Source organism: Peribacillus sp. NPDC097895, assembly GCF_050277555.1.
Taxonomy (GTDB): domain Bacteria; phylum Bacillota; class Bacilli; order Bacillales; family DSM-1321; genus Peribacillus.
This window is the reverse complement of the sequence record NZ_JBNNSH010000002.1, coordinates 865,071-922,741: the sequence shown is the minus strand read 5'-3', so window position 1 is coordinate 922,741 and position 57,671 is coordinate 865,071. Positions and strand designations below refer to the sequence as shown.

Below are 57,671 nucleotides of genomic sequence, written 5' to 3'. Positions count from 1 at the left end.
AGAAAGAGATAACTTCGGCAAGGTAGATATTCCTAAAAATGCTTTATACGGCATCCAAACAATGAGAACAGTAAAGAACCTGTCTTTCTCGGGTCAATTATTAAAGAATTATCCTGAATATATTGTGTCACTAGCCATGGTAAAGAAAGCGGCAACATTAGCTAATCTGGAGGCTGGCATTTTAGCTCCATCTATTGGAAGCGCAATTGTAAATGCTTGTAATCAATTAATTCAAGGGAGTTATCATGACCACTTTATTGTAGATATTTTGCATGGAGGAGGTGGGATTGGTACGAATATGAATGTTAATGAAGTATTAGCTAATCTAGCAAATCAATCTTTAGAAGGATCTTTAGGTATATATTCGCCAGTTCACCCTATAGAACATGTAAACGCTTCCCAGTCTACATCTGATGTATGTCATACATCTATCCGGCTGGCAATCGTACGCGGATTTGAACGGTTGGATCAAGAATTAATAAAAATGCACGATACGATGGATAAAAAATCAAAAGAGTTTATGGGGGTTACCACCATTTCACGAACTTGTCTACAGGATGCGATGCGTGTTCAGCTGGGCGAGGTTTTCAGTGGTTTTGCATCTGTCCTCAAAAGACGTCACCATTCTTTGAAAGAATCCGTTCTATCATTACTCACTGTTAACCTTGGAGCGACGGTTATTGGAAATGGTGTAGGGGCGTCGGGGAAATATAAAGAAGTGGTAATCCGGAAATTGCATGAAGTCACAAATATGAATGTAAAACTGCGTGACAATCTATTTGATGCAGCGCAAAACATCGATGACTTGGCTCACATGTCGAAACAATTAAGTTTATTAGCAACATCTCTAATTAAAGTTGCGAAAGATTTAAGATTACTTTCATCCGGCCCGGAAGCGGGATTTTCAGAAATTACCTTGCCATCTGTTCAGGCTGGTTCTTCCTTTTTTCCAGGAAAAGTGAATCCAGTCATCCCTGAAACGATGATTCAAAGCTGTTTTCAAGTCCTAGGGTGCGACCGTGTCGTTCAAGCAGCATTGGAACATGGTGAGCTTGATTTAAATGTTTTTGAAGGAATGGCCGGTGCCAATATATTGAATGGGTTACAAATGCTGACGAACTCTGCTCATTCCTTTACGGAGCAATGCCTTAAGGACATAGCATCCAATGAAGAAAGGTGTACAGAGCTTTCAAATACATTTATACCAGTCATCACGGAATTGAAGGAGAGATTGGGTTATTCGGCAGTTTCTAAATTAATGGTAGAGCATGATCGGGAATCTATAAAAAACTTACTAAAAAAAATGGAGGTCTAGACACATGATACGAGAAAACAAACAGTTTGAAGGAATTGAACAGCCAAAACTAGAGTGGGCATATGAGTGGCTTAAAACAACGAAAAAACTTTATATCAATGGAAAATGGATGGATAGTTCAGGCAATAAAGTGATTGAATCGATCAACCCGGCTAATGGAGAAATTTTAGGTGATTTTCAACAAGCAGAAGTACAGGATGTAGATACAGCTATACAAGCAGCTAAAACAGCGTTAGAACAAGGTTCATGGAAAGAAATGAGCCGTAAGGAAAGAGGAAGGGCATTACTGAAAATCTCAAAGCTTATTCATGAGCACCATGCAGAGCTTGCAACACTGGAAGCACTTGATAACGGAAAATTATATACAGAAGCTTATAACGATGATGTGCAAGAAGCAGCAGATTTATTTGAATATTATGCAGGATGGACTGATAAGTATTATGGTGAAAATAATCCAGTAGAAGGTAATTTCCTAAGCGTAACTACGAGAGATCCAATCGGTGTATGCGGACAAATTGTACCATTTAACTTTCCAATTCAAATGGCTGTCTTAAAACTATCACCGGCCTTATCGATGGGTAATACGGTTATTTTAAAACCAGCCGATAAAACCTCTTATTCTGCTATTCGCTTGTTTGAGATTATTGATGAAGCAGGCGTATTGCCAAAAGGAGTTATTAATCTAGTCCTTGGTGATGGTGAGGTTGGTTCATATATTAGCCGTCATATGGATATTGATAAACTTTCATTCACCGGCAGCACAAATATCGGGAAAAAGTTAATCCACGACTCAGCGGATAGCAATTTAAAACCAGTGACATTAGAACTTGGCGGTAAGTCACCAAACATCATTTTTAGTGATTTTCAAGATTTGGATGCAGCGATCGAGCGTTCTTTTTATGGGCTATTTACACATAAAGGGGAGAAATGTTCAGCACCAACCCGGTTATTTGCCCAACGTGAAATCTATGATGAAGTTGTGGGGAAAATTGCCGAATACGCTAAAAATTATAAGTGTGGCGATCCTTTCGACCCAGCAAGTGATCAAGGTGCACAAGTTTCCGAACAGCATATGGAGTCCATATTAAATTACATTGAAAGCGGCAAGGAGCAAGGCGCACGAATTGTAGCTGGAGGAGAACGTGATACAACCGGGTCAAATGCGAAGGGTTATTTTATCAAACCAACCATTTTCGCTGATGTTGATAATAAAATGAAAATTGCACAGGAAGAGATTTTTGGACCAGTCCTTTGCATCATCCCATTTGAAACAGAAGAAGAAGTTGTCAAGAAAGCAAATGATACGATTTATGGTCTTGGTGCAGGACTCTGGACAGGTGATGCTTCCCGTGCGCATCGTGTAGCTAATCAGCTTGAAGCGGGTATGGTGTTTGTTAATAAATATGGATGCTATGACTTTGCAAGTCCATTTGGCGGATTGAAGCAAAGTGGATGGGGCAAAGAATATGCCATTCATTCATTACAAGCATTTACAAAAACAAAAGCTATTTGGTTCGCATATTAAAAAATACACATAAAAGAGGGATACGACAATGAAAATTAAAGCAGCTATCATGACTGAAGTGGGCAAACCATTATCGATTCAACAAGTAGATCTAAGTGAACCAAAAGCGAATGAAGTTCTGGTGAAAATAAAAGCAACAGGGGTTTGCCATAGTGATTTAAATGCTCTAAATGATCAAACGACCCCAACACCGACCATACTTGGGCATGAAGGTTCAGGTATTGTTGAAGCGGTTGGCTTTAATGTAACAAGTGTCAAAGCAGGTGATAAAGTAGCCTTGAGCTGGGTTCCATATTGCGGAAAATGTGAGTTTTGTGTAACCGGAGATGTGCATTTATGTGAGGCGGCATTTGGCCCAATGTTCGAAGGAACGCTGCTTGACGGTACTTCAAGGCTTAGTAAAGATGGTAAGAAAGTATATCACAATTCCTTATTGTCAACGTTTGCAGAATATGCCGTTGTTCCCGAAATGGCATGTGTAAAGTTGCCAGATGAAATGCCTTTGGCACAAGCCTCCTTAATCGGATGCGGAGTGGCGACAGGTTATGGAGCCGCTGTGAATGCAGCCCGTGTAACACCAGGTTCTACAGTCGCCATCTTCGGTATTGGCGGAGTAGGGGTAAATGCAATTCAAGGAGCTCATATAGCTGGTGCTTCTAAGATTATAGCCTGTGATGTAAAACCTGCCAATCTGGAAATTGCTAAACAGTTTGGTGCTACGCATACGATCAATTCAGCTGAAGTGGATGTAGAAGCAGCGCTAAAAGAACTGACAAAAGGTTTAGGTGTTCATTTTGCCATTGATTGTTCGGGGCATACTGCTGCGACCGAAAGTGCTTGGAAGAGTACGAGAAAAGGCGGTACTGTCGTTGTCGTTGGCGCATTTAATCCTGAAAAAACTTTGAATCTTCCAGCGGGAGGTTTTCATAGAGTCGGGAAGATATTAAAAGGAAGTTTTTATGGAGATACTCAGCCATTCCGTGATTTCCCGATGATTGCACAAATGTATTTGGATGGGAAATTTAAATTGGATGAGCTTGTGTTAGATCGTATTGAATTAGATAATATCAATCAAGCTTTTGACTCTTTCCATGACTGCAGCTGTGTCAATGTGGGAAGAGCGGTGATCGAGTTTAACGATTAATTTTAATACGTAATTCCTTAATTAATTCCATAAAAGTGAAGGGTGTTTAAATTGCTGTCATGAGTCAATTTAAACAACCTTCTTTTTTTTCTAAAAGAAAATGAAGGGATGTTGAAAAATGCGTGTAGAAAAAGATTTAATGGGAGAATTGGAGATTGATGAGGATGTTTATTATGGAATACAAACGGTTCGTGCCTGCCAAAACTTCTCCATTTCTGGTCGGACGATTGAATCATATCCCCACTTAATTAGAAGTATGGCTTATATAAAAAAAGCGGCAGCGATTTCTAATCACAGTGTTGGGGCACTTGATCAAGAAAAGAAAGACGTAATTTGCAAAACTGTAGATGAAATAGTAAATGGGGAAATGAAAAATCAATTTCCTGTCGATATTTATCATGCTGGTGGAGGAGTCTCCATTAATATGAACGTCAACGAAGTCATTGCTAACCGGGCAAATGAATTACTGACTGGTCATAAAGGGTATAATTTCATCCATCCGAATGAACATGTTAACATGTCTCAATCCACGAACGATGTGCTTCCAAGCGCAATGAAGATGGCTTGCTTTTCCTATTTAGATGATTTATTAATCAGTTTGAATAAAATTGAATGCTCATTGGCGAATAAAACGAATGAATTTTCGAGTGTTGTAAAAATGGCAAGAACTTGTCTTCAAGATGCTGTACCCATTACTCTAGGTCAACAATTTAGCGGGTATCATACTTTTATCAAAAGACAGTTAGAAGAAATGAAGAAACTACAAAAAGATTGCTTGTCTATCGTAATTGGTGCAACGGCAGTGGGCACTGGTATTGGAGCTGCTCCTGGTTACACAGAGAAGATGTATGAATATTTGCCAGAGGTATCACATTTAGCTGTTATCAAAGAGGATAATTTCTTTGATGCACTGCAAAATGCAGATTTTTATTTAAAAGTATCTTCTTGCTTAAAAGGATTATCGAGTGGATTATCGAAAATGGCCAGCGATTTAAGATTACTTTCATCAGGGCCAAGGGCAGGATTTGCTGAAATCAATTTGCCGGCGGTACAGCCGGGTTCGTCCATTATGCCAGGAAAAATCAATCCATGTATCCCCGAAATGATGATCCAGGTTTGTTTTGATGTATATGGAAATGATCAGGCGATTACTTTCGCTGTAGATCGAGGTGAACTGGATTTGAACATATGGGAACCGATTATTTTGAAAAATATCTTTGACTCTTTTTCAATTTTGACAAATTGTATTACGCTGTTTACTGAAAAGTGCCTAAACGGTATTGAAGCGAATAAGGCGGTTTGTTTGAAGAACGCTGAGAATTCGTTATCTTTGTCTGTCGTTATTTCTTCTAGATTCGGATATCAAGCAGCCAATAATATAGCCTTGGAAGCCTACGAAAAAAATCTAACAGTAAAAGAAGTAGCAGTAGAAAAGGGTTTATTAAATGAAGCGGAAGCGGCTGAGTTGCTTAATCCTGAAAACTTAACTGATCCTGTAAAAATGAATCAAGTATTAAACTCAAGACCTCATTAGTTGGACTATGACCACGGTTCATGAAAGACCAAATGAAGACGAATAAAAAATGGAGCTTTTGAGTGGGGGATTTCGAACGTTGGTTTTCCACTCCAGGCACTCACTTTCCGAGGACGGTCCGCCCTCCGCGCTTGCGGGGTCTCCCTTGGACGCGTATTCCCGCAGGAGTCTCGCACACCCGCTCCAATCAGCTTTGTTTTATTAATTTAAAAGGAACCCCTTTTGTCTACAAACTGAGAGCAGCCATTAGACTGCTTTTTTGATTTAATCCCCAGTTCCTTGGCATTTAAAGTGATTTCCCCCATGTGCCTTTTTAACTTTCAGTTGGTGATCCTTTTCATTATGAAAATTATGTTATGTGAGTTTCAGGACTTTCTGTATAAAATACCCTTAATGAAGAAACATAGAAAAATGGAGTTAGAGCGACCTGCAAAAAAATGGGGGTAACCGGCTTGATTCGTAATGTGGGCAAATTGTTAAGAAAAACGAAAGAAAAAAAATCCTTGATACAAAATGATTACCAAGATTCTAAGCCTGCAGATGCACTGGATGTGAGCTTCAGTCAAAATGTAGAAACACTTCGTTCTGTTTATGATAATTGCTCGGATGTCATGTTCCGCTCGTTCTTACTATTCGGAAAGACGCGGGCGATGCTTATTTACATTGCGGGACTTTCAGACATCGAGGCGATAGAGCAATATGTGCTATCTCCACTCATGCAAGAGTCATCAAAAGAACCACAACCATTAAATGAGTTTATTGAACATAAAATGCCCGTTCCTAAAGTGGTAAAAGTGAATAAGTTGGTGGATTGCATTGAATCGATTTCCTCTGGAAACCCGATCCTTCTATATGAAGGGGAAAGAGATGGATTTTCTTTAGGATTGTCCAAATGGGAAAAGCGGGCGATTGAAGAACCTGTGGCAGAGGGTGGAGTTAGGGGGTCACGAGAGGGATTTATTGAATCCCTAGAGGTAAATACATCCCAATTGCGACGAATTATTAAAAGTCCTGCCCTTAAAATACAATCGATGAAGATTGGAACTCTTACCAGGACGAATGTTTCAATTGCTTATATTGATGGACTTGTGGATAAAACACTGATTGAAGAGATTACAACTCGGTTGGAAAGAATTAAAATAGACGGTATTTTAGAAAGCGAGTACATCGAGGAAATGATTGAGGACAATCCGTTTTCACCATTCCCTCAGATCATGTCGACAGAACGGCCTGATGTAGCCTGTGCTAGTTTGCTGGAGGGACGGGCTGTCATTCTTGTAGAAGGAACCCCTTTTACTTTAATTGCACCAATATCCTTCTTTTCTTTGATTCAATCACAAGAGGATTATGCTCAACGTTTTATGGCAGGCACTTTTATCCGTTGGTTACGTTATTTTTTTATGGGATTATCTCTTCTGCTTCCTTCACTTTATGTTGCCATTTTGACGTTCCATCATGAGGCGGTCCCAACCGCACTTCTGTTAAGCATAGCAGCATCCCGGGAATCGGTCCCTTTTCCTGCAGTAGTAGAGGCATTGGCTATGGAAATTACGTTTGAAGCACTAAGAGAGGCAGGGGTTCGATTGCCGAAGCAGGTAGGTTCTGCTGTCAGCATTGTTGGAGCGCTAGTGATTGGTCAAGCTTCCGTACAAGCGGGGTTGGTCTCAGCGCCAATGGTCATTGTGGTTGCGATTACGGGAATCGCTTCTTTTATGATGCCTCGTTATATTGCCGGAATTACTTTTCGGATGCTTCGTTTTCCAATGATGCTGCTTGCCGGTACCTTAGGATTGCTTGGCATCATGATGGGGATCATCGCCATAGTCATTCACTTATGCAGCTTGCGTTCCTTTGGCGTTCCATATTTAGCGCCACTGGCACCGTTAAAAGGTAAAGAGCTGAAAGATGTGCTGTGGAGAGCTCCTTGGTGGATGATGGATACACGCCCGCGTCTCACAGGGGATTCTAATATATACCGTCAAGCCCCGGAACAGAGACCAAATCCAAAAAGGGGGAGTGAAACGGAGTGAATAATAGCTGGAGGCGAACAAGGAAATTGGTGAAAGTAAAGAGCCGTCATTTCATGAAATGTTTCCTTCTTTGGCTCGGTATTTGTGGAACAACCCCTTTTCTAAGCGGTTGTTGGGATCGAACAGAAATCACTGATTTGGCGATTGTCACAGCTGCCGCCATCGATAAGAAGGGTAATAATCAAATCGAACTATCCGTCCAAGTCTTTATTCCAAGTTCAATAAGTAGTGGTGGTGGTCAAGGAGGGACCAGTCAAGAAGGGGGTGGGGTTACGACATTGGTGAGACATGAAAATGGCTCCAATATTTCAGATGCATTGTCTAAGCTTCAAAGCAAGCTTCCGCGAAAAGTATTTTGGGGACATTGTAAAGTATTTGTATTCGGTGAAAAGTTAGCGAAGGAAGGAATTCAAGAGCAGCTGGATTTTTTGCTGCGCCATCCGCAGCCAAGAGAGAAAGCAAATGTGTATGTCAGCAAAGGGAAAGCGAAGCCCATCCTTGAATCTTTGCCACCTCTAGAAAACTATTCAGGGGAAGTGCTTAGAGAACTATCTGATTTACATATTGGGATGCTGGTCACACTACAGGATTTAGATGAAATGTTAACGGGTAAACCTCAAGCTGCCGCACTTCCGGTCGTTAAAATTCTACCACCAGCGAAAGGGCAAAAAAAGTTGCAGGGAATTCCTTACATTGTCGGGACAGCCGTATTAAAAAAAGATAAGATGACCGGGACGATGACGGAAAAAGAAACAAGAGGGCTATTGTGGTTAAGAGATGAAGTGGAATCATACACCGTGACCTTTCAACCCAAAGGTGTGAAAGGGGAGATTTCTTTAAATCCAGTAACGGCTCAAATTAAGAAGATTCCGATAATTCGAAATAACAAATGGAAGATGCTGGTGAAGATAAATACAGAAGGTGCTGTTATACAAAATGGAACGAATTTGGACCTTTCAAGTCCAAAATCTCTAAAAGCTGCAGAACGAGCATATCAAAAAGATATAAAAAAACGCCTCGAGATGGCTTTTCTGCATACTCAGCAGAAGAAAGCGGACATTTTAGGGTTAGGTAAAGATTTCTATAGGAAATATCCTAAACAGTTTAATCAAATCGAAAACCATTGGGATGAGATATTCGCGGAAATGGAAGTGGAAATTGATGTTGTGGCCCATATTCGAAGACAGGGCTATATAAACAAACCGGCGGGTTTGTCTGAGAATGAGGTGAAGGACAAGTGAGATGGGGGGCTTTTTTGTGCACAGCAGTGATTGTATTTCTAATCATTTTGTATGAATGGCCGAAAATGAAAAAAAATCCTAAAAAAGATAAAGTGGCATTTCTTACACTGCTCCTCATTGGCTTGGTCCTGTCCATGTTCAATCTCCCACAGATGTCAGGACCCACTGAATGGATGCAAACTCTTTTCAGGCCGTTTGGAGAGTATATGGAAAAGTGAATCTTTCAGTAGGTTGCGTGATTTCAATTTTCGATATTATCACAGAAAGGGGAACGATGATGGAGAAAGGAAAAATTTCATCTCTGCAGATGGCATTCATGTTGTATCCGACGATTGTGGCAACAGCTATTCTCGGGGTTCCAAGCATCACAGCAAAATATGCCAAAAGTGATTTATGGCTTTCCCCCATTTTTTCTGCGCTCATAGGGTTTCTGACAGTGTATATCGCTTATAAACTGCACAAACTTTATCCAAAACAAACGGTTATCCAATTCACTGAAAAGATCATTGGGCGGATTCCGGGGAAAATTCTCGGTTTCTTACTCTTGTTTTTTTATATCGAGAACACGGGGCTGATCGTAAGAGTCTACGCAGAATTTGTTGTCGGCTCTTTTCTGGTACGTACCCCGATTAGTGTGATCATGGCATCGATGGTGCTTTTGTGTGCTTTCATTGTACGCGGGGGAATAGAAGTGTTGGGGCGAGCTGCTGAATTGTTTGTACCTATTTTTATTATTCCAATCTGTATCTTAATCATCTTACTGATCCCTGATCTCGAATTTAAGAATATATTCCCGGTGTTAGGGGATGGTATAATGCCCCCAATCAAGGGAGCGATTGTACCGGGAGGATGGTTCAGCGAGTTTTTTCTGATCATTTTTCTTCTTCCTTTTTTGGCGGATATGAAAAAAGGGATGAAATCCGGGATGATGACGGTGTTTGCCGTGATGATAACGTTAATTGTGGTGAATCTTTTGGTTCTTTTTATACTCGGGTCAACAACAGCCTCAAAGAATTATCCCTTGATGAATGTATCTCGATACATCAGTTCGGCCGACTTTTTTGAACATGTGGAGTCCGCTGTCATGGCGGTATGGATAGTAGGGGCGTTTGTGAAAATTTCCGTATTTTATTATGCATCTGTTTTAGGTACAGCGCAGTGGCTGAATCTCTCCGACTATCGTCCTGTTGTATGGCCGATAGGGATTTTGATTGTCATATTCAGTTTTTGGTCGTTGCCCAGTACTGTCGAAATCAGTCGTAATGATACCAACGTCTTCCCTTTACAAGGAATTTTGATGCAAACGATTATTCCTCTGTTATTGTTGGTGATTGCTGTTATAAGGAAAAGAAATCATAAAGGAACCGAAACCAGCTGAATGGATTGAATATCTTTGTAAAGCCGTTTGAAGAGTTCATGAAAAGTAAATCTATCAGTGGGTTGCGTGATTTCAAATTTACATACTATCACAGAAAGGAGGATGATGATGGAGAAAGGTAAAATTTCGTCTCTACAGATGGCGTTCTTGATGTATCCGACGATTGTGGCAACGGCTGTTCTCGGTGTTCCAAGCATCACAGCCAAATATGCCAAAACTGATTTATGGCTTTCCCCCATTTTGGCGTCTCTCATCGGGTATGCGACGGTGTATATCACTTATAAACTGCACAAACTTTATCCGAAACAAACGGTTATCCAATTCAGTGAACAGATCATTGGTCGGATTCCGGGGAAAATTCTTGGTTTTTTATTCTTGTTTTTTTATATCCCGATCACAGGGCAAATCCTAAGAAGTTACGGAGAATTTATTGTCGACTCTTTTCTGGTCAAAACCCCGATTAGCGTGATCATGGCATCGATGGTAATCCTCTGTGCCTTTATCGTACGCGGAGGGATAGAGGTGATGGGGAGAGCTGGCCAATTGTTGGTTCCTGTTTTTATCTTTCCAATCCTCATTTTAATCGTTCTACTGGGCCCTGATCTTGAATTTAAGAATATATTCCCGATATTGGGGAATGGAATTATGCCTCCACTCAAGGGTTCGATTGTACCGGGTGGATGGTTCAGTGAGTTTTTTCTGATGATTTTTCTCCTCCCTTTTTTAACCGATATGAAAAAAGGGATGAAATCCGGGATGATGTCTGTGTTTGCCGTGATGATGACGTTAATTGTGGTGAATCTTATGGTTCTTTTTGTACTCGGATCAACAACATCCACAAAGATTTATCCAATGATGAATGTATCTCGGTACATCAGTTTGGCCGACTTTTTTGAACATTTGGAGTCCGCCATCATGGCGGTATGGATAGTAGGAGCGTTTGTCAAAATTTCTGTGTTTTATTATGCGGCTGCTTTGGGTACTGCACAGTGGTTGAATCTTTCCGACTATCGTCCTGTTGTATGGCCGATAGGGATATTGATTGTAGAATTCAGCTTTTGGTCGTATCCTAGCTCTATGGCTGTCAGTCGATATGATATCGTCGCCTTTCCTTTTCATGCAGTTTTGATGCAAACGTTGATTCCTCTGTTATTGTTGGTGATTGCTGTGATTGGTAAAAGAAAAAGACAGAGAATGGGAAGCAATTCAAGCTAACCCCTTCTTCCACTGCTTTGATTTAAGAGGCTTAAAAAAGTAGATTAGAACGGAAGGTACGAGACTCCTGCTTAGAAAAGCGCGTCCAAGGGAAACCCCGCAGGCCCTCGGAAAGCGAGTGCCTGGAGTGAATGAAACATTCAATTTTAATACACCTCAAAAAACTGTAGACAAACTCAATTATTAGCGAGTTTGTCTACAGTCTGCAACCATTCCGTTTTTTCGAATGGTTTTTTTTTGTTGAGAAAAAAGAGAAAAGCTTAAGATCATCAGATGTATTTTGCAGTATGTTAAAAAAATTAACAATTTTTTCAAACCGTTTTGGGGTTTGTCCCGTTATCTATAGTACAAAGGTTTTTTAGAAGGGAGAGAATAAAGACTTGAAAAAGGTCATTTTTGTTGGGTGGATATCATTGATGGCAATCTTGTTAGGATTTTCACCGGAAATGGATTCGAAACAGGGACAAGCTGTCAACGATGTCTTAAAAGTATATGGACCAGGTGGGCCTCTTGGACCTATCAAGGAAGTAGCCGAGGAATTTACCAAAGAAACGGGAATAAAAGTTGAGGTAACAGCGGGACCCGAAGAAAAATGGATTGATCAAGCCAAACAGGATGCCGATATCATATACGGAGGTTCCGAGTATATGCTAACTGATTTTATGCATGATCATCCAGGTATCATTAATGAAAAGAGCCGTACTGAATTGTATTCGCGGGCAGCTGGAATTCTGGTTAGAAAAGGAAACCCAAAGAATATACAGTCTTTGGAGGATTTAACGAAGAAGGGTGTAAAGATTGTGGATGTTAATGGAGCAGGGCAACTGGGGCTTTGGGAAGATTTGGCGGGAAGAAAAGGGTTGATTCCTGGAATTAGCAGGAATATTGACATTTCAGTGAAATCCAGTGCAGAAGCTATCGATCTATGGAAGGCAAATTCTAAATTAGACGCCTGGATTACCTATGAATCCTGGCATTACCGTCTGTCGGATGTGACCGACCTGGTTCAACTCCCTGAAGAAGACAAGCTCTATAGAGGAACCCCGGTAAGCATAACAAGTAAGAGTGAAAACAAGAAAAAGGCAAAACAATTCATTGATTATCTAAAAACGGAAGAATCCCATCAAGTGTTTCAAAAATGGGGTTGGAAGTAAATTGACAAGGAGTGAGAGTATATGAAAAAGTGGATGGTTTTTTCGGTTATTATGATGGTACTAGTTTTGGCGGCTTGTGGAAATGAAGTGAAGGATTCACCCGAAAAGGATCAAGCTGTTAGTGGTACTGCCGATGAAAAAGCAGTAACCCTAAAATTATTGGAAAGTGAAAAAATAGGCGAATACTTGGCTGATTCTAAAGGAAGGACGCTTTATTTTTTCAAAAATGATAAATCTGGAAAAAGCAATTGTGCGGATGAATGTTTGGAAAAATGGCCGCCGTTCATGGATAGGGATTTTGCTGTTCCTGAAGGATTTGAGGAAAAAGATTTTGGAACCATTAAAAGGGAAGATACAAGGGAAGAGCAGGTAACGTACAAAGGATTTCCGCTCTACTATTTTGCGAATGATAAGGCTACCGGAGACGTCAATGGTGAAGGTGTGAAAAATGTTTGGTATATTGTGAATAATAAGACGATTTTTCCAAAATAAGAAAAAGGGACGATCAGTGATGGTCGTTCCTGTTATTCGTTTTCCAAATTTACTGGTGAGGAGTTGCAGGTGCGATTGAAAGAAAAACTTGATAAGGAATTGATGGCATTAGTAATGAAAAAGCATCGTCCTGCTCTGGAAGAACTTTATGACCGTCATATTAAATTAATCTATGGCTTTATTTTTAAGTTCACAAATGGAAATGCCGAAAAAACTAAAGAGATTGTTCAGTTGGTCTTTTTAAAGCTCTGGACCACAAAGAGCAGTTATAATCCGGAAAAGGGGCACTTTATAAGCTGGCTATTGACCGTTACACGGAATGTGTGTGTGGATTATGTCCGTAAAGACAGCGTTCATATTCGGAATAACAAACACATGGACATGAACCATCCAATCGACATGGAAGATCCGAATAATGATATAGAAAATGGGCTATTATACAGTGAGATTGCCCATGCAAAAAGCAAGTTAAGCAAACCGCAAAAAAGGCTGATTGATTTACTGTATTGGAAAGGGTATTCGTTAACGGAAATTGCCAAAATTGAAAATGAACCGATTGGTACCATCAAGAGCAGACTTCATCAGTCGCTTAAATTGTTGAAAAAGTATTTGGAAGTAGGTGGTTTGTAAATGAATACAGAGTGCGCTGACCTGCTTTCATTTTTATCGGATGAACTGGGAGAAAAAGAAAAAAAGGCATTCGCAGAACACTTAATGCACTGCCCTGAATGCACTAGGGAGTATGAACAAATGACGGAAGCCTGGAATTCATTGAAATGGGATTTCGAAGAAATGGAACCTTCTTCTTCCCTGAAATCAGAGGTTATGAATTTTGTCTTTGAGCCTGATGATGAAGTTCCGGTGAGAAAGGAAAAGAATTGGAGCAGTTTTTTCTTTAAGCAGTTTACACCAGTAACTTCAGGTCTCTTGCTAGCCTTTTTAGTTTTGGCTGTTGCGCTGTTATATTCCAATATTCAACTAAAAAAAGAACTTGCAGCTATCAATCTCCCAATGGAGGTTAAAACGGCACTATCATTGCAGCCTGCTCACAAGACCGCTGTAAATATGAATACGGACGGTGCTGCATACATTTTGCAGCAAGGAGAAGAAAGAAGGTTAGTCGTTCAGATTCAGAATTTGCCAAGCCTTCAAGAGTCCGAGGTGTATCAGGTGTGGTTGCTGAAAGATGGAAAACGGACAAATGCAGGAACTTTCAAGCCTGATGAAGCCGGCACAGGATCATTGACATACAAACTGTCAATTAATGATCAATTCAATCAAATTGGCATCACAAGAGAACCGGATTCAAACAGTACAAAGCCGAGAGGTGAGAAAATAGTTGGATCTTCATAAAAATAAGAGACTTGCCCGCAATGGGGAAGTCTCTTATTTTCTGTTCTGTTCGTACCTGAATTTAATAGCTAAGTGATTTAAACAAGAAGAAGGCGCGATTTACAATGGCCATATGAATTGGAATATAAGTGTTTACCATTCACTATCGATTACTAGCAACGAATGACCAGCATGTTTCGGTTGGGGGCAAATGGACTTGTTTAAGGATAGACAGACATTGGCATGTTCATTGTGCCTATTTATTCATTAAGTCCCCACAGTACTCCCGGATCAATGCTGAGGCTTTCGTTTGGCTGATAGAGAGGTCCTTCGCGACTTTCCTTGATGATTTATATGTTTGGTAAGATTTCCTGATCAATATCCGTTTCGTTTCATCCAGTGCTTTATCGAGAGAAGTGGGGAGATCAATCTGTGTGACCTGTTCAACGTTCTCGGTTATCATTTCAGGCAAGTCGGACATTAAAATAACGGAGTCACTTATTAAGACCAACCTTTCAATCAAGTTTTCGAGCTGGCGTACATTGCCGGGCCATGAATAATGAATTAATAGGTTCAAGCATTCTTCAGAAATGACTTTATTTTCATGATATCTATCATTGAACTTATTTAAAAAATTGTACGTAAGGGGAATGATGTCTTCTTTACGTTCTCGCAATGGAGGCAATTGAATATCAATCACATTCAAACGGTAAAATAAATCTTCACGGAATTTTTTATCATTAACCATTTCGATCAAGTTCTGGTTTGTTGCAGCGATGATGCGGATGTCGACTTTTTTCATTTCATTGCCGCCGACGGGTATGAATTGTTTATCCTGGATTACTTGGAGAAGCTTCGCCTGCAGAGCGAGCGGTATTTCCCCAATTTCATCAAGAAAGACAGTGCCACCATCTGCGGATTCAATCAATCCAAGTTTTCCAGCTTTGTTCGCACCAGTGAATGCACCTTTTGAATAGCCGAATAATTCGGATTCGAGCAGCTCTTCCGGAATGGCAGCACAGTTGATTGTCAGGAAAGGGTTGCTTTTCCGTTTACTGATCCGGTGGATGAAATGGGCAAGCACTCCTTTTCCGGTTCCAGATTCCCCCTGAATCAAAATAGTCGAATCGGTCGGCGCCACTTTTTCACAAAAAGTGAGGATGCGGTTGATTTTACCGCTATTAGTAATGAATCTCCCCGTTTCATCTTCGTCATGAGTGATTTTTGACTCGCCACTTGCTTCATTTGCTTTTAACATTTTATACGTTTGTGTTTCTGTGGATGTAGTGACGACCAGTTCAATTTCCCCCGCATCATTTAAAATTGGAATCGCTGATGTCATCAATTCAGCCCCAATATACGTTTGTTGTTTAATGTAGCAAGGCTTTTTCCTTTTAAATACTTCAGGCACGATGGAGGGCGTCCAGTACCCTTTTTCAAATAAGTCCTCATTATATTTGCCAATGACATCAGTAGGTTTCAACCCATAATGACGCTCACATGCCTTGTTGACGTAAAGAATCCGCTTTTCGCCGTCAAGGACGAAAATCTCATCTGAGGAATGATCAAGAATTTTTAATAGAGTTTGGAGCGTCATCTCGACACTTTCAGTTGAATCCGTACTTTTCATAATGTAATCCTCTCTTTTTAAAAGGGAATGAGTGAATTCTGAATAAGGTTTCATAAATATCGAGTTAATTATAACTCGATATGATAGCGTTTTCATAGTTAATTCTAAATATTTTGTCTATTAAGGCTATTTCCCGAGGTTGGCATGCAGATTGCATTATATAAAATTATCAATTGGTGAAATTTACGATTGGCTATGCATGAATTGACATCTGAGCATAGCAGAATTCTAGTAAATGGAATTATCTTATCTCACGGAAGACATATAGGGGGGGAATGAGTTTGGAAGAAAAGTATAAAGTCTCTGACATCACTATTATCGGTGGAGGGCCGGTTGGATTGTTCACCGCTTTTTATGCGGGGATGCGCCAAGCTTCAGTGAAAATCATTGAAAGTCTCCCTCAATTGGGAGGGCAGCTGTCTGCTTTGTACCCTGAAAAATACATTTATGATATTGCAGGTTTCCCGAAAATCCAGGCCCAAGAGCTCATCGATCGATTAATGGAACAAATGGGTCAATTCAAAACGGATATTTGTCTTAATCAATCTGTAGAGACCATTGTTCGTACTGCGGATGGGATGTTTGCCATTACGACATCCGAAGAAACACATTACACGAAAGCGATAATCATAACTGCTGGAAACGGGGCATTCCAGCCTCGAAAACTAAAAATTGAAGGTGAAGAAAGATTTGAGAATGCCAACCTTCATTATTTCGTCCAGAATATGAATCAATTCGCTGATAAGAAAGTGGTTGTGTTCGGTGGCGGTGATTCAGCGGTCGACTGGTCACTAATGCTTGAACCGATAGCGGAAAAAGTGACACTCATTCACCGCAGGGATAAATTTCGTGCCCATGAACACAGTGTAGAGCGTTTGAAACAATCCAATGTGGAGGTCTTGACTCCTTATCTCCCAGCCGGTCTGATCGGAGATGAAAAGTTAGAAAAAGTGATTGTGACGGATGCGAAGAGTGGAAAAACGCTTGAATTGGAAGTCGATGAAGTTCTCGTCAATTATGGATTCGTATCATCAATAGGGCCAATAAAGGATTGGGGTCTTGAAATTGAAAACAATTCCATCGTTGTCAATTCTAAAATGGAAACGAATATCAAAGGCATATACGCAGCAGGAGATATTTGCACGTACGAAGGTAAGGTGAAGCTGATTGCTAGCGGGTTCGGTGAAGCGCCAACAGCAGTGAGTAATGCAAAAGTTCATATCGACCCAAGTGCGAAAGTTCAGCCGCTGCACAGCACGAGCACAATGGGAGGAAAAGAGAAAAGCACAACGTCCGTTTAATAATGTAAAAGGGGGAAACCACATGGCTACATACACAATAGTTGATCAGGAGACATGTATCGCTTGCGGGGCATGTGGAGCGACTGCACCGGAAATTTTCGATTATGACGATGAAGGAATCGCTTTTTCAATCCTGGATGCCAACACAGGAATAACTGAAGTATCCGAAGATCTGGAGGAGGACTTGGAGGATGCTTTTGATGGTTGTCCGACAGATTCGATTAAGTTGGCGACGGAACCTTTCGCCAATATACCAGTGTCAGCCGGTTGAAGCGGAAGGTCGGATCAATTAAAAAATATCAAATTTTAATAGCTAGTATGGCAGGGATGCTAGTAATCATTTTTTAGGGGGAAATGAATAATGACTTATAACAAGGTGGAAAATGTAACAAATCGTACATTTGAAAGAACATTGACATATGACAAATACACGGATCCGAAAGTTCTCGAAAAGGAAATCGATCTAGTATTCTCTAAATCTTGGCAGCTTGTGGGTCATGTCAGCCAATTGGAAAAAGTGGGATCATTCTTTACGACAGAAGTAGCCAACGAGCCGATCATAGTGAACCGCGGCCAGGATGAGGTGATTCGCGCTTTTTATAACGTTTGTCCGCATCGTGCCACTAAGCTTGAAAAAAGTGAATCAGGCAAGAAGAAAATTTTACAATGCAGTTATCATGGTTGGACATTCAAATTGGATGGGAAATTGAACAAAGCGCCGAATTTTAAAGGAGAAGATGAAGCCTGTGTACAAGATGCCTGTTTACGCTCCGTTCGCATGGAAATCTTGGAATCTTTAATTTTTGTCAACTTGGATGATAATGCAAAACCGCTTAGCGAATCCTACGGCGATTTCTTTGACCGTTTAAGTAAATATCCGTTTTTAAGTGAGTTAAAAAGAACAAGTCAAAAAACGAGGGTGATCAAGGCAAACTGGAAAGCGTTCATAGATAACTATTTAGAATGTGACCATTGCCATGTAGCACATCCAAGTTTTGTTGCAGCGCTCGATATGGATGATTACCAAATCATTACCTGCGATAACTATTCACTGCAAGGTTCGATCGTTAAACCGGATAAAAATTACGGAACGGTCGATTTAAATCAAGCGGAAATGCAGGGTGGGTCCTTTTTCTGGCTGTGGCCTAACTTGATGTTGACCATCTATCCAGGTCCCGGAAATATGGCAACCATTCAAATGGTTCCGATTGATCACGAAACGACTTTGGCTGTCTACACATATTATTTCCGTGATGAGAACTTGACTCAGGAAGAGAAAGATCTTGTTACGTTTGCCGAACAAGTCCGACAAGAGGATGTGGAACTTGTAGAGCTGGAACAAATCGGTTTCCGCTCCCGTGCCTTTAACAAAGGTAGATATTCTTCTTCGGAAAAAGCAATTGTTCAATTTCATGAAATGGTATTGGAGGCCCTAAATGAGTAAATTAGCGAATCAATTTAAATCGATGAAACAATTTCTGATGATCAATGGAGAAAAAGTCGAAACGGAAAGCTATGCCCCGCTATATTCCCCTTTTTCTGGGGAAGAAATCGCCCAAATTGCCATGGCGGATAAAGAGCTGACCGAAAAGGCGATTGCAGCCGCCTTCAATGCTCGCGAGGTCATGGCAAAAATGCCAGCTTATCAAAGGGCGGATATATTGGAGAAGGCTGCCGCGTTATTAATGGAGAATGCGGATGAAGCGGCAGAAATCATTTCCCGTGAATCAGCCAAACCGATCATGTTCGCAAAAGCGGAAGTTGGAAGGACCATCGAAACGTATAAGTTCTCGGCTGAAGAGGCTAAAAGGATTCACGGTGAAACAATTCCTTTTGATGCAGCCATAGGCGGTGTTGGCCGAATTGGTTACACGTTAAGAGAGCCGATCGGGGTCATTGGTGCCATCACCCCATTTAACTTCCCGATGAATTTAGTGGCTCATAAAGTCGGACCGGCAATAGCTGCAGGGAACACCATTGTTTTGAAGCCTGCTTCGCAAACTCCACTGTCCGCACTTTTCATCGCAGAAATTTTTGAAAAAGCGGGTCTGCCGGCTGGCGTATTAAATGTAGTGACAGGTCCGGGTGGCACAGTTGGAGAAGCGATTGTAGAAAACGATCGGGTAAGCATGATCACTTTCACGGGCAGCCCAAGCGTTGGAATCGGAATCCGCAACAAAGCTGGTCTGAAAAAGACCACACTTGAACTTGGCTCGAACTCGGCTTTAATCATTGATAAAGATATAGATATCGATAAAATTATCGATCGTTGCATCATGGGCGCCTTCTCCAATCAGGGGCAAGTCTGTATTTCTTTGCAACGTGTATATGCACATGAAGAAGTGTATGAAGAGTTTGTCGAAAAATTCACTGCTGCGGCCAAAAAACTTAGAATTGGCGATCCATTGGATCCGGATACTTATATTTCCGCCTTAATCTCCAAAGGGGAAGCAGCACGTGTATTGGGCTGGATTGAGGAAACTAAAGGCAGTAAGGCAACGATCGCAGCAGGGGGGGAATTGCAAGGTGACATTCTTGAGCCGACAATCATTACAGATGCGGATCATACGCTAAAAGTTTCATGCCAGGAAGCATTTGCTCCGGTTGTCATTGTAAATAAAGTGGGTTCAGTGAAGGAAGCGATTGATCAAGTGAATGATTCCCGCTTTGGCTTGCAGGCCGGGATATACACAAACAATGTGAAAAACGCGTTGTACGCATCACGGGAATTGCATGTAGGTGGTGTGATCATCAATGATGTGCCGACCTATCGTGTCGATCAAATGCCATACGGCGGAGTCAAAGAAAGCGGGACGGGTCGTGAAGGCATTAAATACGCTGTGGAAGAAATGACCGAAATGAAATTGGTCGTTTGGAACCAAGACTGAAAATCGAGGAGATCATTTATGAAACAATTCAAAATTGCGGTCATCGCAGGAGATGGCATTGGCCCTGAAGTGATTAATGAAGGCATAAAAGTATTAAAAAAAGTGGCTGAACTGGATTCAGGTTTTCAATTGGATTTCACATACTTCCCATGGGGCTGCGAATTTTATGCCGAAAATGGTAGAATGATGGATGATGATGGGATCGAAAAGCTGAAAGCGTTTGACGCGATTTATTTGGGAGCGGTCGGGTTTCCGGGCGTTCCAGACCATATTTCACTATGGGAGCTATTATTGAAAATCCGTAAAAGTTTTGATCAGTATGTCAATATCCGGCCCGTGACATTATTAAAAGGGGCTCACTTGCCTCTTGTTGATGTGAAACGTGAAGATATTGATATGCTGTTCATCCGCGAAAACAGTGAAGGTGAATATTCTGGCGCAGGAGATTGGCTGTTTAAAGGGCAGGAACATGAAGTTGTTCTGCAAAACGGTGTGTTTTCCCGTAAAGGGACGGAAAGGATCATCCGATATGCTTTTGAAACCGCGAAAAAAGAAGGCAGATCGCTCACGAGCATTTCTAAAGCCAACGCCCTGAATTATTCGATGGTTTTCTGGGATCAAGTATTCGAAGAGGTCAGCAGGGAATATCCCGAAGTCGAAACGGCTTCATATCTTGTCGACGCAGCGGCAATGCTGATGATCAAAGACCCGAAGCGCTTTGAGGTCGTTGTCACTTCGAACTTGTTCGGTGATATTTTAACAGACTTAGGAGCAGCGCTTGCTGGAGGAATCGGCCTTGCTGCCGGTGCCAACATTAATCCTGAAAGGGAATTTCCATCGATGTTCGAACCAATTCACGGCTCAGCTCCTGACATTGCAGGCAGGGGTATCGGAAATCCGCTTGCCTCCATTTGGTCAGCAAGCCAAATGCTCGACTTTTTTGGCTATGAATCACATGGTAAGGTTGTTCTTGAAGCGATTGAGCAACTGTTGCTGGAAGCCCTGGTGCTCACACCCGATATGAATGGCACGGCAACTACTTCCAAAGTGGGGGACCGGATAACGGATATCATCGAGTCAATCATTTTATCCAAGGTCTGACGTGTATTGATAAAGGACCTTTCAATATACTTGAATGGTCATCGGAATATAATGATGCATCCAAGTGTTAAGCCAATCGTTTATAAAAAAGGAAGAGGCCAAGGCTTGGAAAGAAAAGCACTTGGTCTCTTTGTTTTTACCAAAGGAACACGGAATGGGGATCATTAAAACAAAGTCAAAAGTAACTCAAAACAATGGTATAGCTAAGAGGAGCGGTCATGATGAAAAAAGTTGAAATAGTTGTCGAAAAAAATGTGCCATGCACGATGAGGGACGGCACGATACTTTATGCGGATGTATACAGACCTAATTTGACTGGGCATTTTCCGGTGTTATTGACCAGGCTTCCGTACAGTAAGGACTTACCGCTCTATTCCCATCGTTATTTGGACACCCATCGTCTTGTAGAAAATGGGTTCGTTGTCATCATACAGGATGTGAGAGGACGATTTCAGTCAGAAGGAGAATTCCTGCCATTCAGCCAGGAAGCAGATGATGGATACGACACAGTGGAATGGGCAGCTTCACTCTCGTATTCTACGGGAAAAGTGGGCATGTTTGGCCTATCCTATTATGGATACACGCAGCTGCTTGCAGCAGAAAAAAAACCTCCACACTTAATCGCCATTTTTCCAGCAATGACGCTGAATGACCAAAGAAATGGAACGGTTTATCGTAATGGGGCTTTTGCTCTCGGCCTTTTTGAAACGTGGACATTGGAATCGATTATGCCTGATTTGCTGAAGCGGAAGTATGAAAAAAATAAGGAAATGACTTCAGAATTTCGAATGCTTGCTGACTCCCTCAACAATATTGAGGAATTGTATGCATATGCACCTATTAATGATTGGCCGCCATTAAAGGTTCTGGACGAAGATAACTTTTTCTTTGAACATTTGAATCACCCAATCGAAGACGAAACTTATTGGCAGAATTCAAGTATTACTGGGAGATTCGATAGGATACAGCTGCCTGCTTTTCATTTGGGCGGTTGGTATGATTGTTTTATCGGCCCTACTCTGGAAAACTACGTGGAAATGAACAAAGTGAATGGCCAACTAAGCAATACTCAAAAACTAATTGTTGGTCCATGGAGCCATGGCCTTTTTTCCTCGGTCCAAGGTGAACGTTCTTTTGGAGTGCACGCGTCCGGGGATTGGATTAACCTTGAAGAAGATATTACCACCCTTCATATTCGCTGGTTTAATTACTGGCTGAAAGGCATCGAAAATGGTATTGAGAAGGAAGCGCCCGTGAAAATATTTGTGATGGGGATTAATGTATGGCGTGATGAAATGGAATGGCCACTTGAACGGACTGAATATACGAGTTATTATTTGCACAGTAATGGAAAAGCGAATACGAAAACAGGTGATGGGCGCTTAAGCAGAAATGAGCAGGAGGGTGAAAAGACAGATTCATATATATATGATCCCCAAAACCCTGTACCGACAAAGGGTGGAGCTACACTTTTTTCCGGCCCACTTACAATGGGGCCATATGATCAGAGCGAAATCGAAAAGCGGAACGACGTGCTTGTTTATTCTTCTGAGCCATTGAAAGAAGCACTTGAAGTGACAGGTCCGGTTAAAGTGAAGTTGTTTGCATCAACTGACGCAGCGGACACTGATTTTACTGCAAAGCTTGTGGATGAATCGCCGGATGGCACAGCGCTTATTTTAACCGAGGGAATCGTCAACGCAAAATACCGGAACGGCCATCGAGCTGAAAAAGAACTGGATGGGGAAATCGTTGAATACGAAATTAACTTGTGGGCTACAAGCAATGTATTTCTTTCAGGTCATCGAATCTTGCTTGAAATTTCATCGAGCAGTTTCCCGCAATATGCCCCCAACCCGAATACAGGGAAATCAATGATTGAAAGCAGTGAAACAAAAACGGCCAGACAAACGATTTATCATAGCAGGGAATTTCCTTCTCACATTCTATTGCCAATCATTCCCACAAGTGAAAAATGCTTATAAATGCAGGGAGGAGACTTCCTTATGTTTGGTTTTCAACATTGTCACCTGTTTAATGAGTTAAAAACAGTTCAGGTGAGGTGTTTAAAACTCAGGAATCAGATGATCAATATTAAAAAAACAAAATTGTAAGGCCATTGGGATTCTTAAATCACTAGTATTAAAAGAGTTATAGGGTGAATGGTTATGAATAAAAGCGATTGGCATAACTCTTGCAAATAATAAAAGGAAGGGGGGATAAGTTCATCCATTATAATAGATTCCAGGCATAAGGAAATGACATAACAGATGATGCATAATTTTGTCTCTTATGCTATATGTAAGCCAGGGAAAAGGTGATTACACTGGAATTCGACCTGCAACCTTAATTAGAGAGAAAACGATAATGGAAGTTTGAAAATTTGTAATATTGTTTCTTTTTTGAGGTTAGTAGTGAAGCTACTGCCATTGTGAAGGTGGTTAAGGAACAAGGTGCATAACCTATTTTTTTAAGCGCTTTCACAGTCGTTTCATTAACAGATTTATTAAGAGGGGGACTTCAATTTGAAGAAAATCATTGTGCTGCTCAGCGTCATACCCGCGATTGGCTCATTATCCGTGATTAACCGTGTGGAGCCATATATATTCGGTTTGCCTTTCATTATCTTTTGGTCCACAGCCTGGCTTATTTTTACATCCATCTGCCTTTATATTAGCAGTGTGATCTGTGATAGACAGGAGGAGAATAAATGAACAGTTCCATATTAATCATCATCATGACTCTTGTTGTGGCTTTTTACTTAGGTATCCGCGCAAAAAAGGGGCGCGAAATGAAGCTTGACCAGTGGGCAGTCGGGGGGAGGAACTTCGGTTCTTTAATCATGTTCGTTCTGATGGCAGGAGAGATGTTTTCGACTTTTGTGTTTCTTGGCGCCAGCGGAGCGGCATACCGCATGGGCGGTCCCACTATCTATATATTTTGTGCTCTTACTTACATCGTTCCTTTCTGGATTTTACCCCCTATTTGGCGCTATGCGAAAAAACATAATGTGCTGACGCAATCTGACTTTTTCACAAAAAAGTATAATAGTAAGCCATTGGGACTTCTGGTTGCTGTTATCGGGGTCCTATCAATGATTCCCTATATCGTATTACAATTAAAAGGCTTTCAAATCATCGTTTCCGAAGCATCATATGGATTGATTCCCCCAACGGTTGCTGTTTGGATCGGAATGCTCTGCGTAACTGTTTTTGTATATGTGTCAGGTATTCATGGTTCGGCGTGGACGGCAGTATTGAAAGATATCCTCATTCTTGTCGTAATTGTGTTTTTGGGCATTTATTTACCAATACATTACTTCGGTGGAATACAACCAATGTTCGAAACTCTTGAAGCAACAAAACCGGGATTTTTATTGCTTCCGGATGAAGGGTTTAGCATCTCTTGGTATATTTCCCTTTGCCTGACCATCGCATTGGGCCAATATATGTGGCCGCATTGCTTTGGAGCGAGTTTATCTTCCCAAAACGAATCGGCTCTCAGGAAAAACTCTGCCATTTTACCTCTGTATCAAATCATTCTGGTTTTCATTCTTTTTATCGGTTTTACGGCGGTTTTGCAGATACCGAATCTACAAGGTGGAGATACCGACCTTGCCTTATTTAAAATCGCGAAAGATGCTTTCCCGCCCTGGATTGTTGGCGTTGTCGGAGCAGCAGGCATGCTTGCAGCCCTTGTACCATGCTCGATGTTAATTTTGACGGCAGCCACGATTTTATCAAAGAATATTTATAAAGCCGTTAAGCCTGACACATCGAATGAACAGCTTGCCAAACTAACCCGTATATTTGTTCCAATCGTATCATTGGTCTCCTTAATCTTTACATTCTATGGAGGTAATACAATGATTGCGTTACTGACCATGGCTTACAGTTTTGTCCTGCAGCTTTTCCCTCCTTTAGTATTCAGCTTGCTTAAGAGAAATCCGGTAAGTAAAGCGGGGGCCTCTGCAGGAATGATTTTAGGGGTGGTGTTGGTCGCTTACTTTACTCTGGCAGAGGCAACAATGGCCACTTTATTACCGAAGGCACCACATTTCATACAGGATCTTGATATAGGGATCGTCGCCATTACCTTTAACCTTATCGTCATGCTGGCTGTTAGTGCTTTTACAAGAAAAGACCAACAAATGGTTCAGGAAGAAGAGCCGGTTAAACGAATAATCACTTCTTGATCAATGGAAGCGTGGTATTGGAAACCGTCTTATTCGCCTTATCTTCTATGACTATCGATAAAGAATTGGGGTACGTCTTCTATAAAGAACCATACAAAAAAGGATAGCCTTTAAAAGCTATCCTTTTTGTATTTTTCAACCATGAATTTGCATAATTAATACGTAACTAAAGGAAATGTGTTAAGTTGGACTAAAATGATTATGGAGGCAGCGATGAAATACGAGATTATCTTTTTTGATGTGGATGATACATTGTTAGACTTTGGCATATCGGAAAAAAGGGCACTGTATGAAGTCTTCTTGGAGTTCGGTTTGCCCACAGGGGCGGAGGATTATGAGGTATGCTACCAAGAAATCAGCCAGGTATTATGGAGGGACTTGGAACAGGGGCGTATTGATTTAACAAATCTGGGAGTGGAAAGGTTCAAGCGATTGTTCCTGAAGCATGGGCTTGATATCGATGCGGATGCGTTCAGCGGTGCGTACCTTGGACATTTGGGAAAGGAAATACATCTTCTGCCCGGGGCTTTAGAGGTTTGCGAGAAGCTTGGTGGATGCCGGCTGGCTATTATAACAAATGGCTTCACAACAGTGCAGACAGCAAGACTCGGGGGGTCACCCCTTTGCAATACCTTTGAGACTTTGATAATTTCCCAAGAGGCTGGGTTTCAGAAGCCTGATAGAGGGATTTTTGATTATGCATGTTCCAAGTTAAAGATCACGGATATATCGAAAGCGTTGATGGTGGGTGACTCCTTGACATCAGATATACAGGGCGGTTTGAATTATGGAATGGATACATGCTGGTACAATCCCCATCAAAAGGATAATAATCTGGGAATCAAGCCAACCTATGAAATCAGCAAGCTGACAGACCTTTTAGAGATTGTAGGATGACAAGCATTTGAAAATGTTCAAGCCATTCTAACAAACCATAGGCTGCATATCCCGGTGATAGGAACATGCAGCCTATGGTTTTATTTATTTCATAGATTGAGTATCAGTTCAAATCCAGCTCGTTGGGTTTTAGAGTTTGATCCTTTTCGATGATTCTACTGGATTGCGGTATTAATAGACAAAGCGCCAGGGAAATTGCGAGACCAGCCATCATGAATCCGCCAAATACCAAAGGGGATGGGCCATATGATTCCGCCATGGCGGTCCAAATGAGAGGACCGAAACCGGCAATGGCTGCCGCGACCTGATATCCGACAGATAATCCCGTATAACGGACCTTTGCAGGAAAGAGCTCTGAGAATAATGTTCCTTGTGTAGAAAAAATCGCTCCCCAAACAACGCCGAGTACAACTGCCTGCATAAAGTAGAACCAGCCTACCCCTTGTCCGATCATAGTGAAGTAGGGGATAGACAAGACGAAAAGGAGTATCAGGCCTCCCACATAGATGATTTTTCGACCGATGAAATCAGAAATGTATCCAATGACGGGAATGGTAATGAGCATTGTAGCACAGCCAATTGTTAAAGCGGTCAGGGCTGAATCTCGTGAATAACCAAAATACATTGTGGTAAAGACGAGAACATAGGACATGATGAATACATTGAAGAACCCGTCCCCGATTTTTAGTCCGATCACCTGCATTACACTTCTCCAATCGTGCTTCAACGTGTCAATAATGGGAATCTTCGCAAGATTACCGCTATCTTTCTGCGCTTGAAATTCTTCCGTTTCTTCAATTCCACTCCTTACCCAGATTGCCAATGCGATCAGTACCCCGCTTAAAAGAAAAGGAATCCGCCAACCCCAAGATAAAAATTGGGCATCGGTAGTCAAAGAACTAATAAGGGTAAGGCTGAATGAACCGGCAACTAAACCAATGGGAACCCCTAGTTGGGGAATGGATCCATATAACCCACGGACACCCTTTGGGGCAGATTCTGTTGCCAAAAGAATGGCCCCGCCCCATTCACCACCCAAGGAAATCCCTTGAATCAATCTCAGCGCCACCAAGATGGCGGGGGCTGCCAAACCAACCTGGGCATAGGTGGGCAGAACACCGATAAGCATTGAACTTCCGCCCATACCAATGAGGGTGAACATGAGTGCCGCCTTCCGTCCAATGCGATCACCCATATGTCCGAATAGGATGCTCCCGATTGGACGGGCCGCGTAACCTGCCCCGAAAGTGACAAAGGCAAGAAGAAGTGATATCGCTGGATCATGATTGGGGAAGAATAGTGTTGTAAAAACTAAGCCCGTCGCTGTCCCATATAAATAGAAATCATACCACTCAATAACGGAACCAGCTAAACTAGCGAAAAGAACTCGGCTTTTTTTCATGGGAAATGCTCCTTTATTATTTTTTTCATTTGTAAAAAACGCTTACATCGAAGAGTGTTCATTTACATGAACAAAATGGGTGGGTGGTGAATATAAGTAAAAAAATGGATTATTTAGATTATTTTAGAGAGGTTATCCTTGTCCGTCAATATAATTCTGATTTTTCTGAAAAAATGAAGCGTTTAACATAGCTTATTGCACCTGTATTCGAATATAATTAATTCTAAAGTAATGGAAAAATGAGATAAGGGTTCACGGATAAAGTAAGTGTAGTTTTAAGTAAAAGGAAAAAGTTTTAATCCTGAGGATCAATTTGATCATTTAGTATTTTTTATGTATAGAAGAGTGGCAATGTGGAAATCATGTGAATAAGGAAATAAAAAAAGTGGAAAGGATAACATTTTAATAAATAGATAATAATCTCCAAGTTATTTAGTATAATAGAAAAAAGGTTAAGGAGTTGGTTTCGTATGGAGAAGCAATTGCCTGGAACATCACTGGAACCTGAAGAGATGGCTGAGATGGTTTTAAAAAAGGCGCTTAGTGATTACCGTAAAGCACAAATCGAAAAAGCCATCGATGACTCATTGAAGAATCGTGATAAGGAAGAGTTCATACGTTTAACTGAAATATTGAAGAGCATTTCATGAAATTTTGCACACTGCAAAAAAGACAAGTAGTTATGATGTAAACGAAAAGCTCCCGTGCACGAAAAGCCAGTGAAGCTTGATAATATATATAAGATGAAGCTGAAATTTTTTTAGCTGAAACATTCTTCGTTAATAGGAATCTATAGTATTATAATATTTTACATTGTAAGCGCTTTCTTGTATAATAGTCAGATAAAGAGAACGACGGAGAGAAGATCAAAGGAATTTTCAATTATTCCTTATGTAAGGGCGCCAATGCCAAAAGCTACAGGCATAAGAGGCAAAAGGTTTATGCATCAGGATGAAATGCTAAAAGGGGGAAAAGAAATGAAAAAGAATGGAGTGTCGTTAGCAGAATTTGTTCAGGAGGATCGATTCGAACTCAACTCCTACATTACTTCTTTATTTAACAAACTGAATGACTATGTTCCCAAAAGTCGTAAAGATAAAAAGTAATCAATGAAAATAAAAATGAATCAGGAAGAGCTACATAACTTCCTGATTCATTTTTATTTTGTTTTGACATTTTTAGTTTTAATTTCAAGAGGGACCTTAAAACTTCAATAATCGATATGCTTATTATCAATTAAGGTGATTGATGATAAGCATATCGATTGGAGTCGGTTCATTTTGTACATTACATGAAATGTGACACGCATAAAAAGGCTTGAACATATTTTAAAAGAAAAAAAAGTAACTGGGTGTAATATCTTATTTCAACTATCGTGCCACATAAGGAAGCGGAATCGTGGCCATTCACATACAATAACTTTACCTTCACTAAAATTCAGGCTCCCATTATGGGTGCCTTTTTTTGTTGATCGACATATCTCGATTTAGGCTATGTGATTCTGATTCTCTTGATATAGTAACATATCTTTTATTTTGTTCTTAGAATGGGATAATAATGAAAAAGAGAAGGCATTGTTGATGGATAGGGAATTTAATTTGAATGGGGGGTTCATGGATATACTCCATGCAATTAAACCTAGTGATATTAGTATTTTGAAAAAAATATCGGTACTTTTAAGTAAGGATTCATTATGTTATAAAAACAAGACTTTTATATCTAGAAGGGAATCCGATTATGATGAAGAGGTAATCTTCCGTATAAATATCATTAACAAATATTCATGACGATTTACATATCTAACAATGTTTCGAAGTGTGGAGAAAAAAGAATATTATAAAAAATCAAAAAAAGGGTTTACAGGGAAAAAATTTCATTGTAGTATTTCCTTATAAAGTAAATGAAATCGATTTCATCACAAATTCACGATGATGGACAACCTTTAATCAGAAGTGAAAAGTGGAAGTATACTGTGAGTCCTATCATTAAAGATCACTAGCTCCGACATCTTCGTTAGTCGAAAAAAGGTCTTTACCTTTTTCTTAAGAGGAACTCCAGAAAAAAATGAAATCGATTTCATTCATAGATTTATTTCTTCAGGACGATATCTTGGATATTGAAGTGGAGGTAGTAATCTTTTGATTGATCTAAGTATGAAACATGGAAGGTATTTTTCTATAGTTAAATGAAATCGATTTCATTTGGCGACGATTTCTTATATCTACTAAAGAAATGGGTTTGATGATCAAACAAAATACTTTATTTTCAAGGAGGAAAAAAGAATGTCTTCAGTAACAAATCAGGTGAAAAAATTAAAAAACTATATAAATGGTGAGTGGGTTGAATCCACTTCAAATGAAACGGAAATCGTGTTCAACCCTGCAACTGGTGAGGCGATTGCAGAGGTCCCGCTTTCTACTAGAGAAGATGTGGATCATGCGGTTCAAGTAGCGAATGAAGCATTTAAAAAATGGTCTCAGGTTGCTGTCCCGAAACGGGCTAGAATATTGTTCAAATACCAGCAGCTCCTAGTGGATAATTGGGAAGAACTTGCTAAACTGGTCACTATCGAAAATGGTAAAAGTTTATCGGAATCGATTGGTGAAGTACAGAGGGGCATTGAGTGTGTCGAGTTTGCGGCGGGTGCACCAACGCTGATGATGGGCAAACAGCTTCCGGACATTGCGACAAACATTGAATCGGGTATGTACCGTTATCCAATTGGTGTAATCGGTGGTATCACGCCATTTAACTTTCCGATGATGGTCCCTTGTTGGATGTTCCCGCTTGCAATTGCATGTGGCAATACATTCGTGTTAAAGCCATCTGAACGCACACCGCTTCTTGCAGCACGCATTGTTGAGCTGTTTGAGGAGGCAGGTCTTCCTAAAGGAGTATTGAACATTGTAAATGGAGCACATGACGTGGTAAATGGACTTCTGGAACATAAAGATGTGAAAGCGATCTCCTTCGTCGGTTCACAGCCAGTGGCTGAATATGTTTATAAAACAGGAACGGCTAACTTGAAGCGTGTACAGGCTCTTGCGGGGGCGAAAAATCACTCGATTGTCTTGAATGATGCGAATCTTGATTTGACGGCCAAGGAAATAACAAGCGCGGCTTTTGGTTCGGCCGGTGAGCGTTGCATGGCTGCTGCGGTTGTTGTCGTAGAAGAAAGTGTAGCAGATGAGCTAGTTGAAAAATTAAAACAGGCTGCTGATGCCATTACGATCGGTAATGGTTTGGATGACGGTGTTTTCCTGGGACCTGTCATTCGAGAAGGGGCTAAGAAGAGGACTATTGGTTACATCGAATCAGGTATAGCTCAAGGTGCGACCCTTGTACGTGATGGCCGTAAAGATGAGGCTGCTAGTGGCAATGGGTATTACCTCGGGGCTACGATTTTTGATCATGTGACACAGGAAATGAAAATCTGGCAAGATGAAATTTTTGCGCCAGTGCTTTCTGTTGTCCGTGCCAAAGATTTAACCGAAGCCATTGAAATTGCCAATGCTTCAGCACTGGCGAACGGGGCTTGCCTTTATACAGACAGTGCAGCAGATGTACGCCAGTTTCGAGAAACGATCCATGCCGGAATGTTGGGCATTAATGTCGGTGTTCCTGCACCTATGGCATTCTTCCCATTCTCTGGATATAAAGATTCATTCTATGGCGACCTCCATGCAAATGGAAGTGACGGTGTGGAATTCTACACGAGGAAAAAAATGGTGACTGCACGTTACGTGAAGTAATTGCAACATTAAAATAATGCATGTCTGGCCCGCTTGAATACGGGCCGGATTTATCCAATCTTTCGCGTTTTAAAAACAAGGAGGTACATATGGGCAGATTACTCCAAAAACCAGAAACAAAAGAGGTCTCTGAAGGTGTTACAATCGTTCAAGCCATTACAAAAGGGAATTCTCCTTTAGAATTTGTTGAATTCAAAATAATGGAGTTAACTCCAAACGCTATATATTCCGAATCGTTAGTTAACAAGGAGTGTTGCATTGTCGCTCTTACGGGAAAGATCAACGTGACCGTAGGAGAAGAAATATTTAATGATTTAGGGACACGTGATAGCGTATTTGATAAAGTACCTACTGATAGCATTTACGTGTCAAATGATAGGGATTTTAAATTAGAAGGAATGACCAAGGCTAGAGTAGCGCTGTGTTATTCACCTTCTGATAAGCAACTTCCAACTAAATTGATTAAAGCGGGAGATGTTGGCGTAGAACATAGGGGCATTTTGAGCAATAAGCGGATGGTGCATAATATCTTGCCTGATTCAGCTCCGTATGCGAACAGTCTTCTAGTGGTCGAAGTATACACGGAAAGCGGCAACTGGTCGAGTTATCCTCCGCATAAACATGATCAGGATAACTTACCAAATGAGTCATTTTTAGAAGAATCTTACTATCATGAAATGAACCCACCTCAGGGGTTCATCTTTCAGAGAGTATATACTGATGACCGTTCAATCGATGAGACCATGTCCGTTGAAAACGGCGATGTCGTACTTGTACCGGCGGGCTATCATCCGGTGGGAGTGCCTGACGGTTATGAATCTTATTACTTGAATGTCATGGCTGGTCCGACTAGGACTTGGAAATTTTATAATGATCCCGATCATGAGTGGATCCTGAATCGTTAAATGAAAAGGAGCTGTTAACCGGATGAACTATACATTTAAAACCGATAAGGAATATGACTTGATTGCCATTGGCCGTGCTTGCATTGACTTGAATGCCAATGAATATAACCGCCCTATGGAAGAGACCATGACATTCACAAAGTATGTGGGCGGTTCACCTGCCAATGTTGCTATCGGAAGTGCAAAGTTAGGCCTGAATGTCGGATTCATCGGTAAACTGGCCGATGATCAGCATGGCCGTTTCATCGAGCGTTATATGCGTGAGGCAGGTGTGGATACATCAAATACGGTGATTGACCAAGAAGGGCATAAAACGGGACTTGCCTTCACGGAAATTAAAAGTCCTGAAGAATGCAGTATCCTTATGTACCGGGAAAATGTAGCCGACCTTCATTTAGCACCTTCGGAAGTGGATGAAGCATATATCAAAAAATCAAAGATCCTATTGGTTTCAGGAACGGCCTTAGCGAAAAGTCCATCACGTGAGGCAGTGTTAAAAGCGGTCAGTCTAGCGAAAAGAAATCATGTAAAAGTCGTATTTGAACTGGATTACCGTCCTTATACCTGGAATTCCATTGAAGAAACCTCCGTTTATTATTCGTTAGTTGCGGAGCAATCAGACATTTTGATAGGCACGCGTGATGAATTTGATGTAATGGAAAATACCGTAAAAGGTACAAATGCAGAGACCGTCCATCATCTGTTTAAACATTCCGCAGATCTAGTGGTCATCAAACACGGTGTCGAAGGTTCATATGCGTATGCCAAAACGGGCGAAGTATTTAAAGCGAAGGCTTATAAAACGAAAGTCTTGAAAACTTTTGGCGCAGGAGATTCATATGCTTCCGCTTTCTTATATGCGTTAGTAAGCGGCAAAGGGATTGAAAACGCTTTAAAGTTCGGCAGTGCTTCCGCATCAATCGTAGTAAGCAAGCATAGCTCATCTGAGGCGATGCCCATTGCAGAAGAAATCGAGGGTTTGATTGCTGAACGAGTATAAGGAATTTATCTACATAGAGGGGTGAACATAGATGGGAAGAGTAAGGTTGACGACAGCCCAAGCTTTAATCAAGTTTTTAAATCAGCAGTACATTCATGTAGATGGTGAGGAGTTCCCATTTGTTGAAGGTATTTTTAATGTATTCGGTCATGGGAATGTCGTTGGTATCGGTCAGGCACTCGAACAGGATGCCGGTCACTTGAAAGTGATTCAAGGAAAGAATGAGCAAGGGATGGCACACGCAGCGATCGCATACAGCCGGGAAATGCTCCGCCGAAAAATTTATGCCGTCACTACATCTGCCGGGCCAGGTTCTGCCAACTTGATAGCTGCTGCGGGAACGGCACTTGCCAATAATATTCCTGTCCTTTTACTTCCAGCAGATACATTTGCCACACGCCAGCCAGATCCCGTACTTCAGCAGCTTGAGCATGAGCATAGTACGGCCATCACTACCAATGATGCTTTTTTGGCAGTATCAAGATATTGGGATCGCGTCACTCGCCCAGAGCAGCTCATGTCCAGTCTGATCCGTGCCTTCGAGGTGATGACCGATCCTGGGAAAGCAGGGCCGGCAACGATATGCATCTCACAGGATGTAGAAGGAGAAGCTTTCGATTACGATGAGCAATTTTTTGAAAAACGTGTTCATTATTTGGATCGGAAAGCTCCGGTGGAACGGGAGCTGCGTGGGGCGGCTGAGAGGATTAAAGCAAGTAAGAAGCCGATCATCATCGTCGGTGGTGGAGCAAGATATTCAGGAGCAAGGGATATTTTGATTAAGCTTTCGGAAAAACATAACATTCCACTTGTGGAAACACAGGCCGGTAAATCTACTGTGGAATCATCTTTTCCGAAGAATTTGGGCGGAGTCGGAATTCTCGGTACAATGGCTGCCAATAAAGCGGCCCGCCAGGCAGATCTCGTAATTGGTGTCGGGACCCGTTATACAGACTTCACGACCTCTTCCAAAACTGCCTTTGATTTTGAAGGGACTAAGTTTTTAAACATTAACGTCAGCCGTCTTCAAACCTATAAATTAGATGGGTTTCAAGTCGTGGCCGATGCAAAAGTGGCGCTAGAAAAACTTGAAGCGTTACTGGTGGGATATGAAACGGAATATGGGGAGTCGCTTAAGGAATGGAAAGGAGAGTGGCTCATTGAACGTAATCGTTTAAGTAAAGTGACTTTCAGCCGTGAAAATTTCATGCCTGAAATCAAAAGCCAGTTTTCACAGCAAGTCTTGAATGAATACTCGGATACATTGAACACTGAATTGGCACAATCCACTGCGATGGTCGCAATAAACGATACAGTCAATCCAGACAGTGTGGTCGTCGGTTCAGCCGGATCACTTCCCGGTGATTTGCAGCGACTCTGGCATTCAAGCGTACCAAATACGTACCATCTTGAATATGGTTTTTCCTGCATGGGCTATGAAATTGCAGGAACTTTAGGAGCAAAGCTTGCCCATCCGGACCGAGAAGTCTATGCAATGGTAGGTGACGGCAGTTTCCTGATGCTTCATTCTGAATTGATTACATCCATCCAATATAATCATAAAATCAATGTTTTATTGTTTGATAATTCAGGCTTTGGATGCATCAACAATCTGCAAATGGAGAATGGCAGCGGAACATATTGCTGTGAATTCAGAACACATGATAATAAAATCATGAATATCGATTATGCAAAAGTGGCAGAAGGTTACGGGGCCAAGACTTATCGGGCCAATACAGTGGATGAGTTGAAAGACGCATTGGAAGATGCAAAAAAACAATCGGTATCTACATTAATAGAAATAAAAGTCCTGCCGAAAACGATGACGGATGGTTACGACTCTTGGTGGAATGTTGGCGTGGCAGAGGTTTCGGAACAAGAAAGTGTTCAAAAGGCATATGAAGTGAGACAAGAGAAATTAAAAAGGGCCAAACAATATTAAAAGGGGGCATTCAGAAAATGGAGGAGATTTCGTGGGGGATTGCCCCAATTGGCTGGCGAAATGATGACATTCCGGAAATCGGGGCTGAAAACACCTTGTCCCACCTTTTAAGCGATATTGTCGTGGCAGGATTTCAGGGGACCGAAGTAGGGGGATTTTTCCCGGAACCGGCAGTCCTGAATAAAGAACTTCAGCTTCGAAATTTAAAAATCGCCGGTCAGTGGTTCAGCAGTTATATCATTCGTGATGGCATCGAAAAAGCAGAAGGGGATTTCCGTGAACACTGCCAATATTTACAGGCGGTCCATGGAGATGTAGCGGTAGTATCCGAACAGACTTACAGTATCCAAGGCGGAAGGAACGATGTATTCAACGAAAAGCCTCACTTTACAGATGAGGAATGGGGAATATTGTGTACGGGCTTAAACAGACTTGGGGATATTGCCAGTCTATACAACTTAAAACTTGTGTATCACCACCATATGGGGACAGGTGTCCAGACCTTGACTGAAATTGATCGCCTGATGGAGAATACAGAAAAAAATGCAGTGCATCTGTTATATGATACTGGACATATTTATGTATCTGATGGTGAATGCATGTCTCTTTTACAAAAGCATATTGACCGCATTGAGCATGTTCATTTCAAAGATGTAAGACATAACGTGCTGGAACGGTGTCGGAAAGAGGGGAAATCATTTCAAGAATCATTTTTAGCCGGCATGTTCACTGTGCCTGGTGACGGCTGTATTGACTTCGTCGAAGCTTATCATACATTACTGGAAAATCATTATAAAGGCTGGATTGTTGTAGAAGCTGAACAGGATCCGTCTGTTGCCCATCCATTGGAATACGCATTAATCGCTCGCAAATATATAAATGACAGACTGCTCTTGGTTCAAGATTAAAAACCGGAAAGAAGTGAATAATTTGAGTAATGATGGAAATCAAATGGCATTCTTACGCAAGATTATTATTATCTCGACGTTGGGCGGTCTTTTGTTCGGCTATGATACAGGTGTCATTAATGGCGCATTGCCGTTCATGTCCGAAGCTGATCAACTTAACCTCAATTCACTTACGCAAGGACTTGTAGCAAGTTCACTTCTTTTAGGCGCTGCACTTGGAGCATTTCTTGGAGGGCGTCTTTCGGATTATGCCGGCCGCCGCAAAAATATTCTTTTTCTTTCGATACTTTTCTTCTTTTCCACCATTGGATGCACGTTTGCTCCGAATGTTACGGTCATGATTATATGCCGTTTTCTACTCGGACTTGCAGTAGGCGGGGCGTCCGTAACCGTCCCGACTTATTTGGCGGAAATGTCTCCTGCAGAACGGCGCGGCCGGATCGTCACCCAAAATGAATTAATGATTGTGAGTGGACAGCTGCTCGCATTTATCTTCAATGCCATTCTTGGGACAACGATGGGGGACAGTTCACATGTCTGGCGTTACATGCTGGCTATAGCATCATTACCAGCCATACTTCTTTTCTTTGGCATGATCAGGTTGCCTGAAAGTCCAAGGTGGCTTGTGTCCAAAAATAAAAATGAAGAGGCCCTGAAGGTATTGAAAAAAATTCGCAAAATAGATGAGGCAGAAACAGAATTTCAAGGAATCAAAGCAACATTTGATGAAGAGAACCATGTTAAAAAAGCTACATTTAAAGATTTGACCGTCCCGTGGATACGAAGAATTGTCTTTCTTGGAATGGGGATTGCCATCGTCCAGCAAATAACGGGCGTTAATTCGATCATGTACTACGGTACCCAAATTTTAAAAGATGCAGGTTTTGCAACAAAAGCTGCATTGATCGGAAATATTGCAAACGGTATCATTTCCGTTTTGGCCACGTTTTTAGGTATTTGGCTGCTTGGTAAGATTGGGCGTCGTCCAATGCTTTTAACCGGATTGATTGGAACGACGGCAGCTCTGCTTTTGATTGGCGTATTTTCTTCCCTTCTTGAAGGATCCGCCGCCCTTCCATATATCATTTTGTCCTTGACCGTCACTTTCCTTGCTTTTCAGCAGGGGGCCATTTCACCGGTTACTTGGTTGATGCTTTCAGAGATCTTCCCACTTCAAGTACGTGGGCTGGGTATGGGGGTCACTGTATTTTTCCTTTGGGGTGTGAACTTTCTCATAGGCTTAACCTTCCCGGTCTTACTTGATAAAGTCGGATTGTCTACTACATTCTATGTCTTTTTCGCTTTAGGCATTTTGGCTATCATCTTTGTGAAAAAGTGTTTACCGGAAACGAGAGGACTTACACTTGAACAGCTTGAACAAAATTTCCGTAATCACGGAAAAGAACCGGTTAAGGAAATTACAAAAGTAATATAAGAGTTACAGAGTATAAAACAAGATACCTATAATAGGAGGAATATGACCATGACATTAAATATTGGTGTAATAGGAACGGGAGCCATCGGCCGGGAGCATATTAAAAGAATTACTGGCAAATTATCCGGAGGGAAAATTGTGGCTGTAACCGATGTGAATGAAGAGGCGGCAAAACAGGTTGTGAAACAATACGGACTTGATGCACTTGTATATCCGGATGACAAATCACTAGTAACCTCGGAAAATGTGGATGCTGTGCTCGTTACGAGTTGGGGCCCTGCTCATGAGCAAAACGTATTGAATGCGATTGAAGCTGGGAAATATGTGTTCTGTGAAAAGCCATTGGCGACGACTGCGGAAGGCTGCAGGAGAATTGCCGAAGCGGAAATGAGACACGGGAAGCGTTTGGTGCAAGTTGGTTTTATGCGCCGTTATGATAGCGGTTACGTACAATTGAAAGAAGCCATCGATAGAAATGAAATTGGTGATCCGCTCATGGTTCGCTGTGTACACCGCAATCCAGAAGTGGATGAAAAATATACAACGGAAATGGCTGTCGTTGATACATTGATTCATGAGATTGATGTATTGCATTGGCTAATCAGTGATGATTACAAATCCGTTCAAGTCATTTACCCGAAGAAAACAAGTCGTGCACATGCTAACTTAAAAGATCCTCAACTCATCATATTGGAAACGAAAAGCGGGATTGTCATTCAAGCGGAAGTATTCGTGAATTGTAAATATGGTTATGATATCCAATGTGAAGTCATTGGTGAAGAAGGGGTTGCGCATCTTCCTGAACCAGCGAGCATCGTTACAAGGAAAGGCTCAAAACGGAGCACGGAAATCTTAATAGACTGGAAAGACCGTTTTATGGATGCATATGATATAGAGTTGCAAGATTTCATAGATTCCATTAAACAGACAGGTCAACCGAATGGTCCGACTGCGTGGGACGGATACATTGCCTCTGTAACAGCAGATGCTTGCGTGAAAGCGCAAGAATCAGGACAGAAAGAATTAGTTGAACTTGCCGAGAAGCCAGATTTTTATACGGGGAAAATCACTGTACAGTGAACTTTGTGATACAAACGATGCATGGAGACGAAAAATATACTCATTCTTCATATAGGGGGAAAGACAATGAAACTAGCATTGGATCCTACGATGTATGCCAATTTATCTTTAAAAGAAATGGTCGATAAAACAGCGGAATTAGGCTATGAATATATCGAACTGTCACCGAGGGAAGATTTTTGCCCATTTTATAAATACCCGAAAGTGGATAAGGAACAGATTAAAAATTTGAAACGCTGGTGCAGCGACGCTGGAGTGAAGATATCATCCTTGCTTCCACTATACTACTGGGCCGGTCCTGATGAGGAACGACGCCAAGCTGCAGTCCGTAATTGGAAACGCGCCATTGAAGTGGCAGTGGAATTGGATGTTGACTTGATGAATAGTGAATTTAACGGTTCTAAATTCAATGAAGTTATTTGTGAAGAAAAATTCATTAAATCAATGGATGAGCTCCTGCCTGTTTTTGAAAGGGAAGGCGTTAAACTGAATTTGCAGGCACACCCATTCGATTTCATCGAAACGCATGAGGGAGCGATGGATATGATTCGTGCCCTTGACCGTCCGTGGATCAACCTTGTGTATTCAACCGCACATACATTTTTTTATGATGATGGTAAAGGCGATATTGCTCCTATGTTTGATTCTGCAGGTGATCGCCTGCAACACGTCTTGTTTGCGGATACTTTCAATCATAAAGCATCCAACGGACTCCGATATATCGTCAATCCTCCAGGTGTCGAGGCAACCGTCCACCAGCATTTGAACATCGGCGAAGCGGAAGTTGACTTTGATACGATCTTCAAAAAGCTAAATGAAATGAATTTTGACGGCATTGCCACAAATGCTGTATTCGCTTGGATCGACAAGGCAGACTGGTCAAGTAAGCTTATGCTTCAAAAAATGAGGGACGGTTTGGGTTTAGCAGAAAGAATTGGAGGTTGACAGAATGAAGCTTTGTTTCAACCAAGCTACGACGCTTGAAAATTCCAACTTGGTCAAAGATCTCAAACACTGTGAAACACATGGTTACGATTATATCGAAATCCGTACAATGGATAAATTGCCTGAGTATTTAAAAGAGCACTCCATTGATGAACTAGCTGAATTTTTTAAGGCGAATCATATTAAGCCACTTGCCTTCAACGCGCTTGTATTCTTTAATAATCGGGATGAAGTCGGCTATAAGGCGATAATCGACGAATTTAAAAATATGATGATCATGGCGCAGAAACTAGATGTGAAATACGTGGTGGCGGTTCCGCTCGTAACGGAAGTGAAAATATTGAAAGAAGATATAAAAAACAGCTGTGTGGAAGTATTGACGGAGCTTTCCGACATCTCAAAACCGTATGGTGTTAAAATTGCTGTGGAATTTGTCGGGCATCCGCAATGTACAGTGAATACATTCGGTCAGGCATACGATATTGTTGAAACAGTCAATCGTGACAATGTTGGGGTGGTGCTAGATTGTTTTCACTTCCATGCAATGGGTTCCAGTTTGGAAGATTTGAAGAAAGCGGATGGATCTAAAATCTTTATTTTACACATTGATGATACAGAGGATTTTCCAATCGGTTTTTTGACGGATGAAGATCGGGTATGGCCAGGGCATGGAGCCATAGATTTAGACAGCATATTATCCGTATTGAAGGGAATTGGTTATTCTGACGTCGTCTCTGTTGAATTGTTTCGTCCGGAATATTACAAACTGGACGCAGAAGAAGCCATTAAGACCGCAAAGGAAACGACAATTCAAGTTATTTCGAAATACTTTGCGCTTCAGCACGTTTGAGCGATACTGATAGTTTCGGAAAACAGGAGGTGACGGAATCATGCCTTTAGTATCAATGAGAGAGATGCTTGAAAAAGCAAAAGCAGAAAGTTACGCGGTGGGTCAATATAATATTAATGGTTTGGCATTCGCCCAATCGTTTTTACAGGCTGCTAATGAGGAACAAGCGCCGATCATACTTGCGGCATCGGACAGGCTTGTTGATTATCTTGGCGGATTTAAGACGATTGCGGTTATGGTGAAAAGCCTTATGGAAGAAATGGACATTATGGTTCCGGTTGCTCTTCATCTTGATCATGGAATGGATGTGAAACGCTGCAAGAAAGCGATGGATGCGGGATTTACATCGGTCATGATCGATGGATCCCATCATCCAATTGATGAAAACATTGAAATGACCAAGATGGTTGCCGACTATGCCCGTCCAAGAGGCGTTTCTGTTGAAGCCGAAGTCGGGACAGTCGGAGGGACGGAAGATGGTCTCGTCGGCGGTATTCAATATGCAGATCCCAATGAATGCATGCGGATTGTAAAAGAAGCGGAAATTGATGCACTAGCGGCTGCTTTGGGCTCCGTTCATGGCCCATATCAAGGAGAACCTAAACTTGGTTTTGAGGAAATGGAATTAATTTCGAACATGACGAATATACCTCTCGTCTTACATGGCGGCTCCGGTATTCCGCTGCACCAAATCAGAAAAGCGATTAAGCTTGGACACGCTAAAATAAATGTCAATACGGAAAGCATACAAGTGTGGGCAAAGACGATTCGGGAAGTATTGGCTGTTGAGGAAAAAGTATACGAGCCACGCGCCATCATCACACCAGCAAAAGAAGCTATCATCTCTGTCGTGAAAAGAAAGATGGCAGAGTTCAATACGAGTGGAAAGGCTTAAGATCGAAAAGGTGTTCCCAATTACCGTTGCGGGCACCTTTTAGTATATACAGCTTAGGATGAAGTGTGGATTTAAAGAGGAAGTGATGCAATGACTCCGTTACATAAAGCTAGAAATAGACTTTTATTTTTAGTGCTTTCATTTATTTTTTGGTTTTCAAATTTCATTTATATTCCTATTTTATCCCCTTACCTAGAGTCTATTGGAGGGGATTATACATTTATCGGCATTGTATTAGGCAGTTATGGGCTAATGCAATTTCTCTTCCGGCTTCCATTTGGAATCTTTTCCGACCTTATAAAAGTAAGAAAACCATTTATTATCTTTGGGATGGTCGTGAGTACGCTGAGTTGCGTGACATTTGCATGGGCAGATAGTTTAGGCTGGATCCTTTTGGCCCGGTCATTAGCTGGAGTTGCCGCGGCAACGTGGGTAGCGTTCACCATTTTATTTTCCAGTTATTTTTCTGAACGTGATCTTCACCAAGCGATGGGCAGTATCTCGTTGTCTGTAGTTTTAGCACAGCTGCTTGGAATGATGGTCAGCGGATACATTGTCGATCAATGGGGATGGCACGCGCCTTTTTGGATGGGAGGGATAATCGGTTTCGTTGGTATCGTCCTATCGCTTTTTATTTACGAATCGAACGAAGATTTTCAGAAAGAGCCTATTAAATTGAAAGAATTGGTATCAGTCATGCTTGAACCGGCACTTTTAAAAGTATCATTCCTATCCATTCTCGCTCACGGCATCATCTTCACGACAATGTTCGGCTTCACCCCAACATTTGCTTTAAAACTTGGACTTCAGACAAGTGAGATCAGCATCGTCATCTTTTCATTCATGATTCCCCATGCAATTGCTACCTTGCTTAGCGGGAAAATATTCGTACCATTATTCGGACAATGGAAGTTACTCAAACTAGCTTTCTGTCTAACGGCCATTTTTACGACATGTATGCCATTTATAGAGACGAAAGGGATGCTTTACCTAATACAAGGATTGAATGGATTCTCATTAGGCACTCTTTTTCCATTGTTTTTAGGAATGGCGGTGGAGTCGATTCCCCTTGAAAAAAGAGCGACGGCCATGGGGGCATATCAAGCAATCTACGCGATTGGTATGTTTGCTGGACCTTTAATTGCGGGAGTATTGAATTCACATATAGGTATTTCAGCAGGATTTTATTTCTCGGGATCACTAGGTGCAATCGCTGTGTTCTTCATGATTGTATGGAGTCACCTTGAAAGGAAAGCAACAGAACAGAATTTGAAGTTGAACTAAGTGACGTGGAAGGGATTTTAGTTTAATAGAGGAGGAATGAATTATGAAGGTTGGTTTAGTCACTGATATTTTAGGTTACATGCCCTTTGAAGAGATGCTGGATACATGTGTGGATCTGGAGATAGAAACCCTGGAGCTTGGATGTGGAAATTGGTCGGAAGGGCCACATATTGATTTGGACGGACTTCTTGGCAGTGCCGCAAAACGAAAGCAATTTTTAAATGAATTACATATAAGGGGGGATTAGAATTGCGGCATTAAATTGTTCTGGCAATCAGCTTGATCCATCAGAAGAAGGAAGCATACATAAAGCTGTTGTGGATAAGACCTTTCAGCTTGCAGGGCTTTTAGGTGTCGAAACGGTTGTCATGATGTCGGGGTGCCCTGGCGGTGGACCAAGTGAATTGACGCCAAATTAGCTGACATATCCCATTTTGCCCTCTCATTTTGAGATGCTCCAATGGCAATGGAATGAGGTGGCATTCCCTTATTGGGAAAAAGATGTGAAAACAGCACATGAACATGGTGTTCGAAAGGTTGCCATCGAAAATCTTGGCTGCAATTTAGTATACAATCCTGAAACACTCTTTAAATTAAGGAATGAAGTCGGTGATACGATCGGCATGAATTTTGATCCGAGTCATTTATTTTGGATGGGTGGTGACCCCATCGCAGCTTTAAGGGCTTTAGGAAGCGCAGTTTATCATATTCACGCAAAAGATGTCCGGTTGGAAAGAGGAATATATGATGTCCAGGGATTGATTGATGTGAAACCAATGCATCAATACGCAGGAAGATCATGGAATTACGTTGCACTTGGATATGGGCACGATAGTGGCTGGTGGAAAGAGTTTTTTACCATCGTTAAAATGATTGGTTATGAAGGACCGGTCGTTCTCGAAATGGAAGATTTAACAATGGAGCCTTTAACAGGCGTTAAAAAATCCATGAATGTTTTGAAAGAAACGTTGCTTAGAGAATTCGATATTTTAACATGAAGTCTAAATTACTTTATAATGGAATTAATGATAATGACAAAAAGAGAAAATAGGCAGGTGGAAGTATGAAAATGAGCGATGTGGCGAAATTGGCCAACGTATCTCCTGCAACCGTTTCAAGAGTGCTCAGACAGCCGGATTTAGTCAGCGAAGATACCAAACAAAAAGTGCTGCAGGTGATTGAAGAGATGAATTACAAGCCTCATATGATTGCCAGTCAGTTCAGGACAAAAGAGACAAAAATCATTCTTGTTGTCGTTCCGGATATAACAAGGCCCTTTTTTTCCGAAGTGCTTCGGGGCATTGAACATACAGCTGTAGAAAATGGCTATCAGGTTATATTGGGAGATACGGAAAACGACATTGAACGGGAAAAGGAGTACATCGATTTGCTTTACAAAAAGCAGGCGGATGGAGCATTACTCCTTACGGCTAGAATGAACAGGGAAAGCCTGGAAAATCTTTCGAATCAATTCCCGATTGTCCTGGCATGTGAATACGTAGACGGTCTGGACATCCCAACTGTATCGATCGACAATGTAAGCAGTGCCAGAAAAGTAACGGAACATTTAATTAAGTTGGGGCATACACGAATTGCCCATATTACGGGGCCCATGAACACCATCCTTAGCCGGGATCGTTTAAAAGGATTCCAGGGGGCGATGATGGATCATCACTTAAAGGTCTACCCGGAATTCGTCCAGGAAGGGGATTATGGCATTGATTCAGGTTATGACCAGATGGTGAAACTATTATCGCTTGAAAGCAGGCCTGATGCAGTGTTTGTTTTTAATGATGAAATGGCGCTGGGAACTGTAAAGGCAATACAGGACCATGGATTGAGCGTTCCTGAGGATATTGCTGTCGTTGGTTTTGATAATTTGAAAATAGCTTCGATTTTTAACCCTCATATTACGACCATTGACCAGCCTAAGTACGAAATAGGGAAAAAAGCGACGAACTTATTGCTGACTTTAATGAAAGGCGGAACGGTTGAAAAGAAAAAATTCGTTTTCAAGGATGAGTTGATCATTCGCGAATCTTGTGGTTTCAAATTGGAAAAAGGCTTGAATGCATAAAATAGTTTGGCAGGATTGCTATGTTGAGGGGCTTCCTTTTATGGGAGGCCTTTTTTGTATATCCCAGTTATTTCTATCAAGCCGGTTCCCTGCTATCCCTGTTGCCCTGGTCTAACCACCGGTAACCTGGGCATAGGGATTAACGACACCTTAAGTGAATAGAACAGAACAGAATTTCTTCTTTTTTATTTTTCAAGCCGAATTTAAAAATATTTTTTGTATTTCTTTAATTTATAGATGACTGTTGGCTGACTGATTCCCAAATGATCTGCCATTTCGTATGTGGTTTTACATTGTTTCCATGCTTTGGCAATCAGTTGCATTTCAATTTTTTCCAGTGTCTGCTTTAAATCGAATTTCTCCTCACATTCCTGTTCGATTTCAAGGAAAGTGGAATCTTCAGGCTGTTCCATTTGCCCTGTGATGGATTGGGGAAGGTGTTCAGGATATATATTGGTTTCCTCAATTGTGAGGATTAATCGTTCAATTAAGTTTTCTAATTCTCGAATATTTCCTGGCCAATTATAATGAGTCAATACTTCATAAGTCGTTGGATGGAATTTTTTGAATTTCCGGTATTTATCATTGATCTTCTGTAAGTAATGCTGTATTAAGAGAGGTATATCTTCTTTACGTTCGTGTAAAGCAGGAATTTGGATGGGAATCACATTCAATCGATAAAATAAGTCTAGCCTAAACTTGCCTTCACTTACCATTTTCTTTAAATCTTGATTTGTTGCGGCAACCAGACGGAAATTAATATGGTTTTCTTTTTTTCCACCGATGCGCTTTATCTTTTTTTCCTGTAATACATTCAGTAATTTGGCTTGCATGGCAAGTGGGAGTTCCCCGATTTCATCTAAGAAAAGAGTTCCGCTATCAGCCTGTTCAATCAGGCCCTGTCGCCCTTGTTTGTTTGCCCCTGTAAATGACCCAGGCTCATAGCCGAATATTTCTGATTCGAACAAGCTATCAGGTATCGTGCTGCAATTCACTTCAATAAAAGGTTCTTTCTTTCGGTTGCTCTGATCATGAACGGCGCGAGCAAATGTACTTTTCCCTACACCGGATGGTCCTAATAAGAGAATCGTCGCATCAGTTTTTGCAACATTATGGATCGTTTTTAAAAGATGCTTTGTTTCATAACTTCTAGCATTCATGTCATGGTAATCCAATTCTTTTTCTCTTAAATCCTCGACTTCCGTTTGATAGCCCTTTACCTTTCGTTGTAATTGCTCAAATTGATCTTGCAATTGCAGAATCTCGGTTTGATCCTGACCATAGCTGATTACCCTAGCGAGAATGCCTTCCTTATTAAAAATGGGATAGCCTGTCGACATGACCACATGACCCGTTTTTGTTTGTTGCATGATCCGCTGTGCTTTCTTTTCTTTTAAAACAAGTGCGTTGATGGAAGGAGTTAGAAGTCCTTCTTTTTCTAATTGATAGACGGATCTTCCGATGTAAGAGTCACTTTCCATCCCATAAATCTCCCAAAGCTTTGGATTGGAATACAGAATGATTCCATCCTGATCGGTAATGAGGATGTTATTATTCGATGTTTCAATGATTTTCTTTAATTCTTCCTCCAGCATTCCGTCGTACATGAGTTCCACTCCTTTGGATATAGGGATTTTGCTTAATTAAAATATAAATCAAAAAGTCGGAATAATCAAAAACTAAATCAAAAAATATGAAATTGATTAAGTTTTTAATCAAATGATGAAAAAGAATAACGAAAATCCTTATTAATGGCAGGGGAAAAGTTGGCGCGAATCTTGCTTAAGTAAAAGGTAAGATGAAAAATTCCGAACGCTTAATCAAAGCTATGGAATGAATAAAGAAAATTTAGGAGGATGTAACATGATGAAGTATCAACCGAAAGACTCATTCAAATCACCCCGTTTTTGTGGAGTACGTACGTTCATGCGGCTTCCATTTGTTGAACAGGTAGATGAACATATGGATTTTGTCATTACGGGTATTCCATTTGATTCCGGGCAATCATTTAGAACGGGTGCGAGATTCGGACCAGAAGCCATTCGAGATTTTTCCATCCTTTTACGCCCTTATAATCCAGAACAAGATATTAATATTTTTGATTATATATCAGGGATTGATTATGGGGATATTCCGATCATTCCGGGCTATATTTCAGAAACGTATAAAAAGATTGAGGAAGAGCTTACTCCTGTCATTGAAAAAGGGATCATTCCCATTTCATTAGGGGGCGATCATTCTATCACTCTAGGGGAGCTGCGTGCAATCGCAAAAAAACATGGACCGGTTGCCCTGCTTCAATTCGATGCTCACTCAGATACGTGGGATAGTTATTTCGATCAAAAGTACAATCATGGCACCGTTTTTCGCCGCGCAATAGAAGAGGGTCTCATCGATGTATCGCGATCTCTCCAAATTGGTATGAGGGGTGGTCTTTACGGGCCGGAAGACCTTCAGGATGCTCGGGATTTAGGCTTGGGTGTTTATACGACGAACGATTATAAACGAATCGGCGTCGAAAAAATGCTAGAGGTCATTCACGAGCGAGTTGCTGACGGGCCTGTCTTTTTATCTTTTGATATTGATTTTTTAGATCCCGTTTATGCACCTGGAACGGGGACACCGGAAGTTTCAGGGGCCAGCATTGATGATGCTTTAAGCTTTGTAAGAGGATTGACGAATATAGATTTTGTCGGATTCGATCTTGTTGAGGTTTTACCTGCATATGATCATGGACAAGTCACTGCCGCCGCCGCGGCTAATATTGTCTACGAATTCATCACACTCATCGCTCTCGCCAAAAAAGGAAAACTGGAGGGGAAACAGAAAGTGGAAGATTTGGAAACGCAGCTTAACAACTAGTTTCCATTCAAATGGAAGGGATCGGAGGAAAATCCCTTCCTTCCATCCTTAACAAAATGGGATATAAAATAAAACAACCTTAAAAGGAGATGTGTACATGCATATTTTGGATATATCAATCATGATTCTTTACTTTTCTGTTTTAATCATTGTGGGAGTAATCGGATCTAAACGGGCAAAAACAGCAGATGATTTCATTGTAGCAGGGCGTAATCTCGGTCATTTTATGTATTTATCCTGTTTGGCTGCTGTTATATTAGGGGGAGCTTCTACTCTAGGAACAGCAAAGTTAGGTTATCAGTTTGGGATATCCGGTATTTGGCTAGTGGTGATGATCGGGCTCGGGATTATCGCAATCGGGTTGTTTTTAACGAATAAAATCTTTGATTTAAAAGTACTGACGATCAGTGAAATGCTTGAGAAGCGTTACAATTCTCAAACGCAATTGGTAAGTGCCTTGGTCTCGGTTATCTATACATTCATGCTGACTGTAACGCAAGTGATCGGGATGGGGACGATATTACATGTTTTGGCTGGTTGGAATTTAACGGTTTCCATGATAGTCGGAGGTGGAATCGTTTTATTTTATACAATATTAGGAGGAATGTGGTCAGTCACCATGACTGATGTAGTACAATTCGTCATCATGACGGTCGGGATTTTCTTTATCATGCTCCCAATGAGTATCTCTAAGGCAGGAGGGTGGAGCTCACTTAAAGAAAATCTCCCTGCATCACATTTTGAGTTAGGCAACATTGGCGGAGAGACCATTTTTCAATATTTTTTACTTTTTACTTTAGGTGTAGTTGTTGGACAAGATATTTGGCAGCGTCTTTTTACCGCACGAACCAAAGCGGTCTCTCGTGGCGGTACGGTTGGAGCTGGAATATATAGTGTTTTTTACGCGATTGCAATAAGTATCATAGGAATGTGCGCTTTTATTATTCTTCCTAATTTAGGAGATCCACAAAATGCATTTACTAGTATAGCAATGGAAACTCTACCTGCTGGCCTATTGGGGGTTGTCATTGCAAGTGTGGCCTCAGCCCTAATGTCCACTGCTTCAGGAACATTGCTCGCTTCATCCACCTTGGTTGTTAATGACATCATTAAAAAATACATCGGCCCAGGAATGAGTGAACGACAATTTTTAAAAACATCACGGTATACTACTTTAACGATTGGTGTATTGACCATAATCGTTGCGATATGGATACAAGATATTTTAGTTGCACTGGATGTAGCTTACGCAATCTTATCCGGCGCTGTGTTCTTTCCAATCATTCTTGGCTTCTTTTGGAAGAGAGTCACGGCTAAAGCTGCATTCTACTCCATTCTAGCTAGCATGATCGTTATTATTGTTGGATTGGTCATTAAAGGACCATCCTCCACTCAACCCATTCTATACGGACTCGCTACTAGTTTTGTCGTGATCACTACCCTTACTTTCCTTAGCCCCAATAATGAGGTAAAGCAAGATGTAACGGAGAAAGCGGACATGGACACCCTGGCTAATTGATGGTAGGGAAAAAATGAGGAAAAAGAATCGAGGAGGACAGAAAAATGACAAAGATAATTTCCCTGCAACCCGCGACATTCAATACAATGGAAGAAGAGCGTAATCACCGGAAAGAAAGGTTGGCAGCTTCCTTCCGTCTTTTTTCAAAGTTTGGTTTCGATGAAGGGATAGCTGGCCATATTACGGTCCGCGATCCTAAATATACAGACCATTTCTGGGTCAATCCGTTTGGGATGCATTTTAGTCAAATTTCCGTTTCCGATCTTATATTGGTTAATCATAAAGGTGATATTGTAGAGGGGGAACATTCGGTGAATGGTGCTGCCTTTGCCATTCATTCGGAAATCCATAAAGCACGACCGGATGCCATTGCAGCGGCACATGCTCATTCGGTATATGGAAAGACATGGTCTTCTTTAGGGAGACTGCTAGATCCGATTACGCAAGATGCCTGTCAATTCTATAAAGACCATGCATTGTTCGATGATTTTACTGGTGTGGTTTATGCATCTGAAGAAGGAAAACGCATCGCTAGGGCTTTAGGTCAACACAAAGCTGTCATCCTCCGCAACCATGGTCTGCTTACGGTGGGCCAATCTGTAGATTCAGCTGCTTGGTGGTTCATAACAATGGAACGTTCATGTCAAGCGCAGATTATGGCCGAATCTGTCGGTAAGCCCATTTTTATAGAGGAGGAGTATGCAAAATTAACAGCAGAACAAACGGGCACGGAATATGAAGGATGGCTGAGTTTTCAACCACTTTGGGATAGAATTAGAAAAGAGCAACCAGATTTCTTGAATTGATCATAAAGCACAGCATGGCATTCGACTTGACATCTCATTTATTAAAGAAAAAGGAATCGTAGGTTCTTGAGGAGGTTTTATCATGTCAGAATCAAAGAAAGCAGCTCCTTCACTTTATATAAGGGTGGATATACCGGAGAAATACATCAATGAGTTGAAGGAGATTTGTTCTGATGTCGTTGTCGAACCATGGGAATTCGGCGAACCTGAACCACAGCCAACCGTAGATCTATCTAAGTTTGATGTTCTTTATACAATGGGAATTCATGATAACCTCAGCATTCTTAAAAAGGCTCCAAAGATTGAATGGGTCCATTCAGACAGTGCGGGAGTGGAGGCCATGCTTAATGTAGATATTCAAAACAGCGATGTCACCATCACCAATGTCAAGGGTTGCACATCTGTCCCGATTGCGGAGCATACGATTGCGATGCTATTTTCGTTAGCAAGAGGTATGCCGACAATGATCAGAAATCAAATGAATAAAAAATGGGTTGAAATTCCTGTGACAGACCTTGAGAATTCGACAGTTGGGATAATTGGGTATGGTGACATTGGCTTTGAGATAGCAAAGCGATGTAAAGCACTTGGAATGACCGTTATTGGCTGTCGCCGAAATCCCGCCAAGAGGAACGAAGAATATGAACCTGCTGATTTGATAACGGGTATGGATCAAGTGGATGAGGTCATTTCACGGTCCGATTTTGTCGTCTTGGCGCTCCCGTTTACGAAAGAGACATCGTATTTTTTTAATGAAGAGCGATTAAATAAAATGAAAAAAGGCAGCTATTTAATCAATGTAGGCCGTGGCAATACGATTGTGGATGAAGATTTAATTGAATCCTTGAGCAACGGGCACATAGCAGGTGCCGCGCTCGATGTGTTCGAAGTAGAACCTTTACCTGAAGATCATCCTTTCTGGCAGCTGGAAAATGTCATTGTTTCCCCACATAATGCCTACAACTCTGCCAAACACCTAGACCGTGTGATGCAGTTATTCTTGAAAAATTTAAAGCTTTTTTCTGAAGGTAAACCATTAATGAATGTTGTTGAAAAAAAACTTGGTTATTAACAGCAATAGTTATGTTGAAAGGAAAAGGAAAGTTCAACTGAATGGCGAATTTCGATTTTCCAAAAATATGATGAGTACGAGGGCAGACTCTAATTGGGTTTGCTTTTTTTGTTTTAAATACCACTGCATCATGTTTTTCTTGTATAGGACAATCTCTGATCAGGAAAAGCTTGATGTAAGGAGGCGATGTATGAATGGGTACTTTCGAAGTTATTTCCCTGATGCTAAGCTTTGGCATGTTTGTAATTGCTATTCTTGATTTTAAAAATCAAGACAAGAATCCTTGAAGATAACGAAAGATGATTATGAAAAGTAATGGAGCGTTTTTTTAAAGAAGGTAATGGATTCCGATTCCCAATTTGAAGAGAACACCAGTTATGAGGTGTTCTTTTTGTTGTATAAGTATCTAAGCCAGCCAACTTTGACAAAACAATGAAATGTCAGTATAGTCCTAATAGACCAGTTGATATAATATTAAGGAGTGATCCAGCTATGGCCGAAAAAAGAAACTCTAAAGACATTCTTATTGAAGTTGCTTCCCGACTTTTTCGAATACGTGGATATTATGGGGTAGGGCTTAAGGACATTATTGAAGAAAGTGGCATTCCAAAAGGTTCGCTGTATCATTATTTTCCGAAGGGCAAAGAAGAATTGGCGATTGAAGCGATCAATCATACTAAAGAATTCGTCATTAATGAAATTCAACGGGGATTTGATGAGATCGATGACCCAATTAAAGCGATTCAGGCTCATATTTTTCAATTATCCGAGCTTTTTGGTGAAAGTGAAAATCTATTAGGACTGCCGATCGGTACGATAGCGGCGGAAACATATACGACAAGTGAGCCGATAAGAACAGCCTGTCAAGAAGCGATAGAAGAATGGCAATCCATTTATGTGAAAAAATTGCTTGAGGCAAAATACAGTGAGAAACGGTCAAAGGAATTGAGTATCGTAATAAATGCTTTAATTGAAGGTGGCATCCTATTATCTTTAACGGCAAAAAATGGGGAACCTCTCCAAGCCATTGCGGAACAAATACCTTTATTGTTGATAAATAAATAAATAAGTCATTCGGAAACATTATTATAAGCTTTGGTCGATACGGTTAATTGGAGGAATTATTTTATGTCTACAAATGCAACACAGCAACAAAACCCAGTCATAAGAACGACCCCTATATTAATTTCATTTTTAATTGCGGGGTTCATTGGGTTATTCAGTGAGACGGCTTTAAATATGGCGCTAGGGGACTTAATACAGGAATTCACTATCAGCCCTTCCACTGTGCAATGGCTGACAACAGGTTACTTATTAACCTTGGGGATACTGGTTCCGGTTTCCGGGCTCTTGATCCAGTGGTTCAATACTCGTCAATTATTCATTGCCTCAATGGTGTTCTCGATCTTCGGGACACTCCTTGCAGCAATCGCACCTGGGTTCGGCCTCTTGATGCTGGCTCGCGTCATCCAGGCAATCGGAACGGGTCTTTTACTGCCGCTTATGTTCAATACCATTTTGGTTATTTTCCCGATCCATAAAAGGGGAGCTACGATGGGGTTGATGGGACTTGTGATCATGTTTGCACCTGCCATCGGACCGACAGTTTCAGGTCTTATCATCGAAAATCTGAAATGGAATTACATTTTCTGGGTGACTTTACCGTTCTTTGTGATCGCATTATTATTTGGTCTCAAGTATATGCAAAACGTTTCTACGATCACCAAACCAAAAATCGACGTACCTTCCATCATTTTATCGACAATCGGTTTTGGGGGAATCGTTTATGGCTTTAGTATTGTAGGAGAATCAGGATGGAGGAATGCTATTGTTTTATCCTCTATCATTGTTGGCCTTATCGCGTTATTCCTGTTTGCAGTAAGACAATTCAATATGGAGAGACCGATGATTGACTTGCGCGTTTTTAAATATCCCATGTTCACGTTAGGGTTAATCACCGTTTTCATAACCTTCATGATTATCATGTCTTCCATGATTCTCTTACCGTTATACTTGCAAACTGGGCTGGCATTAGCTGCATTTTCTGCTGGGCTTGTACTTTTACCGGGAGGAGTGCTTAATGGTATCATGTCCCCGTTTACGGGTCGCATTTTTGATAAGTTCGGACCAAGGGGATTAGTGATCCCGGGATTCATTATCATGATTGCGATGTTATGGTCTTTGATGAACGTGACGACCGAGACTTCTATCATGATGGTAATCGTCATGCATACTTTCCTTATGATTGGTGTTTCGATGGTCATGATGCCCGCCCAGACAAACGGGTTGAATCAACTGCCGAAAAATCTTTATCCGGATGGAACGGCTCTTATGAATACATTACAACAAGTGTCGGGAGCCATTGGTACGACGGTTGCGATTACCATCATGTCAGCAACACAAAAAAATTATATGGCAAATGCGAAGGATCCATTAGATCCATCCGTCATTAGCGGATCATTGACTGCAGGCGTTCAAGATGCCTTTATTTTCGGGCTACTCCTTGCAATCATAGGTTTGATCGCGTCGTTCTTTATCAGAACAGCACGAGATTAATAGGAAAATATATATGTACAAAAGATAAGTCCAGCAGGGAAAAGGTTTTCCCTGTCTGGCTTTTTTTGTGTTGATTAATCCGCTGCAGGGCGGAATAGCTGGGCTGCGGGCAGAATTAGATGGTAATCCGCCAACAAATTGGAATTTCGAATGGTTTTGTTGGTCTTTTTTACCATTTCTCTGAAATGACGTTATAACAAGAGTGAATTATTTGTAAATTAACCCGTTTTCGGATAGTCTTACAAAATGATAGTTACCAAAAGTTAGCTCTTTCTAAAAAAAAACAAAGTGGTTAACAGGAGGAATTTTAATGAAGCAAATTAAAACTAAAATTTTTGAACCGGTAACAGTTGGTGCATGGAATTTAAAAACAAGAACTGCGATGGCCCCTATGACACGGTCGTTTGCTGATAACGAAACTGGTGTTGTGAATGACCTGACCGTAGAATATTACCGTAAACGGGCAAAGGATGGAATCGGACTTATCATTACAGAAGGTGTAGTGATTTCTCCAAGAGCAAAGGGGAATCCAGGAGTTCCGGGGATTTACACTCAAGAGCAAATCGACGGGTGGAAAAAAGTAACGGAAGCTGTTCACGCTGAAGGCGGAACGATTATTGCACAAATCTGGCATGTCGGCCGTGCAAGCCACCACGAACTTGCAGGAGGACTTCCACCACAGGCTCCGTCTCCTATCGCTGCTGAAGGAAAGGTTTCACGATTCGGGAAACCCTTTGATATTCCTGAAGAAATGACTGAGGCGGAGATTGCAGAAGTAGTGAGCCAATATAAACAAGCTGCGCTAAATGCAATGAATGCTGGCTTTGACGGTGTGGAAATTCATGGTGCACACGGTTACTTAATAGATCAGTTTAATTCTGACACTTACAATAAAAGGACGGATCGGTACGGCGGTGATTTAAAACAGCGTCTAACATTTATGAAGGAAGTGTTAAAAGCGGTCATCGACGCTGTTGGAGCGGACCGTACCCTTATTCGTTTCTCGGCTCTGAAGATTGACCAGCCAGCTTATATGTGGGATGACCCTGAAGCAGCGATAGGAACATTTATTGAGGCTTTCCATGAAGCAGGAGTCAAAATGATTCACCCTTCCACGATGGAATTTACCAAGCCAATTGCAAAAGGATTGACCATGCATGAATTGGTACGCAGTCATTGGGATGGAGTTATAGTTGGTGTAGGCGGGCTTGATGTAAAAACAGCAGAAGCCGCACTCGAAAAAGGCATCATTGACGTTGCTGCAATTGGACGTCCGCTTATTGCCAATCCGGATTATCTGGCACGAATTAAGCAGGATGAAAAACTTGTTGAATATGAAGCAAAGAAACATTTAGGGCAATTGATTTAAAAACAAATAAGACTCTCGCTTGTTTCTGTAAATATACCGTCTTGAACATCATTAACTGATGCGATTCTTCAATAAGAAGAATCGCCTTTTCCTTATGGAGCAATAGGGAAGAAAGGAATATATTTTGTAAATCTACTAGAAAGAGAGGGGATACCAATGGAGCGTATTATGGTTATAGGAGTGTCCGCGGGTGTTGGAAAATCTACTTTTGCAAGAGGGCTTGGAGAAAATTTAAATATCGAAGTACATCATTTGGATACATTCTACTGGAGACCTGGCTGGGTGGAAGCTCCATTAAATGATTTCATTTCTGCTCAGAAGGAAGTATTGAGTCATAACAAGTGGATAATAGAAGGCAATTATAGTGATTCTTTTGCTTTACGTTCGGAGCATGCCGATACGATCATTTATTTAGAACTACCTCTACATGTTTGTCTTTACCGTGTTGTAAAACGTCGCTTGTCTTATATTGGTAAAACACGACCTGATATGTCTGTAGGCTGCAATGAAAAATTAGACTGTCAGTTTGTTAAATTTATAATGAACACCTATTTTCCTCGCAAGAAAAAAATGAAAAACGTACTTGGAGAACTTCAAAGGACGAAGCCAGAAAAGCAAATAGTCATTTTAAAAAGTAAGCAAGAAATTGAAGGATATTTGCTAAATAGGAAGGATTAAGCCCTATGGTTGTCCTGGGGCCATTTCCATTTCAAAGTAAATCACCGTTTTCTGCCCCAGCTGCAACATCCCTTTTTGTTTTTTTTGAAGTCGCGATCATTTTGGCTTCAGTTAGTGTCACATTCATAAAATTTTATACATATTATGTAAGCTTGTACATACATATTTATTAAATAACTTTGGGACAGGAGGACACTGGTTAAAATATATTTGAATTTGGGTGATGGATAAAAATGTTTAAAACACGAAAAGTTAGATCCGATAAAAAATATACTATTAAACCAACGATTCCAGTAAAACTTAAAGAAACATTAAATAAAATATCATATATCACGACAACACCGGTTAAAGATGTTGGAGCGTTTATTTGTGAATCAAGTTTATATTCAAAACAAGTCATTGAAATGTTATCCGTACATTTCAGAAGAACGTATCAATTTAATAATACGGTGTATTTTGGAGAACTTGAAAGAAGGTCACTTCAAAGAGAAAAGTATAATGTACCAACGGATAGAGCTACAATTCGTTTCATCGAATCTACTAATGAACAAATTAATGCTTTGGCATACTCCTTAGATGTTACTCCATCTAAAGCAACCGCCGTGTTATTGGAAACAGGCATCAAGAATCCAATCATAATCAACGATTGTTTTATCTATTATTTACAGAAAAAGATAGATCCATCACGAATTATAGAGTTAAAGAAACTTATAAAGTTTATCAATGATCATAATCCTTATGAGGAAGAAATATCTTGGTCCGAGATTTTATCCACTGAAGTACAACAACAATGATAGAGCAATCACCGGATTTGTTTTAAAAAATAAATACGTGAAATCAAGTATAAGAATTTAATAGAGTGGATAGACTAATAAAAAAGGAGTGGGAGATTATGGAGACTAAAACTAAAGAAGAAACGAAAGAAATGTGGAGCGAAATTAATCAATGCATAACTCGATTAATTGATGAAAAACATGACTTGTCCTTTCAGAAGAAAAGCAATGATAATTATATCAATCTATATATTCAAACAGCCGTATTACACACCTTATTTGGACTCTCGGATGAACTTAGGAGAATTGAAAGGAAATATACTGAATTGTGATTTTTCTAGACAGGTCTCGTGATTGTGAAACAGTACCCCCCCTAGGTTAAATGTCTGACAGACAGTCACCTAAGGGCTAGGGCAGGAGTATACCTGACTCTGTGTCCAGTATACTCTTATCACTTCCAAGTGGAGTAAATGCAAAAACCAAAGGGCTTTTTTTATAAATCATTTGATCACTTTCATGCATGCATTGAACATAGTACACCCGTTTGTTCCAAAATAATGGCTTTTTAAAGAAACAATACCATATGCTCTTCATCATAATAGGTTTGATCTAACTTCAATGCTCTTTTCTCTTTCCCAAAAACCTCAAAACCCAAATAAGAATAAAGTTTTTTTGCTGCCTCATTAGATGTCACCACAGATAAATAAATTTGCTCGATTCCTTCCGAATTTTTGGCCTGCTTAATTGCTTCTGCCATCAAGCTCATTCCAATTCCATTGCTACGTTTTTCAGGGGAAACGTACACGGCAAAGATAGTGGCTTTATGTTTTAGTTTAAGCTTATTTTCTTTAACTAAAGTAACTACACCAATAAGCTTTTCGTTTTCAAATGCACCTAAAGTAAAAGACTCGTCCGATTGAAATCTGCTCTTATATGTTTCTAAAGGATTTTTCCTTTCCTCCTCAAAGCTTGAGCCGAATGACTCAGGATTGTTTTGTAAAGCTTCTAATCTTAATTTCCGGTAATTTTCAGCATCCTGTGGTTTCAAGATTCTTATATTCATTATTTCCTCCTAATTAAATGAAAAGTAATTCCTTCTATTTTTTTTATCTACCGAGGGCGACCAAAAGGGAAATCATAGACAGTTTTCGGTATCATTTTAAAGGATTCAATAAATCCTATTAATCCT

At 40.9% G+C, this 57,671-nt stretch carries 50 protein-coding genes and 2 pseudogenes (1 of these 52 only partly in view); 48 read left to right on the top strand and 4 right to left on the bottom strand.

Annotated features, from left to right (window positions below):
• The 13 genes from ACQKMH_RS15800 to ACQKMH_RS15740 form a co-directional block, all read left to right on the top strand.
• Positions 1 to 1,315, top strand: the 3' portion of a protein-coding gene (locus ACQKMH_RS15800) for a lyase family protein (RefSeq protein ID WP_427588532.1). 38 nt of this gene lie to the left of the window's left edge; only the last 1,315 of its 1,353 coding nucleotides appear in the window; the start codon falls outside the window, past its left edge; the stop codon is at positions 1,313 to 1,315.
• 4 nt (positions 1,316 to 1,319) lie between these two features.
• The gene (locus ACQKMH_RS15795) at positions 1,320 to 2,840 is read left to right on the top strand and encodes an aldehyde dehydrogenase family protein (RefSeq protein ID WP_427588419.1); all 1,521 of its coding nucleotides are present in this window, start codon (positions 1,320 to 1,322) and stop codon (positions 2,838 to 2,840) included.
• Positions 2,841 to 2,868: 28 nt separating this feature from the next.
• Positions 2,869 to 3,984, top strand: a complete 1,116-nt coding sequence (locus tag ACQKMH_RS15790; protein WP_427588418.1) for a Zn-dependent alcohol dehydrogenase — start codon at positions 2,869 to 2,871, stop codon at positions 3,982 to 3,984.
• 118 nt (positions 3,985 to 4,102) lie between these two features.
• Positions 4,103 to 5,518 (top strand): aspartate ammonia-lyase, encoded by a 1,416-nt coding sequence (locus ACQKMH_RS15785; protein ID WP_427588417.1) that lies wholly within the window; start codon positions 4,103 to 4,105, stop codon positions 5,516 to 5,518.
• Between the two features lie 437 nt (positions 5,519 to 5,955).
• Positions 5,956 to 7,548 carry a spore germination protein gene (locus ACQKMH_RS15780; protein ID WP_427588416.1) on the top strand — a complete coding sequence of 531 codons (1,593 nt, stop codon included), beginning with the start codon at positions 5,956 to 5,958 and terminating at the stop codon, positions 7,546 to 7,548.
• Entirely contained in the window at positions 7,545 to 8,789 is a 1,245-nt protein-coding gene (locus ACQKMH_RS15775; protein WP_427588415.1) for a Ger(x)C family spore germination protein, read from the top strand. Before ACQKMH_RS15780 ends, ACQKMH_RS15775 begins: the two co-directional genes overlap by 4 nt.
• A gap of 14 nt (positions 8,790 to 8,803) precedes the next feature.
• Positions 8,804 to 9,007: a hypothetical protein gene (locus ACQKMH_RS15770; RefSeq protein ID WP_427588414.1), complete on the top strand. Its 204-nt coding sequence runs from the start codon at positions 8,804 to 8,806 to the stop codon at positions 9,005 to 9,007.
• Between the two features lie 59 nt (positions 9,008 to 9,066).
• Positions 9,067 to 10,167, top strand: a complete 1,101-nt coding sequence (locus ACQKMH_RS15765) for a GerAB/ArcD/ProY family transporter (RefSeq protein ID WP_427588413.1) — start codon at positions 9,067 to 9,069, stop codon at positions 10,165 to 10,167.
• A gap of 108 nt (positions 10,168 to 10,275) precedes the next feature.
• A complete protein-coding gene (locus tag ACQKMH_RS15760) occupies positions 10,276 to 11,382 on the top strand; it encodes a GerAB/ArcD/ProY family transporter (RefSeq protein WP_427588412.1) in 1,107 nt (368 codons plus the stop codon).
• Positions 11,383 to 11,828: 446 nt separating this feature from the next.
• Positions 11,829 to 12,536, top strand: a complete 708-nt coding sequence (locus tag ACQKMH_RS15755; protein WP_427588531.1) for an extracellular solute-binding protein — start codon at positions 11,829 to 11,831, stop codon at positions 12,534 to 12,536.
• Positions 12,537 to 12,557: 21 nt separating this feature from the next.
• Entirely contained in the window at positions 12,558 to 13,028 is a 471-nt protein-coding gene (locus ACQKMH_RS15750) for a hypothetical protein (protein ID WP_427588411.1), read from the top strand.
• A 75-nt stretch (positions 13,029 to 13,103) separates the two neighbouring features.
• Positions 13,104 to 13,658, top strand: coding sequence for an RNA polymerase sigma factor (locus tag ACQKMH_RS15745; RefSeq protein WP_427588410.1), 555 nt, complete (start codon positions 13,104 to 13,106; stop codon positions 13,656 to 13,658).
• The gene (locus tag ACQKMH_RS15740) at positions 13,659 to 14,381 is read left to right on the top strand and encodes an anti-sigma factor domain-containing protein (protein ID WP_427588409.1); all 723 of its coding nucleotides are present in this window, start codon (positions 13,659 to 13,661) and stop codon (positions 14,379 to 14,381) included.
• Positions 14,382 to 14,616: 235 nt separating this feature from the next.
• On the opposite strand, the gene ACQKMH_RS15735 is transcribed toward ACQKMH_RS15740, so the two are convergent.
• The gene (locus tag ACQKMH_RS15735) at positions 14,617 to 15,990 is read right to left on the bottom strand and encodes a sigma-54 interaction domain-containing protein (protein WP_427588408.1); all 1,374 of its coding nucleotides are present in this window, start codon (positions 15,988 to 15,990) and stop codon (positions 14,617 to 14,619) included.
• 281 nt (positions 15,991 to 16,271) lie between these two features.
• Between ACQKMH_RS15735 and ACQKMH_RS15730 the strand changes: the two genes are divergently transcribed.
• From ACQKMH_RS15730 to ACQKMH_RS15690, 9 genes are all read left to right on the top strand, one after another.
• Complete coding sequence (locus tag ACQKMH_RS15730) at positions 16,272 to 17,291, top strand: NAD(P)/FAD-dependent oxidoreductase (protein WP_427588407.1); 1,020 nt, start codon at positions 16,272 to 16,274, stop codon at positions 17,289 to 17,291.
• 22 nt (positions 17,292 to 17,313) lie between these two features.
• On the top strand, positions 17,314 to 17,562 hold the full coding sequence (locus ACQKMH_RS15725) for a ferredoxin (RefSeq protein ID WP_427588406.1): 249 nt from the start codon (positions 17,314 to 17,316) through the stop codon (positions 17,560 to 17,562).
• 90 nt (positions 17,563 to 17,652) lie between these two features.
• Positions 17,653 to 18,735 carry an aromatic ring-hydroxylating oxygenase subunit alpha gene (locus ACQKMH_RS15720; protein WP_427588405.1) on the top strand — a complete coding sequence of 361 codons (1,083 nt, stop codon included), beginning with the start codon at positions 17,653 to 17,655 and terminating at the stop codon, positions 18,733 to 18,735.
• Positions 18,728 to 20,179, top strand: coding sequence for an aldehyde dehydrogenase family protein (locus ACQKMH_RS15715; protein WP_427588404.1), 1,452 nt, complete (start codon positions 18,728 to 18,730; stop codon positions 20,177 to 20,179). The genes ACQKMH_RS15720 and ACQKMH_RS15715 overlap by 8 nt, the downstream gene beginning before the upstream one ends.
• A gap of 18 nt (positions 20,180 to 20,197) precedes the next feature.
• Positions 20,198 to 21,280: a tartrate dehydrogenase gene (locus ACQKMH_RS15710; protein WP_427588403.1), complete on the top strand. Its 1,083-nt coding sequence runs from the start codon at positions 20,198 to 20,200 to the stop codon at positions 21,278 to 21,280.
• Positions 21,281 to 21,498: 218 nt separating this feature from the next.
• Entirely contained in the window at positions 21,499 to 23,265 is a 1,767-nt protein-coding gene (locus tag ACQKMH_RS15705; RefSeq protein ID WP_427588402.1) for a CocE/NonD family hydrolase, read from the top strand.
• 540 nt (positions 23,266 to 23,805) lie between these two features.
• Positions 23,806 to 23,994, top strand: a complete 189-nt coding sequence (locus ACQKMH_RS15700; RefSeq protein WP_427588401.1) for a DUF3311 domain-containing protein — start codon at positions 23,806 to 23,808, stop codon at positions 23,992 to 23,994.
• Entirely contained in the window at positions 23,991 to 25,475 is a 1,485-nt protein-coding gene (locus tag ACQKMH_RS15695; protein WP_427588400.1) for a sodium:solute symporter family protein, read from the top strand. Before ACQKMH_RS15700 ends, ACQKMH_RS15695 begins: the two co-directional genes overlap by 4 nt.
• A gap of 213 nt (positions 25,476 to 25,688) precedes the next feature.
• On the top strand, positions 25,689 to 26,372 hold the full coding sequence (locus ACQKMH_RS15690) for a YjjG family noncanonical pyrimidine nucleotidase (protein WP_427588399.1): 684 nt from the start codon (positions 25,689 to 25,691) through the stop codon (positions 26,370 to 26,372).
• A gap of 103 nt (positions 26,373 to 26,475) precedes the next feature.
• Here the strand turns inward: ACQKMH_RS15690 and ACQKMH_RS15685 are convergent, their stop codons facing one another.
• Positions 26,476 to 27,774, bottom strand: coding sequence for an MFS transporter (locus ACQKMH_RS15685; RefSeq protein ID WP_427588398.1), 1,299 nt, complete (start codon positions 27,772 to 27,774; stop codon positions 26,476 to 26,478).
• A gap of 470 nt (positions 27,775 to 28,244) precedes the next feature.
• Here ACQKMH_RS15685 and ACQKMH_RS15680 point away from each other — a divergent pair, with 470 nt between their 5' ends.
• The 15 genes and pseudogenes from ACQKMH_RS15680 to ACQKMH_RS15610 all read left to right on the top strand — a co-directional run bounded on the left by ACQKMH_RS15680 (position 28,245) and on the right by ACQKMH_RS15610 (position 44,847).
• Positions 28,245 to 28,424 (top strand): IDEAL domain-containing protein, encoded by a 180-nt coding sequence (locus ACQKMH_RS15680; RefSeq protein ID WP_230157331.1) that lies wholly within the window; start codon positions 28,245 to 28,247, stop codon positions 28,422 to 28,424.
• Between the two features lie 327 nt (positions 28,425 to 28,751).
• Positions 28,752 to 28,880, top strand: a complete 129-nt coding sequence (locus ACQKMH_RS15675) for a hypothetical protein (protein WP_290370553.1) — start codon at positions 28,752 to 28,754, stop codon at positions 28,878 to 28,880.
• A 1,176-nt stretch (positions 28,881 to 30,056) separates the two neighbouring features.
• Positions 30,057 to 31,526 carry a CoA-acylating methylmalonate-semialdehyde dehydrogenase gene (locus ACQKMH_RS15670; RefSeq protein ID WP_427588397.1) on the top strand — a complete coding sequence of 490 codons (1,470 nt, stop codon included), beginning with the start codon at positions 30,057 to 30,059 and terminating at the stop codon, positions 31,524 to 31,526.
• A gap of 89 nt (positions 31,527 to 31,615) precedes the next feature.
• Positions 31,616 to 32,431 (top strand): 5-deoxy-glucuronate isomerase, encoded by an 816-nt coding sequence (gene iolB, locus ACQKMH_RS15665; protein WP_427588396.1) that lies wholly within the window; start codon positions 31,616 to 31,618, stop codon positions 32,429 to 32,431.
• Positions 32,432 to 32,453: 22 nt separating this feature from the next.
• Positions 32,454 to 33,431 carry a 5-dehydro-2-deoxygluconokinase gene (gene iolC / locus ACQKMH_RS15660; protein ID WP_427588395.1) on the top strand — a complete coding sequence of 326 codons (978 nt, stop codon included), beginning with the start codon at positions 32,454 to 32,456 and terminating at the stop codon, positions 33,429 to 33,431.
• A 31-nt stretch (positions 33,432 to 33,462) separates the two neighbouring features.
• The gene (iolD, locus tag ACQKMH_RS15655) at positions 33,463 to 35,373 is read left to right on the top strand and encodes a 3D-(3,5/4)-trihydroxycyclohexane-1,2-dione acylhydrolase (decyclizing) (RefSeq protein ID WP_427588394.1); all 1,911 of its coding nucleotides are present in this window, start codon (positions 33,463 to 33,465) and stop codon (positions 35,371 to 35,373) included.
• Positions 35,374 to 35,390: 17 nt separating this feature from the next.
• Complete coding sequence (gene iolE / locus ACQKMH_RS15650; protein ID WP_427588393.1) at positions 35,391 to 36,281, top strand: myo-inosose-2 dehydratase; 891 nt, start codon at positions 35,391 to 35,393, stop codon at positions 36,279 to 36,281.
• A gap of 22 nt (positions 36,282 to 36,303) precedes the next feature.
• Positions 36,304 to 37,716, top strand: a complete 1,413-nt coding sequence (locus ACQKMH_RS15645; protein WP_427588392.1) for a sugar porter family MFS transporter — start codon at positions 36,304 to 36,306, stop codon at positions 37,714 to 37,716.
• A gap of 48 nt (positions 37,717 to 37,764) precedes the next feature.
• A complete protein-coding gene (locus ACQKMH_RS15640) occupies positions 37,765 to 38,796 on the top strand; it encodes a Gfo/Idh/MocA family protein (RefSeq protein ID WP_427588391.1) in 1,032 nt (343 codons plus the stop codon).
• A 66-nt stretch (positions 38,797 to 38,862) separates the two neighbouring features.
• A complete protein-coding gene (locus ACQKMH_RS15635; protein WP_427588390.1) occupies positions 38,863 to 39,741 on the top strand; it encodes a sugar phosphate isomerase/epimerase family protein in 879 nt (292 codons plus the stop codon).
• Between the two features lie 4 nt (positions 39,742 to 39,745).
• Positions 39,746 to 40,591, top strand: a complete 846-nt coding sequence (gene iolI, locus ACQKMH_RS15630) for a 2-keto-myo-inositol isomerase (protein WP_427588389.1) — start codon at positions 39,746 to 39,748, stop codon at positions 40,589 to 40,591.
• Positions 40,592 to 40,631: 40 nt separating this feature from the next.
• A complete protein-coding gene (fba, locus tag ACQKMH_RS15625) occupies positions 40,632 to 41,486 on the top strand; it encodes a class II fructose-1,6-bisphosphate aldolase (protein WP_427588388.1) in 855 nt (284 codons plus the stop codon).
• A 90-nt stretch (positions 41,487 to 41,576) separates the two neighbouring features.
• Positions 41,577 to 42,770: an MFS transporter gene (locus ACQKMH_RS15620; RefSeq protein ID WP_427588387.1), complete on the top strand. Its 1,194-nt coding sequence runs from the start codon at positions 41,577 to 41,579 to the stop codon at positions 42,768 to 42,770.
• A 43-nt stretch (positions 42,771 to 42,813) separates the two neighbouring features.
• Positions 42,814 to 43,768 (top strand): annotated as a pseudogene (locus ACQKMH_RS15615) (sugar phosphate isomerase/epimerase family protein).
• Positions 43,769 to 43,833: 65 nt separating this feature from the next.
• Complete coding sequence (locus ACQKMH_RS15610) at positions 43,834 to 44,847, top strand: LacI family DNA-binding transcriptional regulator (protein WP_427588386.1); 1,014 nt, start codon at positions 43,834 to 43,836, stop codon at positions 44,845 to 44,847.
• A 203-nt stretch (positions 44,848 to 45,050) separates the two neighbouring features.
• Here the strand turns inward: ACQKMH_RS15610 and ACQKMH_RS15605 are convergent, their stop codons facing one another.
• On the bottom strand, positions 45,051 to 46,454 hold the full coding sequence (locus tag ACQKMH_RS15605; RefSeq protein WP_427588385.1) for a sigma-54 interaction domain-containing protein: 1,404 nt from the start codon (positions 46,452 to 46,454) through the stop codon (positions 45,051 to 45,053).
• Positions 46,455 to 46,710: 256 nt separating this feature from the next.
• On the opposite strand from ACQKMH_RS15605, the gene speB reads away from it, so the two are divergent.
• The 11 genes and pseudogenes from speB (at position 46,711) to ACQKMH_RS15550 (ending at position 56,814) form a co-directional block, all read left to right on the top strand.
• The gene (gene speB, locus ACQKMH_RS15600; RefSeq protein WP_427588384.1) at positions 46,711 to 47,709 is read left to right on the top strand and encodes an agmatinase; all 999 of its coding nucleotides are present in this window, start codon (positions 46,711 to 46,713) and stop codon (positions 47,707 to 47,709) included.
• Positions 47,710 to 47,806: 97 nt separating this feature from the next.
• The gene (locus tag ACQKMH_RS15595) at positions 47,807 to 49,228 is read left to right on the top strand and encodes a sodium:solute symporter (protein WP_427588383.1); all 1,422 of its coding nucleotides are present in this window, start codon (positions 47,807 to 47,809) and stop codon (positions 49,226 to 49,228) included.
• A 44-nt stretch (positions 49,229 to 49,272) separates the two neighbouring features.
• Positions 49,273 to 50,034, top strand: coding sequence for a class II aldolase/adducin family protein (locus ACQKMH_RS15590; protein ID WP_427588382.1), 762 nt, complete (start codon positions 49,273 to 49,275; stop codon positions 50,032 to 50,034).
• Between the two features lie 82 nt (positions 50,035 to 50,116).
• Entirely contained in the window at positions 50,117 to 51,106 is a 990-nt protein-coding gene (locus tag ACQKMH_RS15585; protein WP_427588381.1) for a D-2-hydroxyacid dehydrogenase, read from the top strand.
• Positions 51,107 to 51,300: 194 nt separating this feature from the next.
• Positions 51,301 to 51,393, top strand: coding sequence for a putative holin-like toxin (locus tag ACQKMH_RS15580; protein ID WP_230157323.1), 93 nt, complete (start codon positions 51,301 to 51,303; stop codon positions 51,391 to 51,393).
• A 205-nt stretch (positions 51,394 to 51,598) separates the two neighbouring features.
• Positions 51,599 to 52,171, top strand: a complete 573-nt coding sequence (locus tag ACQKMH_RS15575; protein ID WP_427588380.1) for a TetR/AcrR family transcriptional regulator — start codon at positions 51,599 to 51,601, stop codon at positions 52,169 to 52,171.
• A gap of 63 nt (positions 52,172 to 52,234) precedes the next feature.
• On the top strand, positions 52,235 to 53,662 hold the full coding sequence (locus ACQKMH_RS15570; protein ID WP_427588379.1) for an MDR family MFS transporter: 1,428 nt from the start codon (positions 52,235 to 52,237) through the stop codon (positions 53,660 to 53,662).
• A 325-nt stretch (positions 53,663 to 53,987) separates the two neighbouring features.
• Positions 53,988 to 55,031 (top strand): annotated as a pseudogene (locus ACQKMH_RS15565) (alkene reductase); the annotation flags it as partial.
• Between the two features lie 156 nt (positions 55,032 to 55,187).
• The gene (locus ACQKMH_RS15560) at positions 55,188 to 55,709 is read left to right on the top strand and encodes a topology modulation protein (protein ID WP_427588378.1); all 522 of its coding nucleotides are present in this window, start codon (positions 55,188 to 55,190) and stop codon (positions 55,707 to 55,709) included.
• A 233-nt stretch (positions 55,710 to 55,942) separates the two neighbouring features.
• Positions 55,943 to 56,503 carry a hypothetical protein gene (locus ACQKMH_RS15555; RefSeq protein ID WP_427588377.1) on the top strand — a complete coding sequence of 187 codons (561 nt, stop codon included), beginning with the start codon at positions 55,943 to 55,945 and terminating at the stop codon, positions 56,501 to 56,503.
• A gap of 98 nt (positions 56,504 to 56,601) precedes the next feature.
• Positions 56,602 to 56,814 carry a hypothetical protein gene (locus ACQKMH_RS15550; RefSeq protein ID WP_427588376.1) on the top strand — a complete coding sequence of 71 codons (213 nt, stop codon included), beginning with the start codon at positions 56,602 to 56,604 and terminating at the stop codon, positions 56,812 to 56,814.
• Positions 56,815 to 57,047: 233 nt separating this feature from the next.
• On the opposite strand, the gene ACQKMH_RS15545 is transcribed toward ACQKMH_RS15550, so the two are convergent.
• On the bottom strand, positions 57,048 to 57,545 hold the full coding sequence (locus ACQKMH_RS15545; protein ID WP_427588375.1) for an N-acetyltransferase family protein: 498 nt from the start codon (positions 57,543 to 57,545) through the stop codon (positions 57,048 to 57,050).
• Positions 57,546 to 57,671: the final 126 nt, after the last annotated feature.

Bases quoted from the DNA above. Each gene is read 5' to 3' on its own strand.
- ACQKMH_RS15795 (WP_427588419.1), top strand. From the start codon at position 1,320: ATGATACGAGAAAACAAACAGTTTGAAGGAATTGAACAGCCAAAACTA.
- ACQKMH_RS15790 (WP_427588418.1), top strand. From the start codon at position 2,869: ATGAAAATTAAAGCAGCTATCATGACTGAAGTGGGCAAACCATTATCG.
- ACQKMH_RS15785 (WP_427588417.1), top strand. From the start codon at position 4,103: ATGCGTGTAGAAAAAGATTTAATGGGAGAATTGGAGATTGATGAGGAT.
- ACQKMH_RS15780 (WP_427588416.1), top strand. From the start codon at position 5,956: ATGGGGGTAACCGGCTTGATTCGTAATGTGGGCAAATTGTTAAGAAAA.
- ACQKMH_RS15765 (WP_427588413.1), top strand. From the start codon at position 9,067: ATGGAGAAAGGAAAAATTTCATCTCTGCAGATGGCATTCATGTTGTAT.
- ACQKMH_RS15760 (WP_427588412.1), top strand. From the start codon at position 10,276: ATGGAGAAAGGTAAAATTTCGTCTCTACAGATGGCGTTCTTGATGTAT.
- ACQKMH_RS15755 (WP_427588531.1), top strand. From the start codon at position 11,829: ATGGATTCGAAACAGGGACAAGCTGTCAACGATGTCTTAAAAGTATAT.
- ACQKMH_RS15750 (WP_427588411.1), top strand. From the start codon at position 12,558: ATGAAAAAGTGGATGGTTTTTTCGGTTATTATGATGGTACTAGTTTTG.
- ACQKMH_RS15740 (WP_427588409.1), top strand. From the start codon at position 13,659: ATGAATACAGAGTGCGCTGACCTGCTTTCATTTTTATCGGATGAACTG.
- ACQKMH_RS15735 (WP_427588408.1), bottom strand. From the start codon at position 15,990: ATGAAAAGTACGGATTCAACTGAAAGTGTCGAGATGACGCTCCAAACT.
- ACQKMH_RS15725 (WP_427588406.1), top strand. From the start codon at position 17,314: ATGGCTACATACACAATAGTTGATCAGGAGACATGTATCGCTTGCGGG.
- ACQKMH_RS15720 (WP_427588405.1), top strand. From the start codon at position 17,653: ATGACTTATAACAAGGTGGAAAATGTAACAAATCGTACATTTGAAAGA.
- ACQKMH_RS15715 (WP_427588404.1), top strand. From the start codon at position 18,728: ATGAGTAAATTAGCGAATCAATTTAAATCGATGAAACAATTTCTGATG.
- ACQKMH_RS15710 (WP_427588403.1), top strand. From the start codon at position 20,198: ATGAAACAATTCAAAATTGCGGTCATCGCAGGAGATGGCATTGGCCCT.
- ACQKMH_RS15705 (WP_427588402.1), top strand. From the start codon at position 21,499: ATGATGAAAAAAGTTGAAATAGTTGTCGAAAAAAATGTGCCATGCACG.
- ACQKMH_RS15695 (WP_427588400.1), top strand. From the start codon at position 23,991: ATGAACAGTTCCATATTAATCATCATCATGACTCTTGTTGTGGCTTTT.
- ACQKMH_RS15690 (WP_427588399.1), top strand. From the start codon at position 25,689: ATGAAATACGAGATTATCTTTTTTGATGTGGATGATACATTGTTAGAC.
- ACQKMH_RS15685 (WP_427588398.1), bottom strand. From the start codon at position 27,774: ATGAAAAAAAGCCGAGTTCTTTTCGCTAGTTTAGCTGGTTCCGTTATT.
- ACQKMH_RS15680 (WP_230157331.1), top strand. From the start codon at position 28,245: ATGGAGAAGCAATTGCCTGGAACATCACTGGAACCTGAAGAGATGGCT.
- ACQKMH_RS15675 (WP_290370553.1), top strand. From the start codon at position 28,752: ATGAAAAAGAATGGAGTGTCGTTAGCAGAATTTGTTCAGGAGGATCGA.
- ACQKMH_RS15670 (WP_427588397.1), top strand. From the start codon at position 30,057: ATGTCTTCAGTAACAAATCAGGTGAAAAAATTAAAAAACTATATAAAT.
- iolB (WP_427588396.1), top strand. From the start codon at position 31,616: ATGGGCAGATTACTCCAAAAACCAGAAACAAAAGAGGTCTCTGAAGGT.
- iolC (WP_427588395.1), top strand. From the start codon at position 32,454: ATGAACTATACATTTAAAACCGATAAGGAATATGACTTGATTGCCATT.
- iolD (WP_427588394.1), top strand. From the start codon at position 33,463: ATGGGAAGAGTAAGGTTGACGACAGCCCAAGCTTTAATCAAGTTTTTA.
- iolE (WP_427588393.1), top strand. From the start codon at position 35,391: ATGGAGGAGATTTCGTGGGGGATTGCCCCAATTGGCTGGCGAAATGAT.
- ACQKMH_RS15640 (WP_427588391.1), top strand. From the start codon at position 37,765: ATGACATTAAATATTGGTGTAATAGGAACGGGAGCCATCGGCCGGGAG.
- ACQKMH_RS15635 (WP_427588390.1), top strand. From the start codon at position 38,863: ATGAAACTAGCATTGGATCCTACGATGTATGCCAATTTATCTTTAAAA.
- iolI (WP_427588389.1), top strand. From the start codon at position 39,746: ATGAAGCTTTGTTTCAACCAAGCTACGACGCTTGAAAATTCCAACTTG.
- fba (WP_427588388.1), top strand. From the start codon at position 40,632: ATGCCTTTAGTATCAATGAGAGAGATGCTTGAAAAAGCAAAAGCAGAA.
- ACQKMH_RS15620 (WP_427588387.1), top strand. From the start codon at position 41,577: ATGACTCCGTTACATAAAGCTAGAAATAGACTTTTATTTTTAGTGCTT.
- ACQKMH_RS15610 (WP_427588386.1), top strand. From the start codon at position 43,834: ATGAAAATGAGCGATGTGGCGAAATTGGCCAACGTATCTCCTGCAACC.
- ACQKMH_RS15605 (WP_427588385.1), bottom strand. From the start codon at position 46,454: ATGTACGACGGAATGCTGGAGGAAGAATTAAAGAAAATCATTGAAACA.
- speB (WP_427588384.1), top strand. From the start codon at position 46,711: ATGATGAAGTATCAACCGAAAGACTCATTCAAATCACCCCGTTTTTGT.
- ACQKMH_RS15595 (WP_427588383.1), top strand. From the start codon at position 47,807: ATGCATATTTTGGATATATCAATCATGATTCTTTACTTTTCTGTTTTA.
- ACQKMH_RS15590 (WP_427588382.1), top strand. From the start codon at position 49,273: ATGACAAAGATAATTTCCCTGCAACCCGCGACATTCAATACAATGGAA.
- ACQKMH_RS15585 (WP_427588381.1), top strand. From the start codon at position 50,117: ATGTCAGAATCAAAGAAAGCAGCTCCTTCACTTTATATAAGGGTGGAT.
- ACQKMH_RS15580 (WP_230157323.1), top strand. From the start codon at position 51,301: ATGGGTACTTTCGAAGTTATTTCCCTGATGCTAAGCTTTGGCATGTTT.
- ACQKMH_RS15575 (WP_427588380.1), top strand. From the start codon at position 51,599: ATGGCCGAAAAAAGAAACTCTAAAGACATTCTTATTGAAGTTGCTTCC.
- ACQKMH_RS15570 (WP_427588379.1), top strand. From the start codon at position 52,235: ATGTCTACAAATGCAACACAGCAACAAAACCCAGTCATAAGAACGACC.
- ACQKMH_RS15560 (WP_427588378.1), top strand. From the start codon at position 55,188: ATGGAGCGTATTATGGTTATAGGAGTGTCCGCGGGTGTTGGAAAATCT.
- ACQKMH_RS15555 (WP_427588377.1), top strand. From the start codon at position 55,943: ATGTTTAAAACACGAAAAGTTAGATCCGATAAAAAATATACTATTAAA.
- ACQKMH_RS15550 (WP_427588376.1), top strand. From the start codon at position 56,602: ATGGAGACTAAAACTAAAGAAGAAACGAAAGAAATGTGGAGCGAAATT.
- ACQKMH_RS15545 (WP_427588375.1), bottom strand. From the start codon at position 57,545: ATGAATATAAGAATCTTGAAACCACAGGATGCTGAAAATTACCGGAAA.